At 71.1% G+C, this 56081-nt stretch carries 54 protein-coding genes and 1 riboswitch (1 of these 55 running past the window's edge); of the genes, 28 read left to right on the forward strand and 26 right to left on the reverse strand.

The features are described from left to right. Positions 1 to 208: 208 nt before the first annotated feature. Entirely contained in the window at positions 209 to 880 is a 672-nt protein-coding gene (locus AC07FN_RS35830) for a DUF998 domain-containing protein (RefSeq protein ID WP_478399633.1), read from the reverse strand. A gap of 259 nt (positions 881 to 1139) precedes the next feature. Then, positions 1140 to 2375, reverse strand: coding sequence for an MFS transporter (locus AC07FN_RS35835; RefSeq protein WP_478399634.1), 1236 nt, complete (start codon positions 2373 to 2375; stop codon positions 1140 to 1142). A 186-nt stretch (positions 2376 to 2561) separates the two neighbouring features. Here AC07FN_RS35835 and AC07FN_RS35840 point away from each other — a divergent pair, with 186 nt between their 5' ends. Then, the gene (locus tag AC07FN_RS35840) at positions 2562 to 3362 is read left to right on the forward strand and encodes a nucleoside phosphorylase (RefSeq protein WP_478399635.1); all 801 of its coding nucleotides are present in this window, start codon (positions 2562 to 2564) and stop codon (positions 3360 to 3362) included. Between the two features lie 110 nt (positions 3363 to 3472). On the opposite strand, the gene AC07FN_RS35845 is transcribed toward AC07FN_RS35840, so the two are convergent. The 5 genes from AC07FN_RS35845 to AC07FN_RS35865 all read right to left on the reverse strand — a co-directional run bounded on the left by AC07FN_RS35845 (position 3473) and on the right by AC07FN_RS35865 (position 7390). Then, entirely contained in the window at positions 3473 to 3958 is a 486-nt protein-coding gene (locus AC07FN_RS35845; RefSeq protein WP_478399636.1) for an amidase family protein, read from the reverse strand. Between the two features lie 75 nt (positions 3959 to 4033). Continuing rightward, positions 4034 to 5038 carry a cation diffusion facilitator family transporter gene (locus tag AC07FN_RS35850; protein WP_478399637.1) on the reverse strand — a complete coding sequence of 335 codons (1005 nt, stop codon included), beginning with the start codon at positions 5036 to 5038 and terminating at the stop codon, positions 4034 to 4036. A 170-nt stretch (positions 5039 to 5208) separates the two neighbouring features. Further along, entirely contained in the window at positions 5209 to 6345 is a 1137-nt protein-coding gene (locus AC07FN_RS35855) for a DUF6923 family protein (protein ID WP_478399638.1), read from the reverse strand. Between the two features lie 20 nt (positions 6346 to 6365). After that, positions 6366 to 7133, reverse strand: a complete 768-nt coding sequence (locus AC07FN_RS35860) for a bestrophin-like domain (RefSeq protein ID WP_452613138.1) — start codon at positions 7131 to 7133, stop codon at positions 6366 to 6368. After that, entirely contained in the window at positions 7130 to 7390 is a 261-nt protein-coding gene (locus AC07FN_RS35865) for a helix-turn-helix domain-containing protein (RefSeq protein WP_132495597.1), read from the reverse strand. The genes AC07FN_RS35860 and AC07FN_RS35865 overlap by 4 nt, the downstream gene beginning before the upstream one ends. Before the next feature lie 589 nt (positions 7391 to 7979). On the opposite strand from AC07FN_RS35865, the gene AC07FN_RS35870 reads away from it, so the two are divergent. The 4 genes from AC07FN_RS35870 to ispH all read left to right on the forward strand — a co-directional run bounded on the left by AC07FN_RS35870 (position 7980) and on the right by ispH (position 13271). Next, the gene (locus tag AC07FN_RS35870) at positions 7980 to 9410 is read left to right on the forward strand and encodes a family 2B encapsulin nanocompartment shell protein (RefSeq protein WP_478399639.1); all 1431 of its coding nucleotides are present in this window, start codon (positions 7980 to 7982) and stop codon (positions 9408 to 9410) included. 94 nt (positions 9411 to 9504) lie between these two features. Then, positions 9505 to 10902 carry a family 2B encapsulin nanocompartment shell protein gene (locus AC07FN_RS35875; RefSeq protein ID WP_478399640.1) on the forward strand — a complete coding sequence of 466 codons (1398 nt, stop codon included), beginning with the start codon at positions 9505 to 9507 and terminating at the stop codon, positions 10900 to 10902. A 133-nt stretch (positions 10903 to 11035) separates the two neighbouring features. Then, entirely contained in the window at positions 11036 to 12079 is a 1044-nt protein-coding gene (locus tag AC07FN_RS35880) for a family 2 encapsulin nanocompartment cargo protein polyprenyl transferase (protein WP_478399641.1), read from the forward strand. 265 nt (positions 12080 to 12344) lie between these two features. Further along, entirely contained in the window at positions 12345 to 13271 is a 927-nt protein-coding gene (gene ispH / locus AC07FN_RS35885; RefSeq protein ID WP_478399642.1) for a 4-hydroxy-3-methylbut-2-enyl diphosphate reductase, read from the forward strand. A gap of 135 nt (positions 13272 to 13406) precedes the next feature. On the opposite strand, the gene AC07FN_RS35890 is transcribed toward ispH, so the two are convergent. Both AC07FN_RS35890 and AC07FN_RS35895 read right to left on the reverse strand, forming a co-directional pair. Then, positions 13407 to 14822: a carboxylesterase/lipase family protein gene (locus AC07FN_RS35890; protein ID WP_478399643.1), complete on the reverse strand. Its 1416-nt coding sequence runs from the start codon at positions 14820 to 14822 to the stop codon at positions 13407 to 13409. A gap of 20 nt (positions 14823 to 14842) precedes the next feature. After that, a complete protein-coding gene (locus AC07FN_RS35895) occupies positions 14843 to 15739 on the reverse strand; it encodes an MBL fold metallo-hydrolase (RefSeq protein WP_478399644.1) in 897 nt (298 codons plus the stop codon). Positions 15740 to 15867: 128 nt separating this feature from the next. On the opposite strand from AC07FN_RS35895, the gene AC07FN_RS35900 reads away from it, so the two are divergent. Next, the gene (locus AC07FN_RS35900; protein WP_478399645.1) at positions 15868 to 16716 is read left to right on the forward strand and encodes a helix-turn-helix transcriptional regulator; all 849 of its coding nucleotides are present in this window, start codon (positions 15868 to 15870) and stop codon (positions 16714 to 16716) included. An 8-nt stretch (positions 16717 to 16724) separates the two neighbouring features. Here AC07FN_RS35900 and AC07FN_RS35905 read toward each other — a convergent pair whose 3' ends face one another. Both AC07FN_RS35905 and AC07FN_RS35910 read right to left on the reverse strand, forming a co-directional pair. Then, positions 16725 to 18050 carry a purine-cytosine permease family protein gene (locus AC07FN_RS35905; RefSeq protein ID WP_478399646.1) on the reverse strand — a complete coding sequence of 442 codons (1326 nt, stop codon included), beginning with the start codon at positions 18048 to 18050 and terminating at the stop codon, positions 16725 to 16727. Beyond that, positions 18041 to 18153: riboswitch (TPP riboswitch) on the reverse strand. (Overlaps the previous gene by 10 nt.) A gap of 43 nt (positions 18154 to 18196) precedes the next feature. Continuing rightward, complete coding sequence (locus AC07FN_RS35910; protein WP_478399647.1) at positions 18197 to 19708, reverse strand: helicase HerA-like domain-containing protein; 1512 nt, start codon at positions 19706 to 19708, stop codon at positions 18197 to 18199. 174 nt (positions 19709 to 19882) lie between these two features. On the opposite strand from AC07FN_RS35910, the gene AC07FN_RS35915 reads away from it, so the two are divergent. The 7 genes from AC07FN_RS35915 (at position 19883) to AC07FN_RS35945 (ending at position 25120) form a co-directional block, all read left to right on the forward strand. Beyond that, positions 19883 to 20266 (forward strand): VOC family protein, encoded by a 384-nt coding sequence (locus AC07FN_RS35915; RefSeq protein WP_478399648.1) that lies wholly within the window; start codon positions 19883 to 19885, stop codon positions 20264 to 20266. Positions 20267 to 20450: 184 nt separating this feature from the next. Beyond that, on the forward strand, positions 20451 to 21275 hold the full coding sequence (gene larE, locus AC07FN_RS35920; protein ID WP_478399649.1) for an ATP-dependent sacrificial sulfur transferase LarE: 825 nt from the start codon (positions 20451 to 20453) through the stop codon (positions 21273 to 21275). After that, positions 21272 to 21940, forward strand: coding sequence for a nickel pincer cofactor biosynthesis protein LarB (gene larB, locus AC07FN_RS35925; protein ID WP_478399650.1), 669 nt, complete (start codon positions 21272 to 21274; stop codon positions 21938 to 21940). Before larE ends, larB begins: the two co-directional genes overlap by 4 nt. Beyond that, positions 21937 to 23085: a nickel pincer cofactor biosynthesis protein LarC gene (larC, locus tag AC07FN_RS35930; protein ID WP_478399651.1), complete on the forward strand. Its 1149-nt coding sequence runs from the start codon at positions 21937 to 21939 to the stop codon at positions 23083 to 23085. The genes larB and larC overlap by 4 nt, the downstream gene beginning before the upstream one ends. Before the next feature lie 100 nt (positions 23086 to 23185). Beyond that, positions 23186 to 23590, forward strand: coding sequence for a YybH family protein (locus tag AC07FN_RS35935; protein WP_478399652.1), 405 nt, complete (start codon positions 23186 to 23188; stop codon positions 23588 to 23590). Between the two features lie 82 nt (positions 23591 to 23672). Continuing rightward, complete coding sequence (locus AC07FN_RS35940) at positions 23673 to 24539, forward strand: SGNH/GDSL hydrolase family protein (protein ID WP_478399653.1); 867 nt, start codon at positions 23673 to 23675, stop codon at positions 24537 to 24539. A gap of 32 nt (positions 24540 to 24571) precedes the next feature. After that, the gene (locus AC07FN_RS35945; RefSeq protein WP_478399654.1) at positions 24572 to 25120 is read left to right on the forward strand and encodes a GNAT family N-acetyltransferase; all 549 of its coding nucleotides are present in this window, start codon (positions 24572 to 24574) and stop codon (positions 25118 to 25120) included. Between the two features lie 235 nt (positions 25121 to 25355). Here the strand turns inward: AC07FN_RS35945 and AC07FN_RS35950 are convergent, their stop codons facing one another. The 7 genes from AC07FN_RS35950 to AC07FN_RS35980 all read right to left on the reverse strand — a co-directional run bounded on the left by AC07FN_RS35950 (position 25356) and on the right by AC07FN_RS35980 (position 31331). Continuing rightward, positions 25356 to 25766, reverse strand: coding sequence for a hypothetical protein (locus tag AC07FN_RS35950; RefSeq protein ID WP_478399655.1), 411 nt, complete (start codon positions 25764 to 25766; stop codon positions 25356 to 25358). 152 nt (positions 25767 to 25918) lie between these two features. Next, the gene (locus tag AC07FN_RS35955) at positions 25919 to 28009 is read right to left on the reverse strand and encodes a xanthine dehydrogenase family protein molybdopterin-binding subunit (RefSeq protein WP_478399656.1); all 2091 of its coding nucleotides are present in this window, start codon (positions 28007 to 28009) and stop codon (positions 25919 to 25921) included. Next, complete coding sequence (locus AC07FN_RS35960; protein ID WP_478399657.1) at positions 28006 to 28992, reverse strand: FAD binding domain-containing protein; 987 nt, start codon at positions 28990 to 28992, stop codon at positions 28006 to 28008. Before AC07FN_RS35960 ends, AC07FN_RS35955 begins: the two co-directional genes overlap by 4 nt. Continuing rightward, complete coding sequence (locus AC07FN_RS35965) at positions 28989 to 29480, reverse strand: 2Fe-2S iron-sulfur cluster-binding protein (RefSeq protein WP_452613119.1); 492 nt, start codon at positions 29478 to 29480, stop codon at positions 28989 to 28991. Before AC07FN_RS35965 ends, AC07FN_RS35960 begins: the two co-directional genes overlap by 4 nt. 64 nt (positions 29481 to 29544) lie before the next feature. Beyond that, positions 29545 to 29832: a hypothetical protein gene (locus tag AC07FN_RS35970; protein ID WP_478399658.1), complete on the reverse strand. Its 288-nt coding sequence runs from the start codon at positions 29830 to 29832 to the stop codon at positions 29545 to 29547. Positions 29833 to 29837: 5 nt separating this feature from the next. Beyond that, entirely contained in the window at positions 29838 to 30755 is a 918-nt protein-coding gene (ligD, locus tag AC07FN_RS35975) for a non-homologous end-joining DNA ligase (protein ID WP_478399659.1), read from the reverse strand. A 6-nt stretch (positions 30756 to 30761) separates the two neighbouring features. Next, positions 30762 to 31331, reverse strand: a complete 570-nt coding sequence (locus AC07FN_RS35980) for a DNA polymerase ligase N-terminal domain-containing protein (protein ID WP_478399660.1) — start codon at positions 31329 to 31331, stop codon at positions 30762 to 30764. 182 nt (positions 31332 to 31513) lie between these two features. On the opposite strand from AC07FN_RS35980, the gene AC07FN_RS35985 reads away from it, so the two are divergent. The 3 genes from AC07FN_RS35985 to AC07FN_RS35995 all read left to right on the forward strand — a co-directional run bounded on the left by AC07FN_RS35985 (position 31514) and on the right by AC07FN_RS35995 (position 34487). Further along, complete coding sequence (locus AC07FN_RS35985; RefSeq protein ID WP_358571865.1) at positions 31514 to 31729, forward strand: hypothetical protein; 216 nt, start codon at positions 31514 to 31516, stop codon at positions 31727 to 31729. Positions 31730 to 31879: 150 nt separating this feature from the next. Next, on the forward strand, positions 31880 to 33361 hold the full coding sequence (locus tag AC07FN_RS35990) for a CoA transferase (RefSeq protein ID WP_478399661.1): 1482 nt from the start codon (positions 31880 to 31882) through the stop codon (positions 33359 to 33361). Between the two features lie 328 nt (positions 33362 to 33689). After that, the gene (locus tag AC07FN_RS35995; protein WP_478399662.1) at positions 33690 to 34487 is read left to right on the forward strand and encodes an exodeoxyribonuclease III; all 798 of its coding nucleotides are present in this window, start codon (positions 33690 to 33692) and stop codon (positions 34485 to 34487) included. Between the two features lie 82 nt (positions 34488 to 34569). Here AC07FN_RS35995 and AC07FN_RS36000 read toward each other — a convergent pair whose 3' ends face one another. Further along, entirely contained in the window at positions 34570 to 35067 is a 498-nt protein-coding gene (locus tag AC07FN_RS36000; protein ID WP_478399663.1) for an Lrp/AsnC family transcriptional regulator, read from the reverse strand. 105 nt (positions 35068 to 35172) lie between these two features. On the opposite strand from AC07FN_RS36000, the gene pdhA reads away from it, so the two are divergent. From pdhA to AC07FN_RS36015, 3 genes are read left to right on the forward strand one after another with little or no spacing between them, the layout of a single operon-like run. After that, positions 35173 to 36225 carry a pyruvate dehydrogenase (acetyl-transferring) E1 component subunit alpha gene (pdhA, locus tag AC07FN_RS36005; protein WP_478399664.1) on the forward strand — a complete coding sequence of 351 codons (1053 nt, stop codon included), beginning with the start codon at positions 35173 to 35175 and terminating at the stop codon, positions 36223 to 36225. Beyond that, a complete protein-coding gene (locus AC07FN_RS36010) occupies positions 36225 to 37253 on the forward strand; it encodes an alpha-ketoacid dehydrogenase subunit beta (protein WP_478399665.1) in 1029 nt (342 codons plus the stop codon). The genes pdhA and AC07FN_RS36010 overlap by 1 nt, the downstream gene beginning before the upstream one ends. Next, entirely contained in the window at positions 37250 to 38497 is a 1248-nt protein-coding gene (locus tag AC07FN_RS36015) for a dihydrolipoamide acetyltransferase family protein (protein ID WP_478399666.1), read from the forward strand. The genes AC07FN_RS36010 and AC07FN_RS36015 overlap by 4 nt, the downstream gene beginning before the upstream one ends. Positions 38498 to 38517: 20 nt before the next feature. On the opposite strand, the gene AC07FN_RS36020 is transcribed toward AC07FN_RS36015, so the two are convergent. Together AC07FN_RS36020 and AC07FN_RS36025 are read right to left on the reverse strand one after the other, a co-directional pair. After that, positions 38518 to 39024, reverse strand: a complete 507-nt coding sequence (locus tag AC07FN_RS36020) for a DinB family protein (protein ID WP_478399667.1) — start codon at positions 39022 to 39024, stop codon at positions 38518 to 38520. A 32-nt stretch (positions 39025 to 39056) separates the two neighbouring features. Further along, a complete protein-coding gene (locus tag AC07FN_RS36025) occupies positions 39057 to 39710 on the reverse strand; it encodes a class I SAM-dependent methyltransferase (RefSeq protein WP_478399668.1) in 654 nt (217 codons plus the stop codon). Between the two features lie 102 nt (positions 39711 to 39812). On the opposite strand from AC07FN_RS36025, the gene AC07FN_RS36030 reads away from it, so the two are divergent. Next, positions 39813 to 40391: a helix-turn-helix domain-containing protein gene (locus tag AC07FN_RS36030; protein ID WP_478399669.1), complete on the forward strand. Its 579-nt coding sequence runs from the start codon at positions 39813 to 39815 to the stop codon at positions 40389 to 40391. Between the two features lie 110 nt (positions 40392 to 40501). On the opposite strand, the gene AC07FN_RS36035 is transcribed toward AC07FN_RS36030, so the two are convergent. Beyond that, a complete protein-coding gene (locus tag AC07FN_RS36035) occupies positions 40502 to 41164 on the reverse strand; it encodes a hypothetical protein (protein WP_478399670.1) in 663 nt (220 codons plus the stop codon). Between the two features lie 387 nt (positions 41165 to 41551). Here AC07FN_RS36035 and AC07FN_RS36040 point away from each other — a divergent pair, with 387 nt between their 5' ends. The 5 genes from AC07FN_RS36040 to AC07FN_RS36060 all read left to right on the forward strand — a co-directional run bounded on the left by AC07FN_RS36040 (position 41552) and on the right by AC07FN_RS36060 (position 46614). Then, the gene (locus AC07FN_RS36040) at positions 41552 to 42517 is read left to right on the forward strand and encodes an ATP-binding cassette domain-containing protein (protein WP_478399671.1); all 966 of its coding nucleotides are present in this window, start codon (positions 41552 to 41554) and stop codon (positions 42515 to 42517) included. A gap of 65 nt (positions 42518 to 42582) precedes the next feature. Continuing rightward, entirely contained in the window at positions 42583 to 43332 is a 750-nt protein-coding gene (locus tag AC07FN_RS36045; RefSeq protein WP_478399672.1) for an ABC transporter permease, read from the forward strand. A 47-nt stretch (positions 43333 to 43379) separates the two neighbouring features. After that, entirely contained in the window at positions 43380 to 44039 is a 660-nt protein-coding gene (locus AC07FN_RS36050) for a GntR family transcriptional regulator (RefSeq protein ID WP_452613103.1), read from the forward strand. A gap of 353 nt (positions 44040 to 44392) precedes the next feature. Continuing rightward, positions 44393 to 45874, forward strand: coding sequence for an NCS1 family nucleobase:cation symporter-1 (locus AC07FN_RS36055; RefSeq protein ID WP_478399673.1), 1482 nt, complete (start codon positions 44393 to 44395; stop codon positions 45872 to 45874). Positions 45875 to 45897: 23 nt separating this feature from the next. Further along, positions 45898 to 46614 carry an aspartate/glutamate racemase family protein gene (locus AC07FN_RS36060; protein ID WP_478399674.1) on the forward strand — a complete coding sequence of 239 codons (717 nt, stop codon included), beginning with the start codon at positions 45898 to 45900 and terminating at the stop codon, positions 46612 to 46614. A gap of 28 nt (positions 46615 to 46642) precedes the next feature. On the opposite strand, the gene AC07FN_RS36065 is transcribed toward AC07FN_RS36060, so the two are convergent. Next, complete coding sequence (locus tag AC07FN_RS36065; protein ID WP_478399675.1) at positions 46643 to 47833, reverse strand: sigma-54-dependent transcriptional regulator family protein; 1191 nt, start codon at positions 47831 to 47833, stop codon at positions 46643 to 46645. A gap of 162 nt (positions 47834 to 47995) precedes the next feature. On the opposite strand from AC07FN_RS36065, the gene AC07FN_RS36070 reads away from it, so the two are divergent. After that, a complete protein-coding gene (locus AC07FN_RS36070) occupies positions 47996 to 49813 on the forward strand; it encodes an NAD(P)-binding domain-containing protein (RefSeq protein WP_478399676.1) in 1818 nt (605 codons plus the stop codon). Positions 49814 to 49857: 44 nt separating this feature from the next. Here the strand turns inward: AC07FN_RS36070 and AC07FN_RS36075 are convergent, their stop codons facing one another. Then, complete coding sequence (locus tag AC07FN_RS36075) at positions 49858 to 51015, reverse strand: LLM class flavin-dependent oxidoreductase (RefSeq protein WP_478399677.1); 1158 nt, start codon at positions 51013 to 51015, stop codon at positions 49858 to 49860. A gap of 213 nt (positions 51016 to 51228) precedes the next feature. Here AC07FN_RS36075 and AC07FN_RS36080 point away from each other — a divergent pair, with 213 nt between their 5' ends. After that, positions 51229 to 52701, forward strand: a complete 1473-nt coding sequence (locus AC07FN_RS36080; protein ID WP_478399678.1) for an AMP-binding protein — start codon at positions 51229 to 51231, stop codon at positions 52699 to 52701. Positions 52702 to 52967: 266 nt separating this feature from the next. Then, positions 52968 to 53888 (forward strand): DUF4158 domain-containing protein, encoded by a 921-nt coding sequence (locus tag AC07FN_RS36085; RefSeq protein ID WP_478399679.1) that lies wholly within the window; start codon positions 52968 to 52970, stop codon positions 53886 to 53888. Between the two features lie 1181 nt (positions 53889 to 55069). On the opposite strand, the gene AC07FN_RS36090 is transcribed toward AC07FN_RS36085, so the two are convergent. Both AC07FN_RS36090 and AC07FN_RS36095 read right to left on the reverse strand, forming a co-directional pair. After that, positions 55070 to 55606 carry a DUF4916 domain-containing protein gene (locus AC07FN_RS36090; protein WP_478399680.1) on the reverse strand — a complete coding sequence of 179 codons (537 nt, stop codon included), beginning with the start codon at positions 55604 to 55606 and terminating at the stop codon, positions 55070 to 55072. A 4-nt stretch (positions 55607 to 55610) separates the two neighbouring features. Beyond that, positions 55611 to 56081 carry the 3' portion of a nucleotidyltransferase family protein gene (locus AC07FN_RS36095; protein ID WP_478399681.1) on the reverse strand. Its footprint extends 228 nt past the window's final position, so the window shows 471 of its 699 coding nt (coding positions 229-699); its start codon lies off the right edge, out of view — the gene reads right to left on this strand; it ends in the stop codon at positions 55611 to 55613.

Genomic DNA, 56081 nt, shown 5'->3' on the forward strand with positions numbered 1-56081 from the left:
AAGACGATCTTGTGGTGAGACCTCTTCTACCAGGACCCCACGCCCACTCTCTTCAAACCCCCCAGCACGCACCACCTCAAGACCTCAGCCCCCATCCCACTGAGATCACCTCAATGGAAATCAGAGGTCCGATTTCCATTGAAATTGCGGAACGACCAGCACGACCCGGCGCGCATCGGCGTGGTTTCCCGCAGAACCGGCACCCGCGTCACGCGGGGCCGGGTATCCCCTGGAGTCGCGGGAGGGCGATCGCGAGCGCCGCGAGCCAGCCGAAGCCGACGACGAGGGTCAGGCGTTGGAGGAGGCCGCCGACCGGCATGAGCGCCGGATTCTGGGCGAATCCGGCGCCGGCCAGCGCGAATCCGATGAGGAACACGACCGCGGTGCCGATCGAGTAGGCGGCCCAAGCCCGATGACCGGTGCGGGCGAGACGGTAGCCGACCACGCAGCAAGCCGCGGGCAGCGCCGTGAACACCGGTGTCGAGAAGAGGTCGTGCAGCACACCGTGCGTGGTTCGCACGACGGTCACCGGCGGCGTGCCCGGCGGGTAGCCGCTGATCGGGTCCGCAGCGAAGAACCCGGCGCCGATCAACCCGGCTCCCACCAGCCCGATCAGCACCGGAGCCCAGCGGCCACCGCCCAGCCTCCGCAGCGCGGGCCGCAGTCCGACGGCGAAGGCGAGGAGCAGCAGGCCGGTGACGATGAAGTTCACCGCCTGCACCCAGCCGGACTCCCCGATCGACAGGGAACTCACCGGATGCCGCAGCGGGCTGTAGCCCGCCCGGAACGCGCCCTCCACCAGGAACAGCACGACGAACAGCACCGCGCCGACCGCACCGCAACCGAGCAAAGCCCGCTCGAAGCGCCGAATCCCCGCCATGGCGGCACAGCCTACGCCGGTGCTGCAATATCAATGAACATCCTGGCCAGGTGCGCGGCATCGCGCGCTGGACGGGGGTCGTGAGTGATTTTTCCGGCTCTAACCGGAATCCCCGCCCACGAGCACCACCGGCGTGTCGTCGCCCGACATGCCGACTCCTGTGGACAACTCCCGCAATTTCAATGGAAATCAGAGGTCTGATTTCCATTGAAATTGCGGACCTGACGTGTGTATGCCGCGTCTGCGGGGGTTTCGGGTCCTACCGGAGGGCTTCGCCCTTGCGGTCCGGTAGCAGGAACATCATCAGCATGTCCGCCGCGTACAGCACCGCGAGGAAGGCGATGGCGACCGCGAAGCTGGACGACTGGGCGATCAGCGCGAACACGATCGGCGCGAAGCCGCCGACCGCGCGCCCGAGGTTGAACAGCACGTTCTCGGCGGTCGCACGCGCCGCCGTCGGGTACAGCTCGGCCATCAGCGCCCCGTAGCCGCCGAGCATGCCGTTGACGAACACGCCCATGATCGCACCGCCGACCAGCAGCGCGTACTGATCGGTGAGCTGGCTGTAGCCCAGCACCGACAGGATCGCCCCGGCCTGGAAGATCCAGAACGTGCGGCGGCGGCCGATCCGGTCGGCGAGCTGCCCGAAGATCCACATGCCCGCGGCCATGCCCAGCACCGTCACCGCGGTCCAGGTGCCGGATTTGGTGAGGCTGAACCCGAACTGCTTGGACAGGTAGGTCGGCAGCCAGGTCATGATGCCGTAGTAGCCGAAGGTCTGCACCGAGCACAGCACCAGCAGCGCGATGCTCGACCGCGTCGTCCGCGCGTCGGCGAACAGCAGCCGCAGCGGGAAGCGCCGCCGTTCGCGCTCGATCTTGGTGAACGCCTCCGGTTCGGCGAGCCGGTTGCGGAGCACGAACGCGATCAACGCGGGGATCGCGCCGATCACGAACAGCGCCCGCCAGCCCCACGCGGTCACGATCGGCCCGGCCGCCAGCGTGCCGACCAGCACGCCCGCCTGGCCTCCGACGCCGACCAGCGACGTGGCCCGCGCCCGCATCTTCGCCGGCCAGGTCTCGGCGACCAGCGCCATGCCCACGCCGAACTCGCCGCCGAGCCCGACTCCCGCGATGAACCGGTAGATCGCCAGGTCGAGGTATCCCTGCGCCAGCGCGGTGAGGCCGGTGAACACCGCGAACAGGATCACCGACCAGGTCAGCGTCCGGACCCTGCCGAAGTAGTCGCCCAGGATGCCGAACAGCACGCCGCCGAGCACCGCACCGATGAGCGTCACCGTGGCCAGCGAGCCCGCCTCGGTCTGGGACAGCCCCACGTCGAGGCTGATCGCGGTCAGCGCGACGCCGAGGATGAGGTTGTCCATCCCGTCGATGCCGTAGCCGACCGCGGATGCGACCATTGCCTGCTTCGCGTAGCGGCTCGGTCGCTCATCGGAACTGTCCTGCTCGCGGGCAGGCGTCACCTGTCGGCCCATTCGACGACTCCTGGTCTGCGGAAGGGCACGGCGCGTTGCGGTGCTAGATTTTCGCCGTGCGGATGCCGGGCATCAGCATCCACCGGACTTCCCGGCGGGTAAAGGCCGAGGGCGCCCGACGAGGCGCGCATCACTCCCGCTTGGACAGTCCATATTGGACATACGACACTCTTCGGAGGACAGCTCATGGCGCGCCGAGCCGCGGACCCCTGGGACGGCGACCGGCCGCCGCACCTCCCGTGCCGCCGCGGGGAACTGCCGGAGATCTGCCTGCTGCCGGGCGATCCGGCGCGGGTGGACCTCGCCGCCGAGGTGCTGAGCTCCTTCCGCGTCCTCGGGCAGAACCGGGAATTCCGCGTCGGAACCGGGCTTTTCGACGGCGTCGAGATCGGCGTCTGCTCGACCGGGATCGGCGGCCCATCCACCGAGATCGCGCTCGTGGAGCTGGCCGGGCTGGGCGTGCGCACGGTGATCCGGATCGGAGGAATGGGTGCGATGCGCCCGGAGATCGAGCCCGGCACGCTCGGCATCGTGCGGCGCGCCCGGCGCGAGAGCGGCGCGGCGCGCCACTACCTGCCGGACGGGGACGCGGTGCCCACCCCGGCCGTCGCCGAGGCGCTGGCCACCGCCGCCCGGCGCCTCGCCCGGCCGTCCCGTCCGATCACCGTGCTGTCGACCGACTCCTACTACCTCGGCCAGGGCCGACCGCTGCCGCGCTGGGAAGACCGCGCCGCGGAACGCATCCGCGAGGTGGAGCGGTCCGGCGTCGACGGGATGGACATGGAGGCCGAAACCGTGCTCGCCGTCGGGCGCGCGGTCGGCTTGTCGGTCGGAGCGGTCCTCGCGGTGCACGCCAACCGCGCCACCGACGCGTGGCTGGAGGAGTACCGCGATCCGCAGCTGGACGTCGTTCGGGTCGCGGCGATCGCGGCCACCATCCTCGCCGGGCGGGACTCCGGCGAGCAAGACCTGCTTCCGGACTCCTGAGGGAGCGCTTCAGCCCGAAGGCACCCGGTGGCTTGCGGGTGGGCGATTTCGCGTGAAATCGCCGCCAGAGCAAGTGCCGAGCCTCCTCAGGGCACCGCCTCGACAGCGGGTCAGGCGGCGGTTTCGTAGGCGTGGGCGACGCGGTAGAGCGTCGCTTCGTCCCAGTGGCGGCCGATGAGCATCATGCCGATCGGCAGGCCGTCGCCGCTCCCGCAGGGCAGGCTCAGCGCCGGGTGGCCGGTCGCGTCGAACGGCGCGACGTTGCCGATCATCTCGAACGAGCGCCGCACGATCAGCTCGCGCGGGCCGTCCGCGGTCGGCAGCGGCGTCGCCTTCATCGGCAGCGTCGGCATGACCAGCACGTCGAACTCTGCCAGCGCCGCGTCGTAGGCGGCGGTCAGGACGCGAGCCAGGTTCTGCGCCTTCGCGTAGGTGGTGCCGCCGTAGCGGCGCCGGAACAGGTTCCCGGCCAGCATCGACGCCTTCAGCGATTCGCTGAACTCGTCGGCCCGGTCCTGCCAGCCGCGCATCGCGGTCATCAGGCTCGTCACGTACTCACCGCGCCAGTTCATGCCGAACCCGTTGCCCAGCAGCATCTCCCACGTCGCGGACCAGGCGAGGCTACGCAGGAGACCGCGCGCGGCGGTAGATCTTCCCGGGTGACAACGGGATCAGTGGTGGTGCGCGACCAGCTCGTGGTCGGCGCCCGCCGGGTGGGCGTGGATCGTCGCGCCGCCGAGCCGCAGCAGGGCGTGCCGCAGGCGGTGCTCGGCGTCGTGCGCGACGCGGTGCGCGTCGGCGAGACTGAGTTCCGGGGCGACGTCCAGTTCGGCCTCCGCGTGCAGTTCGTGGCCGATCCAGCGCATCCGCAGCCCGCCCACCGCGCGCACCCCGGGCGCACCGGCCAGCGCGAGCTCCGCCCGGCCGACCAGCTCCGGATCCACCGCGTCGAGCACCCGGCCGAGGACTTCCTTCGCCGAGCCCCAGAGAACCACTGCGATCGCCGCCGTGATCAGCAGACCGATCGCGGGGTCCGCCCAGCGCCAGCCGAGCGCGGCGCCGCCGGCCGAGCCGAGCACGGCGAGGCTGGTGAAACCGTCGGTGCGCGCGTGCAGGCCGTCGGCGACCAGGGCGGCCGAGCCGATCTCCCGGCCCACCCGGATGCGGTAGCGGGCGACCAGCTCGTTGCCGGCGAAGCCCAGCAGCCCGGCGGCCGCGAGCCAGCCCAGGTGCTCGACCTGCTGCGGGTCGACCATCCGCCGGATCGCCTCCCAGCCCGCCAGCGCCGCCGACGCCGCGATCACCGCGAGCACGACGAGTCCGGCTAGGTCTTCGGCGCGGCCGAGCCCGTAGGTGAAGCGGCGGGTCGCCGCGCGCCGGGCGAGCAGGAAGGCGACCGCGATCGGCACCGCGGTCAGCGCGTCGGCGAAGTTGTGCAGGGTGTCACCGAGCAGCGCGACGGAGCCGGTGAGGGCCACCAGCACGGCCTGCCCGATCGCGGTGACCAGCAGCGCCGCGAAGGAGATCCACAGCGCCCGCATGCCCTTGCGGCTGGCCGCCAGCGGTTCGTCCACGACGTCGGCGGCGTCGTGGCTGTGCGGCGTCACCGCGTGCTTCAACCCCGCCCAAGCGCTGCGGTGGCCGTGGCCGTGGCCGTGGTGCGGCGTGGAACCCACGTGACCTCCTCCGGTCCGGCGAGCGGGGCACCCCCGAACGATAGGCCGCCGACCAGGCATGCGACAACACTGCTACTGGGAATCAGTTGCAGGAGAATGCCTTTTGCGGAAGCCCATCACGTCCAAAGTGGACCTATCGCCGTCGGGAGTGCGGACCCGACGCACCTCCTTCAGCGGAGTCGGCGCACTGCGGCGCTGCCGCCGATCAGCAGGAGCAGCGCGACAAGGGCCCAGCGCCGCTTCTCCTCGGTGTCGTGGCCGACGGTACCGCCGCCCTGCTCCGGCGTCGTCGGCGTGTAGCCACCCGGTTCTGGCAGCGGCGGCAAGAGAGGCGGCGGGGGCGGAGCCGTTCTGCTCGGAGGCGCCGGGCGCCGGCTGGGCGGCGCCGAAGTCGGGGACGGAGTGGGCCGCGGCGTCGATGGCGTCGCGGATGCGGTCGTGGACGGCGGCGAGGTCGTCGGCGGCGGTTGGGGCGGCGAAGGCGGGGGCGGCGGTTGGGGCGATGGGACGCGAGTCAGGCATCCGGACGCGTCCGAGCCCAGCGTCGGCGGCAGGGCGGCCAGCTTCGCCACCGAACCGTCCCGGTCCACGCGGTACAGCCCGCCGGCCTCGTCGGCCGTGACGTACAGCGCCCGGTCCGGGCCGATCGCCACCGATCCGTAGGTGCTCGGCGGCAGGCCCGGCGCGTCGGCCAGCTCGGTGACCCGCCCGCTGACCGGGTCCAGCCGCGCGACCGCCGCCGTGCCCCGGTGGGTCATCGACACCCCGTACAGCTCGCCGTCCACCGGGTCGACGTCGAAGTCGCCGAACCCGAACGGCCAGTGCGGCGACCGGATCGCGGTCATCGCCAGCACGCTCAGGTAGGTCGGGCGGGTCGGGTCGACGTCCACCGCGTACAGGTAGGACCCCTGCCGCACGTACCAGCGGTTCCCCTTGACCGCACCGGCCGTCGGCGCGGTGAGCGGGTACCAGGGCGTGTCCGCGCGGCCGGCCCGCACCGGACCCAGGTCGTGCGTCCGGCCGGACCGGTCCAGCGTCACCACGTGGGCACCGTCCGGGAACGGACCGGACGCGGCCATGCCGTACACCAGACCCTGCGAACGGACGTACCCGAGCGCGTTCAGCCGGTGGTCCAAGGCTCCGATCCGGACGCTTTCCCCGGCGGGCAACGACACCCGGTACAGCGCGGAAGTCCAGCCCGGCGCAGAGTTCCGCACCTGCAGCACAGTGCATCCGGGAGCCGCGCCCGCGGACACCACCCACACCACCGACGCCGCCAGCACCGCGACCGCCGAGGCAGCCGACACGGCCGCGGCCCGCCACCACCTCAACTTCGACCGAGCCGCTCTAGCGCCCACAGGAACGCGTCCGGGCCGATCTGCGATCCGCCGCTGAACGGGTTCTGCAGCTGGAAGATCGCGAACAGCAGCAGCGCCAGCGCACCGGCCAATGTGGACACCAGCACGATGTGCGGGAACAACCTGGTGCCACCGAAGAGGTTCGGCAGCAGCACGCACACCACGCTGCCCAGGATCAGCACGAACCACACCACCGCGACCACGCCGCGGTCGAAGGCCCTCGTGACCCGCTCGTGCCGCTCCTCGTAGACCTGGCCGAGCTCCGTGATCGCCTCGGTCTTGCGGCCCTCCTCGAACTCTCCGTCGGCCGGCGCCTGCAGCACCGCCGCGCGCAGCCGGTCGAGCTCCGCCCAGCCCGGCCCGACCACCTGCCCGCCCTGCTGCATGACCGGCCACTCCTCGCCGACGACCGTCTGCAGGTACCGCACGCTGAGCTCGCGCGCCTCGTCCCCGGTCGGGGCGGGCAGCGAATCCACCGCCCAGGAAACCGAAACCAGGGCCTGCGCCTCGCGGTAGGCGCCCTCCCGCGCGTCGGTCACGGTGTCGAACAGCGTCACCAGCACGAAGGCGAGCACCACCGCTTGCAGGCCACTGACGATGGTGAAGACCTGCCCGGCCGCGTCGTTGTTGCTGGGGCGCCCCTCGTCCTGGCCGAGCCTGCGCACCAGGTAGCCGATCACCGCGGCGGCCACTGACGCGCTGAGCACCCAGATCAGACCGCTGAGGTAGATGCTCATTCCGCACCTCCGGCGGCGGATCCTCCGCGCACCACGACCTTTCTGGGTTCCGGCACCAGCAGGTCGCCGACGTTGCACCCGAGCACCGAGCAGATGATCTCCAGGTCGTCCAGCTTCAGGCTGGCCGGGGTCTTAGACCACAGCCCGGACATCTTCCCGGCGGAGATGACCAGCCCGTGCTCGGCCAGCTGCCGCTGCAGCTCGGTGGCCTTCCAGATGCCCCGCTGCGCCGCGACGAGCCGCAGGTTCCACTTCACGACGACATCTCCCCCCGACCTGCTCCGATCGACTGGACGCCGCACTCGCACACGATCCGCCGCCTCCCAAACTCGAGCCTGGACGCCGGTAACGCCCGGCCGACGAATTTTCAGAATTCCCGAAGAAGAACCGCCGAAGATCTCTGTTTCGACGTGGCCCGAACAGTACTACCGCACCACCGGAAAACAGATAACCCGATTCGTGGAATCCGGGATCACAGGATTCGTCGCCCACCCGGAGCAATCGCCCGCCGGAATATTCCGAATATCGCGCTCGCGATTGATGCACACGAGTCGCGAAACCACCGAATATCGGAACGAATGCGGCAGATGATCACGCTGCGTTCCACACAAGAGGCAATTCAGGTGATATCCGCAGTGCGACATTTGCGCCGGGTCTGACCGACACACGAAGCACGTTCGGGTGACTGTACGGTCGTGATCACTGGTGCTAACGTCGCCGTCGGCAACGAGAATCGATGCCGCAGAACCGGCGAGTATAACCACCGGGACATTTCAATTCGGACAACTCACAATTCCCTGAACAATCACGGTTCAGCATTTCCTGCTCGCCTCTTTACGAACAGAGATGATTGGTGGTATTGGCGTGACTGTGACGGAACCGCTCAACACCGACGACGGCGATGCGCCGCAGTTGAGCCTGAGCACGGCGGCGGCCCGGAACCTGGCCACCACGACCAAGTCCGTCCCGCAGATGCAAGGCATCACCTCGCGCTGGCTGCTGCGGATGCTGCCATGGGTGCAGGCCGCCGGCGGCGCGTACCGCGTCAACCGCCGCCTCAGCTACACCCTCGGCGATGGCCGGGTCACCTTCACCAACACCGGCGCCGAGGTCCGGGTCATCCCGCAGGAACTGCGCGAACTCCCGCTGCTGCGGGGATTCGACGACGACGCGGTGCTCGGTGCGCTCGCGGATCGCTTCGTGCAGCGGGAGGTCGAGCCGGGCCAGGTGATCGCCACCGCCGGCCAGGCCGCCGACCAGGTCGTGCTCATCGCCCACGGCAAGGTCAACAAGATCGGCACCGGCGAATACGGCGACGACACCGTGCTCGGCGTGCTCGCCGACGGCGAGTACTTCGGCGCGCACGTCCTGGCCGGCGACTCGACCACCTGGCAGGCGACCTACAAGGCGGTCACGCCCTGCACCGTGCTTTTCCTGCGCCAGCAGGTGTTCCGGGACATGAACGGCAGCTCCGAGGCGCTGCGTGAGCACATCCGCAACGCGCTGTCCGCCCCGAAGGGCGCGCACAACGTGCACGGCGAGGCGGACATCGAGATCGCCTCGGGGCACTCGGGCGAGCCGACGCTGTCCGGGACCTATGTGGACTACGAGCTCGCGCCGCGCGAGTACGAACTCAGCGTCGCGCAAACGGTTCTGCGGGTGCACAGCCGAGTCGCGGACCTCTACAACCAGCCGATGAACCAGACCGAGCAGCAGCTGCGGCTGACCATCGAGGCCCTGCGCGAGCGGCAGGAGGAGGAGCTGATCAACAACCGCGAGTTCGGCCTGCTGCACAACGCCGACCTCCGCCAGCGCATCCACACCCGCACCGGTCCGCCCACCCCCGACGACCTCGACGAGCTCCTGACGCTCGTGTGGAAGGACCCCGGGTTCTTCCTCGCGCACCCGCGGGCCATCGCCGCCTTCGGCCGCGAGTGCAGCAAACGCGGCATCTACCCGCAGAGCATCGATCTGGGCGGCCACCAGGTGCCGGCGTGGCGCGGCGTGCCGATCCTGCCGTGCAACAAGCTGCACGTCGGCGACACCCGCACCAGCTCCATCCTGCTGATGCGCACCGGCGAGGAGAGCCAGGGCGTCATCGGCCTGCACCAGACCGGCATCCCGGACGAGTACCGGCCCGGCCTGTCCGTGCGCTTCATGGGCGTCAACGAGCAGGCCGTCATCTCCTACCTGGTCAGCGCCTACTACTCGGCGGCGATTCTGGTGCCGGACGCGATCGGAGTGCTCGAACACGTCGAACTCGGCAGGGAGAGCTGAGCGACGCACAGCCCCCGGAGCGGGTGGCCGCGACCCGCCCGCTCCGGGCCCGCCGAAGACCTTTCCGCCGAGCAGCGCAAGGAGAAGTGACATCGTGACCGTGACAGAGCCGGACCTCGGCGTCGAGCAGGCCGCGCAGAGCCTCGGCACCGCGGCGGCGCGGAACCTGGCCTCCACGACCAAGTCCGTCCCGCAGATGCAGGGCACCACCTCGCGGTGGCTGGTGCGAATGCTGCCGTGGGTGGACATCTCGGCGGGCACCTACCGGGTCAACCGCCGGCTGACCTACGCCGTCGGGGACGGGCGGATCACCTTCACCAACACCGGCGCGAACGTGCGGGTCATCCCGCAGGAGCTCGGCGAACTGCCGCTGCTGCGCGGTTTCGACGACGATTCGGTGCTGGGCGCGCTGGCCGACCGGTTCGTGCAGCAGGAGTTCGAGCCGGGCCAGGTGATCGCCACCGCCGGCCAGGCCGCCGACCAGGTCGTGCTCATCGCGCACGGCAAGGTCAACAAGATCGGCACCGGCGAATACGGCGACGACACCGTGCTGGACGTGCTCGCCGACGGCGAGTTCTTCGGCGCGCACGTGCTGGCCGAGGACCAGGCCGCGTGGCACCACACGTACAAGGCGGTCACCCCGTGCATCGCCCTGACGCTGAACACCCAGGCCCTGCAAGCGGTGAACAACCAGTTCGACCGGCTGCGGGCGCACATCGCCGCCATCCGCGGCAACCCGGCGCCGGCGCAGAACAAGCACGGCGAGGCGGACATCGAGATCTCCTCCGGCCACTCCGGTGAGCAGACCCTCGCCGGGACCTATGTGGACTACGAGCTCGCGCCGCGCGAGTACGAACTCAACGTCGCGCAGGCGATCCTCCGCGTGCACAGCCGCGTCGCGGACCTCTACAACCAGCCGATGAACCAGACCGAGCAGCAGCTGCGGCTGACCATCGAGGCCCTGCGCGAGCGGCAGGAGCACGAGCTGATCAACAACCGCGACTTCGGCCTGCTGCACAACGCCGACCTCCGCCAGCGCATCCACACCCGCACCGGCCCACCCACCCCCGACGACCTCGACGAACTGCTCTCCCGCCGCCGCAAGACCCGGTTCTTCCTGGCCCACCCGCGGACCATCGCGGCCTTCGGCCGGGAGTGCAACCGGCGCGGCATCTACCCGGCGACCGCCGAGGCGGAGGGCCGCCAGGTGCACGCCTGGCGGGGCGTGCCGATCCTGCCCAGCGACAAGATCCCGATCAGCGATCGCGGCACCAGCTCGATCCTGGCGCTGCGCACCGGCGAGGACGACCACGGCGTCATCGGCCTCCAGCAGACCGGCATCCCCGACCAGTACCGGCCCGGGCTCAACGTCCGGTTCATGGGCATCAACGAGCAGGCGATCATCTCCTACCTGGTCAGCGCCTACTTCTCCGCCGCGGTCCTGGTCCCCGACGCCCTCGGCGTGCTCGAGAACGTCGAAATCACCCGCTGACACCGCGTTCGGACGCGGCGAACCACCTCGTGACCGGTGCTCGAAACGAGTCCGGAACACCGCACCGTCCTCTTGGACACACCGCCACGCAAAGCGAGCCTGGAATTACCGCTTTTTGTCGAAGGGAAGTCGGATGGCCACGATTCAGCAGGACGCCAACCGGGCGGGTACGGCCTACGAAGCGCTCACGCGCAGCCGCACGATGGTCGAGCCCGCCCTGCGGGCCGCGGTCGACCGGTTGCCCACTCGCATGCAGCAGATATCCGGCTACCACCTCGGCTGGCTGGACGAGCGCGGCAACCCGGTCCGCGCCGACCGGGGCAAGGCGCTGCGGCCCACGATGGTGCTGCTCTCCGCCGCCGCCGTCGGCGGCGATCCCGCGGCTGCGGTGCCCGCGGCCGTCGCGGTGGAGCTGGCGCACAACTTCTCGCTGCTGCACGACGACGTGATGGACGGCGACGTCACGAGGCGACATCGTCCGACGGCGTGGACCGTGTTCGGCAGCGGCCCGGCCATCCTCGCCGGCGACGCCCTGCTGTCGCTGGCCTCCGACGTGCTGGGCGCGTGCCGGCATCCCGAGGCCGCCGCCGCGGTGCGGACGTTGAGCACCGCCGTGCTGAACCTGATCAACGGCCAGACCGCGGACCTCGCCTTCGAGGACCGGCGCAACGTGGAACTGGCCGAGTGCCAGCGGATGGCCCGGGACAAGACCGGGGCGCTGCTGGGCTGCGCCTGCGCGCTGGGCGCGACGTTCGGCGGCGGATCGGCCGAGCAGATCGCCCGGATGCGCAGCTACGGCGAGCGACTGGGCCTGGCGTTCCAGCACGTCGACGACCTGCTCGGCATCTGGGGCGATCCGGCGATCACCGGCAAGCCGGTGTTCTCCGACCTGCGCACCCGCAAGAAGACCCTGCCGGTGGTCTCCGCGCTGACCTCCGGCACGCCGGCCGGTCAGCGGCTGGCCGCGATCTACCTCCGCGATCAGCCGCTGTCCGGCAGTGACCTGGCCCAGGCCGCGGAGCTGATCGCGCTGGCCGGCGGCCGCACCTGGAGCCAGCACCAGGCCGACGACCTGCTCGCTTCAGCCCTCAGCGACCTGCGCCGCTGCGACCCGGCGCCGCGCGCGGCCGAAGAACTCGACGCTCTAGCCCACCTGGTCACCCGCCGCGACCACTAGAGAGTGTGCCCAATGCGATTTGCGTAGCGGTGCGGGCAGCGGAACCTCAGGGGCCGCCTCACTCCGGGATCCCCGACTGTCCAATACACGGCGCCGGGGCCGTCCTCGCGAGGCGCCCCTGAGAACCCGCGGCGGCGCAAGCTGAGTCCCGCACCGCAAGCGGCTACCGCCGCTTCAAAACAGACACTGACGCCCGGTGCCGAACCGACCGCGGGGCGCGGCGGTCCGGCACCGGGGTTCAGCCGACCGACATTGGAGTGCAGTCATGCCGAGTCAACAGCGCACGGTGCTGCTCGCGGCGCCGCGCTCGTTCTGCGCCGGAGTCGACCGCGCCATCGAGATCGTGGAACAGGCGCTCGCGCTCCGCGGCGGCCCGATCTACGTCCGCAAGCAGATCGTGCACAACACGCACGTGGTCGCCGACCTGGAGGACCGCGGCGCGGTGTTCGTCGAGGAGCTCGACGCGGTGCCCGACGGCGCCACCGTGGTCTTCTCCGCGCACGGCGTTTCCCCCGCCGTGCGGTCGGAAGCGGACCGGCGCGGCATGGCGGTCATCGACGCCACCTGCCCGCTGGTGGCGAAGGTGCACGCCGAGGCGCGGCGGTTCGCAGGGCGCGGCGACACCCTCCTGCTCATCGGCCACAGTGGACACGAAGAGGTGGAGGGCACGCTCGGTGAGGTGCCCGGCCAGACGGTCCTGGTGGAGTCCGTCGAGGACGTCGCCGACGTCGAGGTGCCGAACCCGAAGCGGGTGTCTTACCTGACGCAGACCACCCTCGCCGTCGACGAGACGGCCGGCATCGTCGCCGCGCTGCGCGACCGCTTCCCGGCGCTGCGCGGCCCGTCGTCGGAGGACATCTGCTACGCCACCACCAACCGGCAGGACGCGCTGTCGGCGATCGCCGGGGAGTGCGACCTGGTGCTGGTGGTCGGCTCGGCCAACTCCTCGAACTCCCAGCGCCTGGTAGAGCTGGCGCGTCGCCAGGGGACGCCTGCCCACCTCATCGACGACGCCGGCGACATCCAGCCGGCCTGGCTGTCCGGCGTCGGCACGATCGGCCTCACCGCGGGCGCCTCGGCCCCGCCGGGCCTGGTCGAGGACGTCATCGACCACCTCGCCCCGACCACGGTCATCGAGCACGAGATGACCCGGGAGAAGGTCCACTTCGAACTCCCGGCGCCCCTGCGCTGAGGGCGTTCCAGAACGAAGGTGCGGACGCTCGTGAGACCTGGCCGCCCCCACCGCAGGCGACGATTTCGCGCGAAATCGCCAGCCTGGCCGGCACCGGGCACCTTCGGGAGGAGCTGGTTCGAAAGGACTCCCAAGTCACTCCTGCCCCGTGAAGCGGCGGGTTTCCGGCGGTGCCCAGCCGGGATCGCCGGTCCGGGCGAAGCGTACCCACGCCCCGTGCATGCACTCGGCCAGCGCCGCGGACGGCTCCGCCGGGCCGAGCAGTCCACGGGGGCCGCGCAAGGCGGGAAGGTCCAGGCGGTCGAACACGTACGGCAGTTCCACCGCGTGCGCCGCGCCGAGAGTTCCGTCCACTGCGGACGATCGCCAGGCGAACTCGTAGGTGTAGGTCGGGCCCCGCCCGCGTGCCGCGTGCGCCTCGGCGAGCCGGCGGCTTCCCGCCCCGAACAGCGCGTCGCCCATGATCGCCGAACGCAGCTCGCCGGGGCTCGCTCGCGGGTGCCGCGCCCGGTGCTGAGCGACCAGCGCGGCGGGGTCGGCGTGCACCCGGGCCGCGACGTCGTGCACGTCATCGTCGGTCGAGGTAGTCGTTCTTCCTTGCGGCGCAAGGTAGAGATTGCCCTCCTCGGTGTTCGTGCCGACGATGAGCGCGACCTCGGCGCCGGCCCCGTCTGCCACTGCTTCGGCGGGCTGGCGGTCCAGCACCAGGCTGAACGCGCTGAGCCCGAGCAGCGGGTCGAACCGGGTGCTGGTCCGCAGGTCCAAACCGCCGAGCGGCGCGTCGACGAACCGTTCGTCCGGCACCCGGGCGAAATCCGCGACGGTCGGCTCGATGCCCAGTGCGTCCGCTGCGGCGCGCGTGACCCGAGCCGCCTGCTCCCTGGAGAACGCGCCCAGCCCGTTTCCGCTCTGCACGATGGCGCGGTGGAACAGGCCCTCCGCTTCCGGACTGGCGAGAACACCGCTCGTGATCGTCGCGCCGGCGGACTGGCCGAACAGCGTGACGTTGCCCGGATCGCCGCCGAATTCGGCGATGTTGTCCCGCACCCAGCGCAGCGCGGCCACCACGTCGAGCAGTCCGCGGTTGGCCGGCGCGCCGGGGAGGTCGAGGAACCCCGGGATGCCCAGCCGGTAGTTGAGGGCCACCAGCACCACGCCGTCGCGGGCGAAAGCCGTTCCGTCGTGCAGCGGCGAGCGGGTGGAGCCGGTGATGAACCCGCCGCCGTGCACGAAGACCATGACCGGGCTGTTCCGGGCGTCCGGCGGCGCCCACACGCTGACGGTCAGGTAGTCCTCGCCGCGAATCCAGCCGGGCCCGAAGTAGGGCGACATGTTGAGCGCCCCGAAGCCGTCCCGGCGCGGTTGGGGCGCGGTCGGCCCGGGCAACGTCGCGTCCCGGACGTGCTGCCACGGTTCGTGCGGCGCCGGCGCGGCGAACCGGGCGGCGCCGGTCGGCGGTGCGGCGTAGGGGATGCCGAGGAAGACGTGCGCGTCGCCGTCGGCGCGGCCGCGGACGGCTCCCGCGGTGGTGGTGACGATCGGGTCGGACACCCGTTTCTCCTGTTCTTCCGTCAGATTCGGGCGAACGGGGCCCATCCCCCGATGGCGAACCGGTCGCCCTCGCGGACGACCTCGGCACCGCCGTGACCGCCGAGGTGCGCGGGCAGCACCAGCGCGTTCGCGTCGGCGGCCCAGCCGAGCAGCCGCCGCCGCGTGGCCCTGGCCCGGGCCGGGTCCTCGCAGAAGCAGCTGTTGGTGTCGGGTTCGACGAACTGCAGGGCGGTGTGCAGCAGATCGCCGACGAACAGCGCGCGGTCGCCGCCGGATTCGAGCGTGACCACCGACGAACCAGGGGTGTGCCCGGGCGCGAGGTCCAGCCGCAGGTTCGCGTCGATCCGGTAGCCGTCCTCCCACAGCACCGCGAGCCCGGCCTCGTGCACCGGCGCGACGCTGTCCTCGAAGACGTTCTGGTTGCCGCGGCCCAGGTTCGGCCGATGGCCGTTCGCCGGGTTCCAGAACTCGAAGTCGGCCCGGGGCATGAGGTAGGTGGCGTTGGGGAACGTCGGCACCCAGCTGCGGCCGTCGAGGTAGGTGTTCCAGCCGACGTGGTCCACGTGCAGGTGCGTGTTGATCACCAGGTCCACGTCCTCCGGCCGCACCCCGGCCCTGGCGAGATCGCCGAGGAAGTCGGTGTTCAGGTGGCTCCACACCGGCGAGTACGGCCGCTCCTTGTGGTTGCCGACGCCGGTGTCGACCAGGATCGTCCTGCCCTCGCTGCGCAGCAGCCACGTCTGGATGGCCGACATGCAATCGCCGGTGTGCGGGTCGAGGAAGTCCGGGGCGAGCCAGGGAGCGTTCCAGGCGCCTTCGGGACTCTCCGGGAAGAAGGTGTCCGGCGGCATCTCGACCGGACCGAAGTACTCCACGACCCGGGTGATCGTGACGTCGCCCAGCACGATTTCGCGCATGTTCCCTCCGGGGTGTTCGCTGGTGTTCCGTCCACCGTGCGACCCCGGTGCGCCGACCGGCCAGACCCGTGTTCGCCTACCCCCGGCAGGGTCAGGCTCACCGGCCGAGCGCGGCGGATACTGCGGGTATGGGTGTTCCTGGCTTGCTGGGCGAGTTCCTCCGGGCACGGCGTGCGCGCCTGCGCCCCGACGACGTCGGCCTGCCCGAGTTCCACGAGCGGCGACGCGTGGCGGGGTTGCGGCGGGAGGAACTGGCGCAGCTGGCCGGGGTGAGCGTGTCCTATTACACGCGCCTGGAGCAGGGCCAGTCGGTCAACGCCTCCGACGCGATCCTGGATGCCCTCGCCGGAGCCCTGCGGCTCGACGAGCACGAGCGCGAACACCTCCACCAGCTCGCCGCGCAACGTCCCCGGCCGCAGCGCCGCCCTCCGCTGGAACGGCTCGACCCCTTGACCCGCGACCTGCTGCGGTCGTTCGGGGCCGTGCCCGCGCTGGTCCTCGGCAGGCGGACCGACGTGCTGGCCTGGAACGCGCTGGGCCACGCACTGCTGGCCGGGCACCTCGACCGAACCGCTCCGGAACGCCCGGCGGACCGGCCGAACCTGGCCCGGATGCTGTTCCTCGACCCGCACACCCGCGACCTCTACGCGGACTGGCAGCGCAAGGCGCGCGCCGTGGTCGGCAACCTCCGGCAGGTCGCGGGGCGGCATCCCGAAGACGCCCTGCTGGCCTCGCTCGTCGGCGAACTGTCCATGAAGAGCCCGGAATTCGCGGCGCTGTGGAGCGATCACCGAGTCAAGCCCTGCGAAGCGGACGAATACGAGCTGCGTCATCCGCTGGTGGGCGCGCTCGCGGTCGCGCAGCAGATCCTCGTGCCGGCCCGCTCGCCGGAGCAGTCCGTGGTCGTGGTCACGACCGCGGACGGCTCCGGTGCGGAGAACGCGATCAAGCTGCTCGCGATGCGTACGCGGGATTAGCGTGCGTCTCAGCTCTCCGCGCCGCGGCGGCGGAAGGCGCCGATGATCGCGGCCGCGAGGGCGGCCACGACGAACGACGTGAGCGCGGCGCTCATCCACGCCGGGACGGTGAAGCCGAGCGCGTCCCGCAAACCGGTCCACAACTGGCTCCACCAGCCGAGTTCGCCCGGGTTGATCAGCTGGAACGCCGCGAAGCCCAGGAACCAGGCCAGCAGCATGCCCCAGCGGGACGGGGCCTGCGCGGACAGGTCGTAGCTGCGGCGGCGGCCGTGCAGGAAGTAGTCCACCGCCAGCACGCCGAACATCGGCACGAACACCGAGCCGATCAGCAGCAGGAAGTTCGAGAACTCCGCGATGTCCAGGGTCAGCGCGAGCAGCGTGATCAACGACCCGATGATCACGCACAGCACCCGGCGGTCGGCGCTGGGCCGCAGGTTCTGGATGGAGACCGCGGTCGAGTAGGTGTTGGCGAAGGACTGGTCGACCTCGCGCAGCACCAGGATGCCGAAGAAGATCACCCCGAGCGGCACCGCGAGCATCGGGTCGAACACCTTGTCCGCGTCGCCGGCCACCATCGCCAGCCCGATCAGCCCCAGCAGGTAGCAGGCGATCTGGGTGACCGAGTAGCCCACCGTCGCGGCCGTGAACGCGCCGGACACCGACTTCGAGTGCCGCGAGTAGTCCGAGGCGACCGGGATCCAGGACACCGCGACCGCCAGCGCGGCGTCCGCGCCGGGCCAGAAGCCCTGCCAGGAACCGGTGTTCATGTCCGGCAGCGGCTGCCGCAGCAGCTGGACGAAGAAGTACACCATCGCGATCGCCACCGCGATGCTGACGTAGCGGCGCAGCAGGCGCAGCGCGCCGAGCGGGCGCAACGTGAGCACGGTGGTCAGCGCACCGGCCACCAGCACGTACAACCAGTGCGGGCCGCCGCCGAACAACGCCTCCGCGCCCTGCGCGATGACCAGGAGTTCGAAGGTTCCCCAGCCGATCAGCTGCAGGATGTTCAGCACCGTCGGCAGGTACGACAGCTTGGTGCCGAACAGGCCGCGCAGCAACATCATCGCCGGGGCGCCGGTGCGTGCTCCCGGAACGGCCGCGAGGCCGACCATGATGCTGCCGATCACGGTGCCCACCACGCACGCGGTGACGGCGGCGGCGAACGACAGCTGCGGCACGCCGGCCGGCGCGAGCACGGCCAGCGCGCCGCTGAAGCCGAGCAGGCTCACCCCGAGGTTGCCCCAGAACGCGCCCTGGTCGAGCACGCCGAGCGTCTTCGGTGCCGGTTCGTCCAGGGTGTGCGGAACTTCGGCACGATCGACGTCAAGCGCCATCAACAGCTCCCTACGCCGGCATTATCCGGACAGGTTCTGCGGTCGGTGGCGCTGTGGTGCCACCCTCTCAGCCCGGTGCGCCCGAGCTCCCGCGTGGATTGAGTCGGCGACACCCTACCCCGATCAGGTGACCGATGCCAGCCGGGTCACCGACGGCGGTTGCCGAACAGGCCGCGGGTGATCTCCCGCCCCAGCGCGCTCGCCGCCGAGCGGAAGAACGACCGCACCGCGGGATTGTCCATCGCCTTCTCCAGGAATCCCGACGCTTCCGACTTTTCCGGTACTCCAGACTTTTCCCGCGTCTCGGGCGCGGCGGCGACCTTCTTCGCCAGGAGTTCGTAGGCGGATTCCCGATCGACGGTCTGCTCGTACTTCCCGTGCAGATCGGATGAAGCGGCGGCGGCTCGCACCGCGTCCTCGCCGATCGCGCCCATCAGCGAGCGGGGCGCGCGGAGCCGCGTCCACGCGACCGGCGTCGGCGCACCGGTCTCGGAGAGCACCGTCACGATCGCCTCTCCGATGCCCAGCGACGTCAGCGCCTCGTCGAGCTCGTAGTGCTCGGTCGTCGGGTAGGTCTTCACCGTGCGCGCCAGGGCCTTCTGGTCGTCCGGGGTGAACGCCCGGATGGCGTGCTGGACCCGGGCGCCCAGCTGGGAGAGCACCGCGTTGGGCAAGTCAGTGGGCAGCTGCGTGCAGAAGAACACGCCCACCGCCTTGGACCGGATCAGCTTGACGGTCTGCTCGATGCGCTCCAGGAACGCCTTGGACGCGTCGCTGAACAGCAGGTGCGCCTCGTCGAAGAAGAACACCAGCTTCGGCCGGTCCAGGTCGCCGGCCTCCGGCAGCTCCTCGAACAGCTCGGCCAGCAGCCACATCAGGAACGTCGAGAACAGCACCGGGTCGGCCTGCACGTCGTCGAGCTCCAGCAGGTTCACCACGCCCCTGCCGTCGACCTGCCGGAGCAGGTCTGCGACCGCCAGCTCCGGCTCGCCGAAGAACTCGTCCCCACCCCGGGCCTCCAAATTGGACAGTGCCCGCAGGATCACGCCCGCGCTGGCGGCCGAGACCCCGCCGATGCCCTTGAGCTCGGCCTTCCCCTCGTCGCTGGTCAGGTACTGGATCACCGAGCGCAGGTCCTTGATGTCCAGCAGCGCCAGCCCGCGCTCGTCGGCCCAGTGGAAGATCAGGCCCAGCGTCGACTCCTGCGTCGCGTTCAGGCCGAGCACCTTCGCCAGCAGCAGCGGCCCGAAGCCGGTCACGGTCGCGCGGATCGGCACGCCCCGACCGCCGGTGCCCAGCGACAGGAACTGCACGGGGAACGCCGCGGGCCGCCAGTCATCGCCGACCTCGGCGGCGCGGGCCGCCACCTTGCCCCCGCCCTCCCCGGGAGCGGACAGGCCGGAGAGGTCGCCCTTGACGTCGGCCAGCAGCACCGGCACGCCCGCGTCGGACAGCTGTTCGGCCAGCAGCTGCAGCGTCTTCGTCTTGCCCGTGCCGGTCGCGCCCGCCACCAGGCCGTGCCGGTTCATCGTCGCCAGCGGGATCCGCACGGCGGCAGCGGCATCCACCGAGCCGTCGACGACCACCGCGCCCAGCTCGACCGCCGCGCCTTCGGTCGCGTAGCCCGAAGCGATCTCCTGTGCCGCGTTGCCCGCCACCGCGCCCTCCGATCCTCGCCGGTTCCCACCAGCTCGACGCTAAGCCGCCGGGGACCCGTCCGGGCGACGCGCCACCCGGACGAGCGATACCAGCAAGGGCCGGTATTGACCTCGACCTTGGTGTAACTCCTAGCCTCGGGAACAGCGGAACACGACGAGGAAGGCGAGAACACCATGCCCGTCCAGCTCAACCACACCATCGTCGCCACGTCCGACAAGGTCGCCCACGCTCGGTTCGTGGCCGACCTGCTCGGCCTCCCGGACCCGGAACCGTTCGGCCCGTTCATGTGCGTCCAGACGTGCAACGACGTCACGCTGGACTACCTGGAGACCGACGAGAAGATCGTCCCGCAGCACTACGCGTTCCTGGTCAGCGACGAGGAGTTCGACGAGATCTTCGGGCGGATCAAGGCGCAGGAGCTGCCGTACTGGGCCGACCCGGCGCACCAGGAGGCGGGTGAGATCAACACCCGGGACGGCGGTCGCGGCGTCTACTTCGACGACCCCGACGGCCACGTCCTGGAGATCCTCACCAAACCCTACGGCAGCGGCCGGTAGCAGATTCCCCCTGGTCAAGCACGGAGAGCGCGTTGGGCCGCGGCAGCCGCCCAGCGCGCTCGCGCGCGCGTGCTCCGGGGGGATGGGATCTTCCGCCGAATCCGGTTAGAGTGTGGTCAGACCACCTGTCAGGACCATGGCGTTCCCGTCGCCGGGCGGTCGAAGGCGGAGGAAAGGAGCCACCGTGAGCGTGCCCGAACTCGATCGTCTCCGGCAACGGATCGGCGCGGAGGAGGCCCTCGTGGTGGCGTTCTCCGGCGGCGTCGACTCGGCGCTGCTGGCGGCCGTGGCGCACGAGGTGCTCGGTTCGCGGATGCTCGCGGTCACCGCCGTCTCGCCCAGCCTCGCCGCCGACGAACGCCGGCAGGCCAAGGAGTTCGCGCGCGGCCGCGGCTTCGCGCACATCGAGGTCTGCACCGACGAGGCCGACCGCCCCGAATACGCCGCGAACGACGGAAACCGCTGCTACCACTGCAAGTCCGCGCTGTTCGACGCGCTGGAGCCGCTAGCGGCCGCCATGGGTGCCGGCATCGCGCTGGGCACCAACCTGGACGACCTCGGCGACCACCGGCCCGGCCAGCAGGCAGCCGCGCAGCGCGGCGTCATCGCGCCGATGGTGGACGCCGGGCTCAGCAAGGAAGCGGTCCGGCGGGCCAGCCAGGAACTCGGACTGTCCACTGCGGACAAACCGGCGGCGGCGTGCCTGGCCTCGCGCGTCGCCTACGGCGACCCGGTGACGCCCGAGGTGCTCGGCCGCATCGAGGAAGCCGAAGCGGCGATCCACCGCCTCGGCTTCGAGGTGTGCCGAGTGCGGGCGCACGGCCAGGGCACGGTGGCCCGGCTGGAGGTCCCGGCGGCCGACATCGACCGGGCCGCGGCGCGGCGCGAAGAGCTGGACCGCGCGGTGCGCGAGGCCGGTTTCCAGTTCTGCGCGCTGGATCTGGCGGGATTCCGAAGTGGACGGATGAACGTCCTGCTGCCGCTGCTGCCCGCCCGGACCGCCTCATGACCGGGTTCACCGATCTCGGGTACGCGCGGGTCGACACCGACCGGGAATCCCGGCAGGGCCTCCCCGAGGTCGTCTACGCGCCCGGCAAGCAGCCCGCGGAGATCGCCGGCATCGTCGCCGAACTCCTCGCCCGGGGCACCGGCCCGGTGCTGGTGACCCGCGTCGAAGCCGACGTCGCCGCGGAGATCGAGGTGCCCGGCGGCACCTACCACGAGACCGCGCGGCTGCTGGTGTGGCGACCGGCGGCGGCCGGGGCGTTCCGGGTCTGCATCGCCACCGCGGGCACCTCGGACTGGCCGGTGGCCGCCGAAGCCGAAGCGGTGGCGGCCGCGATCGGGCTGTCCACCGAGGTGGTCCGCGACGTCGGGGTGGCCGGGATCCACCGGCTGCTGGCGGCCCGCGACGAGCTCGACCGTGCCGACGCGGTGATCGTGGTGGCGGGCATGGAGGGCGCGCTGGCCAGCGCCGTCGGCGGGCTGGTGGCCTGCCCGGTGATCGCGGTGCCGACGTCCACCGGTTACGGCGCGGCCCTGGAGGGCGTGACGGCGCTGCTGGCCATGCTGACGTCCTGCGCGGCGGGCCTGACCGTGGTCAACATCGATTCCGGGTTCGGCGCCGCGATGGCCGCGCACCGGCTGGCCCAGGTGGTGGCGAAACCGCGATGATCCTCTGGCTCAACCCCGTCACCGGCGTCTCCGGGGACATGCTGCTCGGCGCTCTGCTCGGCCTCGGCGCGCCGCTGGACCGGGTGCGCGCGGCCGTGGAGTCGACCGGCCTGCCGGGCTGGCGGCTGTCCACCGAGCAGGTGCAGGTCAACGGCATCGCGGCGACGAAAGCGGTGGTGGACGTCGACGACACCAGCACCGAACGGCACGCCTCGGAGCTGATCGCGCGAGTCCGGCAGGCCCGGCCCGAACCCGTGGCGGAGCTGGCCGCCGCGGCGATCACGGCGATCGCCGAGGTGGAAGGAGCCCTGCACGGCGAGCACCCGGACGACGTGCACCTGCACGAGATCGGCGGGCTGGACACCGTGGTGGACACCGTCGGCGTGGCCGCCGCGCTGCACGCCCTGGGCATCACGACCGTGCATTCCGCGCCGCTGGCGCTGGGCAGCGGAACGGTGCGGTGCAGCCACGGCGTGCTCCCGGCGCCCGCCCCGGCGACCCTGCGGCTGCTGCGCGGCGCGGCCGTCGTCGGCACCGACCTGCCGGGCGAGACGGTCACGCCGACCGGCGCGGCCCTGCTGCAGGCGATCGGCACCCGCTTCACCCCTCCCCCGGCGATGACCGTGCAGGACACCGCCTACGGCGCGGGCACGCGCCGGTTCCCCCAGCGCCCCAACGTGCTTCCGGCGACGCTCGGGGTGCCGCTGGGCGCCGGACCGGCCGAGCCGATGGTGGTCCTGGAGTGCAATGTGGACGATGTGACCGGCGAGGTGCTGGGGCACGTGATCAACCGCGCGCTGGAGCGCGGCGCGGCGGACGCCTGGACGACGCCGGCGACGATGAAGAAGTCCCGCCCGGCCCAGGTGCTGCACGTGCTGTGCCGCCCGGAGCTGGAATCCGGGCTGTCCGACCTGGTGCTGGCGGAAACCGGCAGCCTCGGGATCCGCCGCCACGCGGTGGACCGCCGAGCCCTGCCCCGCCGGACCACGACGGTCACGGTGCAAGGCCACCAGATCCGCGTCAAGCACGGCCCCCACCACGCGAAACCGGAGCACGACGACGTCGCAGCGGCAGCGGCGGCCCTGGGCCGCCCCCTCCGAACCATCGCAACCGAAGCCCTCGCGGCCGCGCGGCGAGACACCTGAAAAACATCGTTTCCGCTGGTCAGGCACCGTGTCTACGTCGTGTTGCCAGAGCGACACCAAGTGCACACGGGCGTGGGGCTGCTGCGCGAGGGGCCCGCCGGTGCCAGACTCGCAGACCATGGACTGGGAGCAGGTGCGTGCGTGGGTCGCCGGGTACGAGCGGGCCTGGCGCACCCCGGGCGTCGACGCGCTCGCCGGGATCTTCTCCCCGGACGCGAGCTATCGGCAGGCCCCCTACCTCGAACCCGTCGTCGGCCTTGCCGCCATCGGGCGGATGTGGGAGGCCGAGCGGGTCGGGCCCGATGAGAAGTTCCAGCTGACGAGCAGCCCCGTGGCGCTCGAAGGCGACACCGCCGTCGTCCGGGTCGAAGTCCGCTACGGCGGTTCGGTGCCGCAGGAGTACCGGGACCTGTGGGTCATCCGGTTCGCCCCGGACGGGACGTGCCGGGACTTCGAGGAGTGGCCGTTCTGGCCCGACAAGGACTACCGCGCCGCGCCCGGCTGACGCGCCGATTCTTCGCCCAGCGGTCGCCGGATGGTCACCGCCGCCTCACCGCCGCAGGAAGCACGGCCATCACGATGATCACGTGCAGGACGCGATCACGGCGGGCCCGCGCGGCCCGCGGAGAACACGGACCGTCGCGGTGCTCGGCGATTCGGTCGCCGTGGGCATGGGCGACCCGGTGGCCGGCGGCTGGCGCGGGTTCGCCCCGCTGCTGGCCGAGGCGCTCGGCGCCGCGGAGCTGGCGAACGTGGGGGCGAGCGGCGCGCGCATCGCGGCGGTGCACGACGCCCAGCTGCCCGCCGCGCTGCGGGCCGCGCCGGATGCCGCCGTGGTGATGGTCGGCATGAACGACACCATGCGCTCCGACTTCGACGCGGGCCACCTGCGGCGGCAGCTGAACGACGTCGTGGGGGCGCTCGTCGCCACGGGCGCGGTCGCCGTGACGATCCGCTACCACGACCACGGCCGGGTCTTCCGGCTCCCCGGGCCGCTGCGCAAGGCGCTGGCCAGGCGGATCGACGAGCTCAACCGGATCTTGGACGCCGTCGCCGCCGAACACGCCGCCGGCGTCGTGGACCTGGACCGGCTGCCGGGCTCCTACCACCCGGCGACGTGGAGCGTGGACCGGCTGCACCCCTCCGAGCTCGGGCACCGGATGCTCGCCGCCGCCTTCGCCGACCGGTTCGCCGCGGCCGGGCTGGCCGTACCGGGCACGGTGTCGCTGGAGTGCTCCGGCGGCGCGCGGGTCAGCGGGTTCGACCACCTTCGGTGGCTGCTCGCCAAGGGCGTCCCGTGGCTGTTCGGCCGCGGCCACCACCTCCTCCGGTACTCCCTGAAGATCCTCCTGCGCGCCGCGCTGGCACCCCGCCGAAACATTTCGTCCATTGAGGACTCCGAACGCGACGCGAATCCGGAAAAGCCGCTCAGGAACGTCGCCGCACCGGACTAGGATGCGTTCGACCGATCTCTGAACGGAGAAGCATGTTCAGCCATCCTCTCACCGAAGACGCCGCGCTGACGCCGCTCGAACCCTGGCAGGCCGCCGAGTTCACCGCCCACGCCGAGCGCTACCGCGACCACCTGGCACCGTGGCTGCCGTGGACCGAGATCGTCACCGACGAGGCGTCCGCCCGGGCCTTCCTGCAGAGCTACGCCGACCGGCAGGCCGCCGACGAGGGGCGCATCTACGGGATCCGGCTGCGCGGCGATCTCGTCGGCGGGATCCTGTTCCGGATCTTCGACGTGCCTTCGGGCGTCTGCGAGCTCGGCGTGTGGCTCGCGCCGGAGGCGGAGGGGCGGGGCCTGATCACGCGGGCCGCGACGCACCTGATCGGCTGGGCCATCGGGGTGCGCGGCATGAGCCGCGTCGAGTGGCGCAACGACGCGGACAACCACCGGAGCAAGGCGACGGCACAGCGCCTGGGCATGACCCTCGACGGCGTGCTGCGCGAATCCTTCCTGTACCAGGGCCGCCGCCGCGACGTCGAGGTCTGGTCCCTGCTCGCCTCCGACTGGCGCTCCCGCTCGTGAGAAATGATTTCTTCAATGGGCTTGCGTGGCGGTGCGGGTAGCGGCCCCCCTGCGGGAATTACGGCCGCCGTCTGGACTGTGGGAGCCCCGACTTACGTATGACCGAATACGCGGCATCGGGGCTGTCCTCGCCAGACGACGTCTGAGAACCCGCGGCGGTGCAAGCTGAGTCCCTCACCGCATGCGGCTGACGCCGCATTCCGAAAGGACGCGTAAGCCGATCCGCGCCCGGACGTCACCGGGCGAGCTCGCGGTACCGGTCGACGGATTGGCGCATGCCGTGATCCGGGTCGGCGTCGTAGGTGCCGTCCGGGTTCCGCGGCCCGAACGACTGCGGGACGTACAGCGAGGCACACGAGGGGTTCTCGTCGGCGAGGCGCCGGAACTCCGACCAGGCCTGGTCGTACCCGGCGATGTGGGCGCGGATGGCCGCCATGTCGTAGCTGCCGGTCCGGTCGCCGGCGAAGCCGCGCAGCATCGCGCCCCAGCCGTGGTGGATCACCCGGTGCAGCAGCAGCCCGTACCTGCTCGAAACTCGCAGATATTCGCGGGTTTCCGGATCCGTGGGCCGGATCTGGGCGGCCAGCCGGTCGATGCGGGCCCAGATCGCCACCGCGGCCGCCTTCTCCGCCAGCGCCGCGTCCACCAGCCCGGAGCATGTTGCGGACCCGCAAGTCCTCCACCGCGATCGGGCCGTGGTTTTTAGCCAGGTCCGTGTGTTCACGACTATGAACAGCAACAAGGAAGACACTTCCGCCCTTTGTGGACGATGTGCTGAGGAAGACCGAACCGCACGCTCTACCTGGACAGGAACCTGTCCAGGGTGATGGGCAGGTCCCGGACGCGGATGCCGGTGGCGTGGTGGGCGGCGTTGGCGATCGCCGCCGCCGTTCCCACGATGCCCAGCTCGCCGATCCCCTTGGCGCCCATCGGGTTCACGTACGGGTCGTGCTCGTCGATCCAGTCCGCCTCGATGTCGCCGATGTCGGCGTTGACCGGGATGTGGTACTCCGCGAAGTCGTGGTTGACCACGTGCCCGAACCGGGGGTCGACCACGCTGTGCTCGTGCAGCGCCATGGACAGCCCCATGGTCATCCCGCCCAGCAGCTGCGAGCGCCCGGTCTTGGCGTTGATCATCCGGCCGACCGCGAAGATCCCGAGCAGCCGCGGCACCCGGAGCTCCCCGGTCACGGTGTGCACCCGGACCTCCGCGAACTGCGCGCCGAAGCTGTGCATGGACAGCTGCCCGGCGTACGGGTTGTCCGGCAGCGCCCCGGTGACCTCCACGCCCTCGTCCGGGACCGGTTCCCCGGCCGGCAGCTCGGTGCGCAACCGGCGGGCCGCGTCCACGATGGCCGAACCCCAGCACAGGATGCCGGTCGACCCGCCCGCACCGGTGGCGTAGGGCAGGTCGGTGTCGCCGATGCTCAGCGCCACCTCGGACATCCCGACGCCCAGCGCGTCGGCCGCGATCTGGGTGAGCGCGGTCCACGCCCCGGTGCCGATGTCGGCGGCGCCGATGAGCACCCGGTAGCGGCCGTCCGGCCGGGCCTGGATGATGGCCCGCGAGCCCGGCATGCTGAACACCGGGTACGTCGACGCGGCCACCCCGGTGCCGACCAGCCACGGCCCGTCGCGGTGCGCGCGCGGCGCCGGATCGCGCCCGGTCCAGCCGAACCGCCGCGCGCCCTCGCGCAGGCAGGCGACCAGGTTCCGGCTGGAGAACGGCCGGCCGGTCTCGGGATCGGTGTCCGGCTCGTTGCGGATGCGGAACTCGACGGGATCCAGGCCGCAGGCGATCGCCATCTCGTCCATGGCGACCTCCAGGCCGAACATGCCCGGCGCCTCGCCGGGCGCGCGCATCCACGACGGCACCGGCACGTCGAGCTCGGCCAGCCGGTGCGTGGTGCGGCGGTTCGGGGCGGCGTACATGAGGCGCGTGGGCACGGCGGTCTGCTCGGCGAACTCCTTGATCCGGGAGGTCTGCTCGACCACGTCGTGGCTGATCGCGGTCAGCACGCCGGATGCCTCGCAGCCGAGCCGGATCCGCTGGATGGTGCCGGTGCGGTAACCGACCACCGAGAACATCTGCTGGCGGGTCAGGACGAGCTTCGCCGGTCGCGGGGCGACGAGCTGCGCGGCCATCGCGGCCAGCACCACGTGCGCGTGCGGCAGCCCCTTGGAGCCGAAGCCGCCGCCGGTGTGCGGGCAGACCACGTGGATCCGGTGCGGTTCCATGCCGAACAGGGCCGCGATCGTGTCGCGCACCCAGTGCACGCCCTGCGTGGAGTCGTAGAGGGTGAGCTCGTCGTCGGTCCACATCGCGATGGTGGCGTGCGGTTCCAGCGGGTTGTTGTGCTCCTGCGGCGTGGTGTAGGTGGCGTCGACGACCACCGCCGCGGCGGCCAGCGCGCCGTCCACGTCGCCTTCGACGGTGTCGGTCGGGAAGCCGCCGTTGACCTCGCCGGGCTTGACCAGGTCGGTGCGGGCGGGGTGGAGGGAGACGTCGTGGGTGCGCGTCTCGTAGCTCGGCCGCACCAGGTTCGCCGCCCGCCGGGCGGCCTCCGCCGTCTCGGCGAGCACCGCGCCGATGAACTGCCCGCGGAAGGCGACCTCGGGCGACTGCAGGATCGCCAGTTCGGCGTCCTTGGTCGAGGCCAGCCGCGGCGCGTTCTCGTGGGTCAGCACGCCCAGCACGCCGGGTTCGCGCATCGCCGCCGCGGTGTCGATGCCGGTGATCCGCCCCAGCGCGATGTCCGACTGCAGCGGGAACACGTGCACCGGCCGCTGGACCGGGTGCTCCGCCGCGTACAGCGCGGCGCCCCGGACCTTCTCGTCGCCTTCGATGCGGTCGACGGGCGCGCCGATCAGGCTGGTCGTGGTGGTCATCTCCGCACCCCCGCGAGCTCGGCGAGGACGTCGACGATCATGTTGCGCGTCAACGGGATCTTGAACTCGTTGCCGGGCAGCGGCCGCGCGTCGGCGAGCTCCGCATCGGCTGCCTCCCGGAACTTCTCCTCGCTCGCAGCGGCTCCGCGCAACACCATCTCGGCCCGGGTCGCCCGCCACGGCTTGTGGGCAACGCCGCCCAACGCCAGCCGGACGTCACGCAGCTCGCCGTCGGCGACGTCCGCGGCGGCTGCCACCGACACCAGCGCGAACGCGTACGACGCGCGGTCGCGGGCCTTGCGGTACCGGGAGTTCACCGCGAAGCCCAGCGACGGGATGTCGATCGAGGTGATCAGTTCGCCGTGCTCCAGGACGGTGTCCCGCTCCGGCTCGTCGCCGGGCAACCGGTGCAGCCCGACCAGCGGGATCGCTCGCTGTCCGTGCGGCCCCTGCGTGTTCACCACCGCGTCGAGCGCGACCATCGCCACCGCCATGTCGGACGGGTGCGTGGCGACGCACGCTTCGGACGTGCCGAGGATCGCGTGCTCGCGGTGGAAGCCCTCCCGCGCCGAGCAACCCGTCCCGGGCTCCCGCTTGTTGCACGGCGTCGTCACGTCCTGGAAGTAGACGCATCTGGTTCGCTGCAACAGGTTCCCGCCCGTCGTCGCGAGGTTGCGCAGCTGGCCGGAGGCGCCCGCGAGCACCGCCTGCGAGAGCAGCGGGAAGCGCTCGCGGATCACCGGATCGGCGGCCAGCGCGGTGTTGGTGACCGCGGCGCCGATGCGCACGAACTCGGGGTGCTGCTCGATCCGGCCGGAGGTCAGCCGCCGGACGTCCACCAGCACGTCCGGCTGCTCGACCTCCAGCTTCATGAGGTCCACCAGGTTGGTGCCGCCGGCCAGGAACGCGGCGGTGGGCGTCGCGGAGAGGGTGTCCACCGCGGTCGCGACGTCGGCGGCGCGCTGGTAGCGGAACGGCTTCATCGCTGCGCCACCTCCGCGATGGCCGGGACGATGTTGGCGTACGCGCCGCAGCGGCAAAGGTTCCCGCTCATCCGCTCGCGGATCTCGTCGGCCAGCCCGGCGCCGTCCGCGGTGACCGCGCTCGGCTCGCCGTCGCGCATCTCGCACAGCACACCGACGGCGGAGCACACCTGGCCGGGCGTGCAGTACCCGCACTGGAACGCGTCGTGCTCGATGAACGCCCGCTGCACCGGGTGCAGGTCGGCGCCGGCGAGCCCGTCGGCGGTGCGGAACTCGGCGCCGTCGAAGGCCACCGCGAGCATCAGGCAGCTGTTGACCCGGCGGTCGCCCATCAGCAGGGTGCACGCACCGCACTGGCCGTGGTCGCAGCCCTTCTTCGCGCTGGTGATCCCCAGCGCTTCCCGCAGGGCGTCGAGCACGGTCGTGCGCGTGTCGACGGTGAACCGGTGCTCGGCCCCGTCCACGACGAGGGTGATCTCGGCTTCCACGGTCCCTCCCCTCGAATCTGTGCGACAGGCGTACCCGGGAGGCCGCCGAGTCACTCACGCCCCGTCAGAGGCCTTCTTCCTCCGCGGCTCGGTCGTCGATGCTCTCGTCGATGCCGTTTCGTGGCTGTTCGGGCTCGATGTCGGGCACCTCCTCGGCCAGGTGTTCGTCGAGCGACTCGCCCTCCCGTTCACTCCGCGGGGTCGGGCGATCGCGGGTCTCCGCGGACCAGTGCTCGGGCGGCTCGACGCCCTGTTCCACCGGGTCGCCGCCGAGTTCGTCCGCGTCCAGGCCCTCTGCGCCCGGCAACGTCGTCGGTTCCTGCTCCTCGGCACCGCTTCGCGGTTCGGACATGCTCGTCACTCCTCCTCCGACCGGTCCCGGTTGCCGGGATGCGGAAAGTCGCCGGCGGATCGCGCGTCCTCCAGGCCGGCCCAGGGGTCGGTCTTCTGCGCCAGCCGCCGCGCCATGTTCGCGAGGCCGTAGGACTGGGGCGCCGCCCGGCCGAGCTCGTCGAGGTCCAGCGGGGTGGCGGCCGGGGCGCCGGGGCGGGCGCGCAGCGAGTAGGGCGCGATCATCGTCTGGCCGTAGGCGTTGCGGTTGGTGTCCAAGAAGATCCGGTTCCCCCGCTTGTCCTTCCGCTGTTCGATGGTGAGCCGGTCCGGCTCGTCGCGCGCGGCCTGCTCGGCGAGCTCCCGGATGGCGGCCCGGACCTCGTCGAAGCCCCGCTCGCCGCGCAGCGCGGCGGCGACGTGGAACCCCTTGCCGCCGGTGGCCTGCACGTGCGGCGACAGGCCGACGTCCCGGAACCGCTCGCACATCCGCCGCACCACCGCGCGGAGCTCCGGCAGGTCCGCCCCCTCGGGCGGGTCGAGATCCAGCACGGCGAGTACCGGCCGGTCCAGATCATCCACGGTGGACAGTCCGATGTGGAACTCCAGGCACGCCTGACCGGCCAGGTAGAGCAGGGTCGGCGCGTCCTCGACGACGACGTGGTGCACCGTGCCCGGCTCGCCCCGCTGCGGCACGGCCGCCACCCGCACCCAGTCCGGGAAGTGGTTCGAAGCCTCCTTCTGGAAGAACCCGCCGGAGCCGATGCCGTCCGGGAACCGGCGCAGCGTCATCGGCTTGCCGCGGGTGTGCTCGATCATCACCTCCGCTACGGAGCGGAAGTACTCGATTACATCCCGTTTCCGGTACTCGTCGTCGGGGTATAGGACCTTGTCCGGGTTGGACAGTTCGATCCGCCGCCCGTCGACCTCCACCAGCGCGGTCACCGGCCGTCACCGCAGCTCGTCGTTGGTCCGGCCGGTGAGCACCGACTCCGGTTGCGTGCTGACCGGGTTGCGCCGCCGGTCGGCGCCCTCGTCTGCCACCTTCACCAGCAGCCACTGCTCGCGGCCCCGGAACTCCGCGCGGGTCAGGGCGAACGCCCCGCGGAGCTTCTCGCCCTCCAGCCACACCTTGACGTGCCCGGCGGAAAGCCCATCGGCCATCGCAACCGGCTTACCGTCGCTTTCGGTGTCGTTGCGATAGGTCCCGGCGTCCCACACGACGACCGTGCCTGCGCCGTAGCCCTCCGGGATCGCGCCCTCGAACTCGGCGTAGTCGAGCGGATGATCCTCGGTCGGCGTGGCCAGCCGCTTCTCGCGCGGGTCCGGCGACGGGCCCTTCGGCACGGCCCACGACTTGAGCACGCCGTCCACCTCCAGCCGGAAGTCGTAGTGCAGGCTCGACGCGTCGTGCTTCTGCACCACGAACCGGGGCCGCTCCCCCGGCTCGCCGCCGGTGGGCTCCCCGGATCGCGCGAGATCGCGTTTGCGACGGTAGGTCGCCAGATCGTTCTCGGCCATGTCATCCGCGTACCCAGCGGGCGGCCCGATCAATCGGATGGCGGGTACGGCCGTTCGCGCGATGTCCGTTGACCGGGCAGCGGCCTCTCATTGAGACGATCGGGTGAAGTGTGGAACTCCGGGCCGCCGCATTTGGTCCTATGGGGCGAGAACCGACTGGGGCCGAGCCCGGGAGAAGACCTATGCAACAGCACGTGCACGCCGAACTGATCGGCGGCCCCGAAGACGGCCGCTCGTTCATCATCCCCGCGCCGGACACGGATTTACCCCTCGGCCAGTTCACCTTCCCGTCCCCGCGCGACGGCGAAGCGCCCTGCGCCCGCTACGACCGGCACGACCGGCGCGCGGACGGCGTGTGGCGCTACCAGTACGCGGGCGAGCACAACATGCTCCGCTGACGTCGCCGCCCCAGTCCTCAGTGGATCCTCCTTCGGTCACGTCGCGTGACCGCCGCGGTCACGCCGCGTTCGCGAATCGGTCCAGCCGGGCGCGCGGTGAATAGTTAGCCTGCATAAGGAATTCCGCGCGGCACCAGTCCAGGAGGAACCGTGTCCCTCACCGAGCGAATCAGCAAGGCGATCGCCGCCCCCGCCACCGACGACGCCTTCGATCCGAACGCCGGGCTCGCCGACCTGCTGGCCGGCGTCGGGCTGGGCCCGGCGGACGCCGGTGGGCGCGTCTCCTTCCGCGGCGCGGACCCGGTGGTGCCGAGCCCGCTGCGGCTGGGCGGGGCAGCGGGCATCGCGCTGGCCGCCAAGTCGGTCGTGATGGCCAAGATCTGGCAGCTGCGCGGCGGGCGCGGCCAGGACATCTCGGTGGACCTGCGCACGGCCCCGCACCGGCTGTGCCCGTTCTACGACCGCCGGTGGGAGCTGCTCAACGGTTATCCCGGCGCGAGCCCGGCGAACCCGAGCAACGCGCTGGGCTTCGCCTTCTACCGCACCGCCGACGACCGGTGGGTCATGCCGCTCAACCCGTACCCGAAGCTCAAGGTGGGGGCGCAGAAGCTGCTGGGCGTGCCGGACGACGCGGCGGCGGTGGGCCGCGCCATCGCCGGCTGGCGGGCCGGCGACCTGGAGGAGGCGGGCGAGGCCGCGGGCGTGGTCATGCCGATGCTGCGCAGCCCGGCGGAGCTGCTCGCCGAGGTCCAGTACCGCGACTTCTTCGCCGACATGCCGCTGATCGAGGTCACCAAGATCGGCGAGAGCGACCCCGAACCGTTCCGCCCCGGCAGCGCGCCGCTGGACGGCGTCCGCGCGCTGGGCATGGGGCACGTGATCGCCGGGGCCGGCGTCGGGCGCGCGCTGGCGCTGCACGGCGCGGACGCGCTCAACATCTGGCGCCCCGGCGAACTCGAACACGACACCACGTACATCACCGCGAACGTCGGCGTCCGATCGGCCACAGTGGACCCGTACCGGGCGGAGGGCGCCGCGCTGATCCGGCGGCTGCTCGCCGGCGCCGACGTGTTCTACGCCAACCGGCGGCCCGGCTATCTGGAGTCGATCGGGCTGTCGCCGGAGGAGGCGGCCGCCACCCGCCCGGGCATCATCCACGCGACCGCGATGCTCAACGGCAGCGCCGGGCCGTGGGCGCAGCGGGTCGGCTTCGACCAGTCCGCGGGCAGCCTGGTGGGGATGATGAACCTCGAAGGCGACGGCGAGACGCCGGCGCTGCCGCCGATCCTGGTGGTCAACGACTACATCGTGTCGTGGCTGCTCGCGCTCGGCGTCGGCCAGGCGCTCATCCGCCGCGCCACCGAGGGTGGCAGCTACCGCGTGCACGTCTCCCTGACCCGGGCCGCCCTGTGGATCCTGAGCATGGGCATCTTCGACCGCGACTACGCCCACTCCGTCGCGGGCACCGGCGAGGAGCACGCCTACCTGGACCCGGAGACGTTCACCGCCGACACGCCCCTCGGCCGCTACCAGGGCGTCACCGACCAGGTCCGCATGTCGGAAACCCCGGGCGCCTACCGGCACGTCCTGCTCCCCCGCGGCGCCAGCCGCCCCGAGTGGCTCCCCCGCTGATGAGCCTGTTTCCAAACTCATCTTGCGTGGCGGTGCCGGTAGCGGAACCTCAGGCGCCTTCTCGCTGTGGGATCCCCGACATCATGAATGCCAATTCACCACGTCGGGGCTGTCCTCGCGAGAAGCCCCCTGAGAACCCGCGGCGGTGCAAGCTGCAAGGGTGGGCTAAGCGGCTGCGCCGCTTCAACGACAAAACCCCCGTGTGACCACACCTCACACCAGGACATCAAAACAGCCTCCATAGCAACACGAACTACACACGGGCCGACAGGACTGGTCCCGGGTGCCCCTCGCCGCCGGTGACGGGGTGGTGTGACAGGGTTCGGGCATGCGGATCGCTACCTGGAACGTCAACTCCGTCGGCGCCCGGTTGCCCAAGCTGCTCGACTGGCTGGGCAAGGCCGAACCGGACGTGCTGTGCATCCAGGAGCTCAAGTGCGCCGCCGATGCCTTCCCCGTCGACGAGGTCGGCGAGCTCGGCTACGAGGTCGCCGCGCACGGCGCCGGGCGCTGGAACGGCGTGGCGGTGCTGTCCCGGGTCGGCATCGACGAGGCGCGCCGCGGGCTGCTCGACGAGCCGGGCTTCCAGGCCGACGGCGCGATGTTCGAGACCCAGGAGCCCAGGGCGATCGGCGCGACGTGCGGCGGCGTGCGGGTGTGGTCGGTGTACGTTCCGAACGGCCGCGAGGTCGGGCACCCGCACTACGCGTACAAGCTGCGGTGGCTCGACGCGCTGCGCGCCACCGCCATCGAGGAGCTGGCCGCCGACCGGCCGTTCGCCGTGCTCGGCGACTTCAACATCGCCCCGACCGACGCCGACGTCTGGGACATCGCGGCCTTCGAGGGCAGCACCCACGTCACCGAGGACGAGCGCAAGGCGCTCGCCGCGCTCGCCGAGACCGGCCTCGCCGAGGTCTACCCGCGGGCGCTGAAGTACGACGTGCCGTTCACCTACTGGGACTACCGCCAGCTGCGCTTCCCGAACAACCAGGGCATGCGCATCGACCTGGTCTACGGCAACGAGCCCTTCACCGGTGCGGTCGCCGACTCCTACGTCGACCGCGAGGCCCGCAAGGGCAAGGGCACCTCGGACCACACCCCGGTGGTCGTCGACCTCGACCTCTGACGCGCGCCGCCGCCGGGCGGAGGCGCGGTTCCGCGAGAAGGCGACGTTCACCCGGGTGACGATCGACGCCCCGCCAGGCGCGTCACCGCTCAGGTTCGAACTCGTCGAAGATCAGCCAGGTGTGGCAGTTCCGGACCCCGGGCAGCGACTGGATGTGGTCGAAGACCAGGTTCCGCAGCGACAGGTTGTCCTCCGTCCGGACCCGCACCACGAAGTCGAAGTCCCCGGCCACCAGCGCCACGTGCTCGACGCCGCTGGTCGCGGCCAGCCGCCGGGACACCTCGGGCCAGGTGCCCTGCTCGATGGACAGGCCGATGAGGGCCGCCGTGCCCCGGCCCACTTTGACCGGGTCGACCCGCGCGTGGAAACCCGTGATCACCCCGCTGGAGATCAGCCGCTCCACGCGGCTGTGCGCGTTGGTGCGGGAGATGCTCACGCGCTCCGCCAGCGTGCGGACGGACATCCGCCCGTCCCGGCCCAGCTCCTCGACGATCCGCGCGTCGATCTCGTCCAGCGCCGGTGCCGATCGTCCGGACCGGCCGCCCCGCGAATCGATCCCGATGGACGTTTGGTCGACCATGTTGCTTCCTCGATGCCGTTCGTTCCGATTATCCGGCCATGACTTGTATCACGTGACCGACTTGGCCGACCATCTCAAGCCAGTCGTCCTGAGGAGGTTACGGCCGTGGAATGGCTTCCGTCGAGCAGCCCGGTGCGGTTGCTGGAGCAGCCCGATCCGAAGTACCCGATGCCGGAGCCCACCCGGCTGCTGGAGGCGTACCGGGCGATGGTGCTCGGCCGCCGGTTCGACGCGCAGGCCACCACGCTCACCAAGCAGGGGCGGCTCGCGGTGTACCCGTCCTCGCGCGGCCAGGAGGCCTGTCAGGTCGGCGCGGTGCTGAGCATCGGCGCCGACGACTGGCTGTTCCCGACCTACCGCGATTCGGTCTCGCTGGTGGCGCGCGGCATCGACCCGGTCGAGGTGCTGACGCTGCTGCGCGGGGATTGGCACTGCGGGTACGACGTCCCTGCGACCCGCACCGCGGCGCAGTGCACGCCGCTGGCCACCCAGACGCTCCACGCGGTCGGGCTGGCCCACGGCGAGTCCCGCAAGGGCAACGACACCGTGGCCATGGCGCTGCTCGGCGACGGCGCCACGAGCGAGGGCGACTTCCACGAGGCGCTCAACTTCGCCGCCGTCTTCCGCGCGCCGGTGGTCTTCTTCGTGCAGAACAACGGGTACGCCATCAGCGTCCCGCTCGCCAAGCAGTCGGTCGCGCCTTCGTTGGCGCACAAGGGAATCGGCTACGGGATGCGCAGCGAGCAGGTCGACGGCAACGACGCCGCGGCGGTCCTGTCCGTTTTGGACAGTGCGGTGGCGCACGCCCGCGCCGGGAACGGCCCGTTCCTCGTCGAGGCGCACACCTACCGGATGGAAGCGCACACCAACGCCGACGACGCGACGCGGTACCGGCCGCCCGGGGAGGTCGAGCACTGGCAGCAGCGGGACCCGATCGGGCTCCTGGAGCGCCACCTGCGCGAGGGCGGCCACCTCGACGACGCGGCGGTGGAGCGGATCGCCGCGGAGGCCGAGGAGTTCGCCGCCGGGGTGCGCACCCGCATGCAGCAGGATCCCGAGGTCGATCCCGAGGACCTCTTCCGGCACGTCTACGCCGAACCGACCCCGCAGTTGACCGAGCAGCTCGCCCAGCTCCGGACCGAACAGGAGGCGCTGTAATGGCACCAACCAGCATGGCGCAGGCGCTCAACGCGGCGCTGCGCGACGCCATCGCCGAGGACGAGCGCGTGGTGGTCTTCGGCGAGGACGTCGGGCGGCTCGGCGGCGTCTTCCGGATCACCGACGGCCTGCAGGCCGAGTTCGGCGAGGACCGCTGCTTCGACACGCCGCTGGCCGAGTCGGGCATCGCCGGGTTCGCGGTGGGCATGGCGATGGCCGGCTTCCGCCCGGTGGTGGAGATGCAGTTCGACGCCTTCGCCTTCCCCGCGTTCGAGCAGGTCGTCTCGCACATCGCGAAGATGCGCAACCGGACGCGCGGCGCGGTCGGCATGCCGATCGTCATCCGGGTGCCGTTCGCGGGCGGCATCGGCGGCGTGGAACACCACTGCGACTCCAGCGAGGCCTACTACGCGCACACCCCGGGCCTCAAGGTCGTCGCGCCGGCGAACGCCGCGGACGCCTACTCGATGCTGCGCGAGGCCATCGACGATCCCGATCCGGTGGTGTTCCTGGAAGCGAAGAAGCTCTACTGGTCCAAACAGGACATCGAGCTGCCGGCGAAGGCGGAGCCGATCGGGCGCGCCGCGATCCGCCGGCCGGGCCGCGACGCGACGCTGATCGCCTACGGCCCCGGCGTGCCGCTGGCCATGGAAGCCGCCGCGGCGGCCGAGGAAGAGGGCTGGGACGTCCAGGTCGTGGACGCGCGCAGCCTGGTGCCCTTCGACGACGAGACGATCACCGAAGCCGTCCGCAGCACCGGGCGTTGCGTGGTGCTCCAGGAGGCTCCCGGATTCGCCGGTGTGGCAGCGGAAATAGCCGCGCGAGTGCAGGAGCGCTGCTTCCACTCGCTGGCCGCGCCGGTGCTGCGCGTAGCGGGCTTCGACGTGCCGTACCCGCCGCCGAAGCTGGAGCACGCGCACCTGCCTGGCGTCGACCGGGTGCTCGACGCGCTGGACCGGCTGCAGTGGGAGGACCAACCGGACGCGAAGTGGCTCGGCGGAGCCCGGAGCCAGGAGGACGCCGCATGACGCGCTCCGCGGAGTTCGCGCTGCCCGACCTCGGAGAGGGCCTGACCGAGGCGGAGATCGTCCGCTGGCACGTCGAGGTCGGCGACCGGGTCGAGGCGGACCAGGTCGTCGTCGAGGTGGAGACCGCCAAGGCGGTCGTCGACGTGCCCTGCCCGCACGCGGGCGTGGTCGTGACGTTGCACGGCGCCGCCGGCGACGTGCTGGCCGTGGGTGCGCCGCTGACGACCATCGCGTGCGACGACGCGCCGCACGAACAGCACCGCACCGAGGAGCGGGCCGGTTCGGGCAACGTGCTCGTCGGCTACGGAACCGGCGGAACGGCCACCCGCCGACGCCGCCGGGCGCACACCACGTCGCGCACGCTGCGAAGCGCGGAGCCTCAGATCGCGTCGGTCGCGCCGAGCCCGAACGGCGCTCCGCGCGTGCTCTCGCCGATCGTGCGCCGGCTCGCCAAGCAGCACGGCGTCGATCTGTCCAATGTGGTCGGCACCGGGCCGTGCGGTGTCATCCTGCGCCGCGACGTGGACTCCGCGGCGCGCCCCGAACCGCCCCAGCGGGACGGCGAGATCCGCACGCCGCTGCGCGGCCTCCGCGGCGCCGTCGCCGACAAGCTGGCCCGCAGCCGCCGGGAGATCCCGGACGCCAGCACGTGGGTGGACGTGGACGCGACCCGCCTGCTGGAGGCCCGTGCGCTGCTCAAGGAGCGCGCGGACATCAGCCTGCTGTCGCTGATCGCCCGCTTCTGCGTGGCGGGCCTGCGGCGGTTCCCGGAGCTCAACGCCTCGGTGGACACCGAACGCGGCGAGATCGTCCAGTTCCGGCACATCAACCTCGGCTTCGCCGCGCAAACACCGCGCGGCCTGATGGTCCCGGTGGTCCGCGATGCCCACGAGATGAGCACGGCGCAGCTCTCCGAAGCGATCGCGCACCGCACCGGCCTGGCCCGTGCGGGAGACCTCGAACCCAAGCACCTCACGGGCGGCACGTTCACGCTCAACAACTACGGCGTGTTCGGCGTGGACGGCTCCACCCCGATCATCAACCACCCGGAGGCGGCGATCCTGGGCATCGGCAGGATCATCGACAAACCCTGGGCCCATCAGGGCGAACTGGCCCTCCGGAAGGTGACCCAGCTGTCTCTGACGTTCGACCACCGGGTCTGCGACGGAGCAACGGCAGGAGGCTTCCTCCGCTACATCGCGGACTGCGCCGAAAACCCGATCACAGCCCTCGCCGACCTCTGACCACCATCGACTCGGGCGGGTCAGCGTCCGGTGGCGCCGTCGATGAGTTCGCGCAGGATGTCGGCGTGCCCGGCGTGGCGCCCGGTTTCCTCGATCAGGTGGGCGAGGGTCCAGCGCAGGGACGGTGCCGGGCCGGGCCGCCCGCCCGGGCGCGGTCCGGCCGCGGCGACGTCGGGGCACGCGGCGATCGCCTCGTTCGCGCGGGCTGTGGTTTCCCGGTAGGCGAGGAGGACGTCGTCGGCGCTTTCGTCCGGTTCCGGCCGGAAGGTCGCTGCCCAGTCGGTGACCGGATCGCCGAGCAACCAGTGGCGTTCGACGTGGGTGAGGTGCTTGACGAGGCCGAGCAGGTTCGTTCCCGACTTCACGCCGGGCGTGCGGACCTGCGGTTCCGGGACGCCGTGCGCCTTGGCGATCACCGAGTCGCGCAGGTAGTCGAGGAAGCCCAGCAGCACGTCCTTCTCCCCGGGCCCGGTCTTCGGGGGTCCGGCGTCGCGACGGTGCTCGGCGGGGCGGTGCATCTGCGGCATGGTCGTCCTCTCAGATCGGGGGCGGGCGGAGATCAGGCCGCCGTCCGGCGAATGACCAGCACGTTGTCGACGACGGTCGCGGTCTGGCCGCCCGGTCCCGTCGCGTGCCGCCGGGGCATGTCCGCGCGCTCGACGCGCCACCGGGCCGGGTCGAGGGCCAGCTCGGCGGACACCTCGTCCGGCCTGGGGTAGTGGAGCCCGGGGTCCTGGTTCCAGGTCCAGGGCGCCGTGGAGCCGTGGTCGACGACCACGAGCCGCCCGCCGAGGCGCAGCGCGTGCGCGGCGGTGCGCAGAACCCGGACCCGGGGCAACGCGAACGGCGTCTGGAAGTACTGGGCGGACACCAGGTCGAAGCCGCCCGCGGGGAAGTCCTCCGCCAGGTCCACGCATTCCACGGACATCATCGCGTCCAGGCCGCGTGCCTGGGCGTTCTCGGCGAGGCGACGCACGGCGTTGGCGGAAATGTCGACCGCGGTCACCCGCCACCCGCGACCGGCCAGCCAGAGCGCGTCACCGCCGGCCCCGCAGCCCAGGTCCAGGGCGGTGCCCGGGGTGAGGTCCCCGACGATCTCGGCCAGCACGGGATTCGCCCGGCCGGTCTGGGCAGGCCGGGGATCGCGGTAGAGCTCGTCCCAGAAGCGGGCGGCGTCGACGCCCGGCGCCGTGCCGGTGGAATCCTGGCCCATTGTCGGTTTCTCCCTCGTGCCGGTCATCGGGTACGGCAACCACCCTCGCGCGCAACCGGCACCGATTGCACGGAACCTTGCCGAACCGGCAAGACTGGGGGCATGAGCGAGGAACTAGAGGACGTGCTGGACGCGGTCGGGCCACGGCTGCGCACGCTGCGCAGGCAACGCGGCAGCACCCTGGCGGATCTCGCGGCGAGGACCGGGATCTCGGAGAGCACCCTGTCCCGCCTGGAAAGCGGGCATCGGCGGGCGAACCTGGAGCTGCTGCTACCGCTGGCCCGCGCCTACGACGTCCCGCTCGACGACCTCGTCGGCGCTCCCCGCACCGGTGACCCGCGGATCCACCTGCACCCGATCCACCGCCACGGCATGACCTTCATCCCGCTCACCCGCAGGCCCGGCGGGGTGCACGCGTACAAGATGCTCATCCCGAGCCGCGCCGAGCCGGCCGAACCCACCCCGCAGACCCACAGCGGCTACGAGTGGCTCTACGTCCTCAATGGACGGTTGCGGCTGGTGCTGGGCGAACGGGATCTGATCCTTCCGCCGGGCGAGGCCGCGGAGTTCGACACCACGCTGCCGCACTGGCTGGGGTCGGCAGACGGGCGCGCGGTCGAATTGCTCATCCTGTTCGGACTGCAAGGCGAACGCGTCCACGTCCAGCCGCGCACCCGGTGAACCCGGCAGCGCCGCGGTGCCGGTGACGCCGCCCGATCGCGACCCGCCGGAGCTCGGCAGGAACCTCCGATCTCGCCTGGAATCGGGAGGTTCCTGCCGCGCCGGGCGGATCAGGCCTCCGGGGATTCGGCCGTGGCGTGGTCGTAGTAGCCGAGGACTCCGCGGGCTCCGTGGAGGGCGAAGTCCGCTTCCGGGGTCGCCGGTTTTCCCGCCGTTTCGATGATTTCGCGCAGCGTCACGTTCACCAGGTCGTCGAGCGCTCGCCAGCGCGCCGCCGGGTCCGCGTTCTCCCGGGTGCCCTGGGCGAAGTCGTCCTCGCTGCGGCGCAATCCCTCGCGCAGTTGCCGGATCAGCTTCATGAACGTGCCGTGGCCGCGCCCGGGCACCAGGTCGTCGGCGCGGGACGCCAGCAGGCCCGCCGTGTAGGTGATGTCCTCGACGTGGTCGCCGAGCCACTTGCGGCGCCGGTAGATGCCGCCCAGCTCCGGCCACCGCTTGCGGGCCGCCTGCCGGGACCGGCCGGTGACCGTGCTCAGGTCCGCGAGGCTCGCGCCGAGCCACACCGTTTCCGCCGCCGCGGCGGAAACGGTGCGCCCCGCCGCTTCGGCCATCAGCTCCTCCGCCTCCAGCGCCGCGCGGAGCCTGCCCAGCGCGGCCACCCGGCGCTCCTGCTCGTCGCCGAAGTCGCTGCCCTTCGGGCCCGGATCGATCGCCTCGACCGGCACCGAGTCCGCCATCTGCCGCACCAACCGCTCGGCCTCTTCCGCCGACATGTCCGACCTCCTTGTAAACCTTGGGTTCACAGTATCAGTGTAAACCCAAGGTTCACAACCGGGCCCGCGCGGGAATCAGTCGTCGTCCACGGCGAGCTCCTCCATGAGTCGCAAACCCGCGCAGAACCGTGAACCTCGGGTTCACAGCTGAATTTCTTCGGGAAATTCCGGAAATGGCCGCCGACCAGCGAAATCGGCCGCACGCAGCGCCCCGACCGAGCGCGCCGGCCGCGAAGTTTTCGCAGGTCAGAGCAAACATGAAAGTGCTGTTCACGTTTGACCGCCGGGTCCGCCGCGCGCCAGGATCGGTCATCTCGCCCGAAACCCCCGAACCGGGGTTTCTTCGTCATGCCCATTTCCAGGGCAACCGCGCAGAAGGAGCCATTGATGATCCACACCCGCGGCCTGACCCGCCGGTTCACCGTCAAACGCCGACCGGTCGACGCCGTGCGCGGCCTGGACCTCGACGTCGAGCGCGGCCAGCTGGTCGCCTTCCTCGGTCCGAACGGGGCCGGCAAGTCGACCAGCCTGCGGATGCTCACCACGCTGCTGCCGCCCACGTCCGGAACGGCCACCGTCGCGGGGCACGACATCATCGCCTCCCCCGCCGCGGTGCGCGCCCGCATCGGGTACGTCGGCCAGCGGAGCAGCGCCGGCGAGAACTTCCGCGCCCGCGACGAGCTGATCACCCAGGGCCGCAGCTACGGCCTGACCCGCCACGACGCCCGGCGCCGCGCCGACGAGGTCCTCGACCTGCTCGACCTGACCCCGCTGGCGGCCCGCAAGCCGGGCACGCTCTCCGGCGGGCAACGCCGCCGCCTCGACATCGCGATGGGCCTGGTCAACCGCCCGGCTCTGCTGTTCCTGGACGAGCCGTCCACCGGCCTCGACCCGCACAGCCGGGCCAACATCTGGGAGCACGTGCTGCGGCTGCGCGAAGAACACCGCACGACGCTGCTGTTCACCACGCACTACCTCGACGAGGCCGACAGCATGGCCGAGCGGGTGGTGATCGTCGACCACGGCCGGGTCATCGCCGACGGCACGGCCGAACAGCTCAAGGCCGACCTCGCCGGCGACCGCATCGTCATCACCGTCGCCCACGCGGACGCGGCACCGGCGGCCGAGACCGCGGCCCGGCTCGCCTCCCCCGACGCCGTCACCGTCGACGGCCAGTCGGTCCAGGTCCGGGTACCCCGTGCCGACACCGCGCTGCCGGAATACCTGCGCGCCTTCGAGGAGACCGGGATCAAGGCGATCGCCGCCGAAACCTTGCGCCCCACCTTGGACGACGTCTTCCTCGCGCTCACCGGCCGAAGCCTCCGCGAAGGCGAAGGCGAAGCCGAGTCGTGAGTGCCGGCTCCGGTTATCACCGGCTTGCGCACTCACGACACCTGAACCGAAGAAAGGACCGATCGATGCACTTCTTCCGCGACACCGCAACGGTTTTCGCCCGGGAGTTCACCCCGGCGCTGCGCGAGCCGATGGTGATCCTGTTCAGCATGGCGCAGCCGGTGCTGTTCCTGTTCCTCTTCGGGCCGCTGCTGGCCGGCACCTCCGGGTTCGACGCCGCGCCGTGGCAGTGGTTCGTGCCGGGCATCCTCGTGATGATGTGCCTGTTCGGCCCGATGATGGCCGGTTACAACCTGCTGGTCGAGCTCGGCGGCGGCTCGCTGGAGCGGATGCTGGTGACGCCGCTGAACCGCTCGGCGATGCTCGTGGGGCGAACGCTGAAGGAGTTCGCCCTGCTGCTGGTGCAGGCGGTGCTGCTCATCGCGCTGTCCGTGCCGCTGGGCTTCCAGCTGCACCCCACCGGGGTGCTCGCCGGGCTGGCCCTGCTGCTGGTGTTCGGCGTCGGGCTCGGCGCGCTGTCGTTCGTGCTGGCGATCGCCTCGCACCCCGGCGGCGAGCTGTTCTACGCGATCACTCAGCTCGTGCTGTTCCCGTTGCTGCTGCTGTCCGGGGTGCTGCTGCCGATGGACTTCGGCCCGGCGTGGCTGCAGATCATCGCGCGGTTCAACCCGGTCTCGCACATCGCCGACGCCGAGCGGGCGCTGTTCTCCGGGCAGCTCCCGGACCCGTCGGTGCCGTACGGGATCATCGCGGCGGGCGTCATCGCCGCCGCGGGCCTGTGGCTGGGAACGCGCGCCATGAAGCGCGGCATCTGAACCCGCCTCGCCTAGGCTGGGGGCAGCGCGATCCAGGAGGAGGAGCCGTGTCGGTCACCGGTGAGCAAACCGCGGAAACCCGCGTCCCCCTGCGCGATCAGGTGCGCAGGGAACTGCAGGACCGCATCGCCGATGGCCGGCTGCGCCCCGGTGACCGGATCTTCGAGCAGGAACTCGCCGCCGAGCTCGGGATCTCCCGGGTTCCGGTGCGCGAGGCGATCCGGATGCTGCAGAGCGAAGGGTTCGTCGACGTGCTGCCGCGCCGCCGGGGCGTGTTCGTCCGCGGCCTGGACCGCCAGCAGGTCAAGGAGCTGTTCGAGGTCCGCGAGGCGCTGGAGGTCTACGCCGCCCGGCTGGCCTCCGAGCGCGCCGAGGCCGAGGAAGTGGCGCAGCTGGCCGACCTGGCCCGCAGGGCGCGCGAGGCGCACGAGGCCGGTGACGTCAACGCGATGTCCGACGCCAACGCCACCTTCCACGACACGCTCGTCGGGCTCGCGGGCAACGACCTGCTGGCGTCGATGCTGGAGCCGCTGCACAGCCGGCTGGCCTGGCTGTTCCGGATGAACCTCGAACCCGAGCGGGTCTGCACCGAGCACGAGGCGCTCCAGGCCGCGATCGCCGCCGGCGACGCGGACCGCGCCGCGGAGGTGGCGAAGCAGCACGTCCTGTCCAGCCGCCAGATGGTCCTGGAACGCATGCTCTTCTGACCGGCTCAGCGCCGCATTCACACCGCTCGGCAACACCGGAGTTCATCGACAGGCTCGCCGGAACGCTCCTCGGCGGCCTCCGCCCCGCGAACCGCTGACCCCGCGCGGCACTCGTCGGAGATTTCCGCACACCGGATCCCCTTGTGCCACAACGGCACGGGGGATCCGGTGCGTTTGCCGGGAAAACCGCGCCCGGCGAAGATTTCGGTATCCGAACGACCCCGACCAACTCTTGACCAGTGGTTCACCTGGGCCTACCTTACGTATACATATTCTTATACTTCCACATCGTGGAATAAATAGGAAATTCAAGGTAGCCGAATGTTTCAATGTGGAAACCCGGGAGCAGCCTTATGACCGCGACGGACGACCGAACTGCCACGGATCCGCCCGGCTCCGCCAGCACCACTCTGTACAGCTACGACCTCGCCCCGACGAAGAAGGAGGGGCGCCGCTGGGGCGCCTACAACGTCTTCACGCTCTGGGCCAATGACGTGCACAGCCTCGGCAACTACGCCTTCGCCATCGGCCTGTTCGCGCTCGGGCTGAGCGTATGGGGCATTCTACTGGCATTCGTGCTGGCCTCGGTGCTGTTGTTCCTGCTCCTGACGCTGTCCGGCTACATGGGCCACAAGACCGGCGTGCCCTTCCCCGTCATGAGCCGCATCGCGTTCGGCACCAAGGGCGCGCGGATCCCGGCCGCCGTCCGCGGCATCGTCGCGATCGCCTGGTTCGGCATCCAGACCTACCTCGCGTCCGCCGTGCTCAACGCCCTCCTGGTGGCCATGTTCCCCAGGCTGCAGGTGCTGGAGACGACGTCCGCGCTGGGGCTTTCGACGCTCGGCTGGATCACCTTCCTCGCGCTGTGGGCCGTCCAGGTCCTCATCGTCAGCTACGGCATGCACGTGATCCGCAAGTACATGGCGATCGCCGCGCCGACGACCCTCATCACGATGTGCGCGCTGGCGATCTGGATGTTCGTCCGCGCAGGCGGTTCCATCTCGATCTCCACCACGCAGCCGCTCACCGGCGGCGCGATGTGGCTGCAGATCCTGCAGGGCGCCGCGCTCTGGGTCGTGATCTACGGGACCTTCGTGCTGAACTTCTGCGACTTCACGCGCTCGGCCAAGAGCCGGAAGTCGATCATCGGCGGCAACCTGATCGGGATTCCGGTGAACATGCTCTTCTTCGCCGGCATCGTCGTCGTCCTCAGCGGCGCGCAGTTCAAGCTTGACGGCCGGGTGATCACCAGCCCGACCGACATCGTGCAGACGATCCCCAACCTGATCCTGCTCGCGAGCGCCTCGGTCGCGCTGATCATCCTGACGATCGCGGTGAACCTGATGGCGAACTTCGTGGCGCCGATCTACGTGCTCGTGAACCTCTTCCCGCAGAAGCTGAACTTCCGGCGGGCCGGGTTGGTCAGCGCCGTCATCGGCCTCGTCATCCTGCCGTGGAACCTCTACGACAACCCCGTCGTGGTGAACTACTTCCTCGGCGGCCTCGGCGCGCTGCTCGGCCCGATCTTCGGCGTGATCATGGCGGACTACTGGCTGCTGCGGAAGGCCCGCGTCAACGTCCCGGACCTCTACACCGAGAACCCGGACGGCGAGTACCACTACCGCAACGGCTACAACCCCAAGGCGGTCTGGGCGTTCGTGCCCGCCGCCGCGATCTCGGTCATCGTGGCGCTGGTGCCCGTCTTCGAGGTCGTCGCCGGGTTCTCCTGGTTCGTCGGGGCGATCCTCGGCGCGGCCATCTACGCCGTCATCGGCGATCGCAAGCCGGAATTCCACGACGTCGACGGCGAAGCCATCGCCGTGGCCGCCGAGTGACCAGCTAGTCCGTGAGGGGAAACATGAGGATCGTCGTCGCCAACGTCAACACGACCGAGGCGGTCACCGAGGCAATCCGGCAGCAGGCCGTGAAAGCAACCTCCGACACCACCGAGATCATCGCGGTGACACCGGATTTCGGGGCCGGCTCGGTGGAGGGCAACTTCGAGAGCTACCTGGCGGCGGTGGCGGTGATGGACCGCGTCAGCCGGCTCGAAGAACCCTTCGACGCGGTGGTGCTGGCGGGCTTCGGCGAGCACGGCAAGGAAGGGCTCGCGGAGCTGTTCGACGTGCCGGTCGTCGACATCACCGAGGCCGCCGCGCACACGGCGTGCCTGATCGGCCGCCGCTACGCGGTGGTCACCTCGCTGCGCCGCACGCTCGGCCAGATCCACGACCGCCTCCAGCTGATCGGCCTGACGGGCCGGTGCGCGGCGCTGCGCGCCGCCGAGATCCCGGTGCTGGAGCTGGAGGCCGACGAGGACCGGGCCGCCACGCGCATCGTCGAGGAGGCGCGGCTGGCGGTGGAGGACGACGGCGCCGACGTGATCCTGCTCGGCTGTGCCGGAATGGCGGGGCTCGCGGAGCGGGTCGAGGCGGAGGTCGGCGTCCCGGTCGTCGACGGGGTCGCCGCGGCGGTGAGCCTGGCGGAGGCCCTGGTGAACCAGAACCTCACCACCTCCAAGCGCGCCTACCCCACGCCGCAGCCCAAGCCCCTCAAGGGCTGGCCGCTGGGGTGAGCGTCCGGCCGTCCACCGCGCCCCGGGATCACGGCGCGCGGTGGACGGCCAGCTCGACTCCGTCGGCCAGCCGGTAGGGCCTGGTCTCCACGAGGGTTCCGTGCAGGCGGCGCAGCCGCGACACCTCCGCGCGGACGGTGACGAGGTGCTCGGAGTCGCCGAACAGGGCCCGGCTGAGCGCCTGCGCGGTGAGGCCGGCGGGGCCGGCGGAGTGCAGGAGCGCGAAGATCTCGGCGTGCCGCCTGGTCAGCGGGCGGTGCCATTCGGCGTCGCCGGAGCGCAGGCGCAGCATCGGCGAGCCGGACAGGTCGAGGTCGAGCAGCACCGCCCGCCCGCGGTCCGACGGCCGGATCAGCCAGCCGTCCACCAGCCGCTCGGGCAGGCAGGCACCGACGCCGGGAACCGCGATGACCTGCCCGTCGGCCGGCGCGGCGATCCGGTCCCCCACCGCGATGCCCGAGCTGTGCGCGACCCAGCCGTCGTCGTCGACCAGCAGCGCCGGCCCGGCGGCCGCGGCCAGCAGCGGCTCGGCCGACCGCCGCAGCCGTTCCAGGCCCTGCCGATGGCCGCGCCAGAGCTGGGACTCGGCGAGCCGTCGCGCCGTCTCCACCAGGGCGCCGATCGCCGGGTGCAGCGTCAGGGCGGGCCCGCTGACGTCGACGACGCCCAGCAGCGCGCCGGTGCGCGGGTCGTGGATCGGCGCGGCGGTGCAGTACCACGGATGCTGGCCCTGCTCGAAATGCTCGCCCGCCAGCAGCTCGACCGGCGCGGCCTCGGCCAGCGCGGTGCCGATCGCGTTGGTGCCCACGTTCGCCTCGGTCCACTCGGCTCCCGGGCGGAAACCGAGGTCCTCGGCCCGGCGGCGGACCGGCGACGCGCCCTCCTGCCAGAGGATGACGCCCTCGGCGTCGGTGACCACCAGCAGCAGCGGCGAGGCGTCGGACACCGCCCCGATCACCTGCCTGAGTTCGCCGATGACGTTCCGCAGCGGCGAATCGTGCCGCCGCCGCGCGAGTTCCTCCTCGGCGAGGGCGGCGCGGACGTTGCGCCCGTCTGCGGTGAGGCCGAGCCCGAGCACGCGCGACCAGGAACGGGAGACGAGGGCGCGTGGGCGCAGTTGCGGCCGGCTTCCGGAGATGACGGCGTCGTGCATCCGCACCAGGTCGCGGGCGTAGTCGGGTAGGTGCCGACCCGGCGGGACAGCGTGCGGAACGCTCACCTGTCCACCTCCCGCGCCATCGCTCTCGCGGCGATGATATGTGGCACCGGTCACCGCACGCGATAGCCGGAGCGGATTGCAATTCGCTGCAACCCTTGCCGACCACTCCGAACGAGGAGTGTGCTCTGCGTTACTCGACAACTGGGATGACAGGGAGTTGCGATGACGCAGACGATCGACCCGGTGGCACGGCCCGGCTCCCCGCAGGAGCGCGTCGATGCCTGGCTGAATCGTTTCGAGTCCGCGCTCGCGGCCGGCGACGCCCGGCAGGCCGCCGAGATGTTCGCCGCCGACAGCTACTGGCGGGACCTGGTGTCGTTCACCTGGAACATCAAGACCGTCGAGGGGCGCGAGGGCATCGCGCACATGCTGGAGTCCTGCCTGGCCCACACCGCCCCCGCCGGCTTCCGCACCACGGAGGCCCCGGTCGAGTCGGCGGGCGTCATCGAGGCGTGGATCGAGTTCGAGACGGCCGGCGGCCGCGGGAAGGGACATCTCCGGCTGACCGAGGAGGGCGGCTGGACGCTGCTCACCAGCCTGCGCGAGCTCAAGGGATTCGAGGAACCGCAACGCGAACGACGCCCGAAGGGCGCCCACCACGGGACACTCAGGGGACGTCGTTCCTGGGCCCAAGAACGCGACCGCGAGCAGGCCGAGCTCGGACGCGAGCAGCAGCCCTACGTCGTCGTCATCGGCGGCGGGCAGGGCGGTATCGCGCTGGGCGCGCGGCTCCGCCAGCTCGGCGTGCCCGCCCTCGTCCTCGAACGCAACGCCCGCGCCGGGGATTCGTGGCGCAAGCGCTACAAGAGCCTGTGCCTGCACGACCCGGTCTGGTACGACCACCTGCCGTACCTGCCCTTCCCCGACAACTGGCCGGTCTTCGCGCCCAAGGACAAGATCGCCGACTGGCTGGAGATGTACACGCAGGTGATGGAGGTCCCGTACTGGACGGGGTCCGAGGTCACCTCCGCCAGCTGGGACGAAGCCACCGAGCAGTGGACCGTCGTGGTCGACCGCGACGGCGAGGCGATCACCCTCACGCCCCGGCAGCTCGTCTTCGCCACCGGCATGTCCGGCAAGCCGAACATCCCGTCGTTCCCGGGGATGGACCTCTTCCAGGGCGATCAGCACCATTCCTCGCAGCACCCCGGCCCCGACTCCTACGCGGGCAAGCGGGCGGTCGTGATCGGCTCCAACAACTCCGCCCACGACATCTGCGCCGCGCTGTGGGAGCACGGCGCCGCGGTCACCATGGTGCAGCGCTCCTCCACGCACATCGTCAGGTCCGAATCGCTGATGGACATCGCCATGGGCGACCTCTACTCCGAGCGCGCGGTGAGCTCGGGGATGACCACCGACAAGGCCGACATGGTCTTCGCGTCGCTGCCGTACCGGATCATGCACGAGTTCCAGATCCCGGTGTACAAGCAGATCCGGGAGCGCGACGCGGACTTCTACGACCGGCTGGAGAAGGCCGGGTTCCTGCTCGACTGGGGCGACGACGAATCCGGGCTGTTCATGAAGTACCTGCGCCGCGGCTCCGGCTACTACATCGACGTCGGCGCCTCCGAACTGGTCGCCGACGGCGAGATCGCCCTCGCCCACGGCAAGGTCGACCACCTCACCGCCGACGGCGTCGTGCTCGCCGACGGCACCGAGCTGCCTGCCGACGTGGTCGTCTACGCGACCGGGTACGGCTCGATGAACGGGTGGGTGGCGGACCTGGCCGGCCAGGAGATGGCGGACAAGGTCGGCAAGTGCTGGGGCCTGGGTTCGGGCACGACGAAGGACCCCGGGCCGTGGGAGGGCGAGCAGCGCAACATGTGGAAACCCACGCAGCAGCAGGGCCTGTGGTTCCACGGCGGGAACCTGCACCAGTCCCGGCACTACTCCCTCTACCTCGCCCTGCAGCTCAAGGCCAGGTACGAGGGCATCCCGACGCCGGTCTACGGCCTGCAGGAGGTGCACCACCTGTCCTGACCTGCGCGGGGCGCCTCCGCCCGCCGGAGGCGCCCCGCGGACGGCTAGGCGCGTTCGGCTTCGTACTTCTTGGCCATGTGGGCCACCGCGTCGTGCTGGGCCTGGGCGTGGCCTTCCCGCCTCGCGCTCGCCCGCGCCTTTGCGTCCAATGTGGGCTGATGCTGCCCCTGGAAGACGGGCACCACGTGCTGGGCGATCAGTTCGTAGGAGCGCTTCGTCGCCGCCGGGTTCGCCCACTCGTGCGCCATCAGCAGCATCGCGCCGAATCCGCCGGACTGGTCCACCAGCCGCTGCACCTGCTCCGCCGCGTCCTCCGGGGTGCCGATCACGCCGACGCCCGAATCGCGGATGAACGCGATCATCTCCCCCACGTCGCCGCCCGACACGTGCATCTGCGGGAAGGCCGCGATCTTCTGGAAGTACTCGAACCAGTCCTCGATCCCGTGCTCGACGTCCCGGTACGCCTGCTCCCGCGTCTCGGCGACGTGCATCAGGCCGACCAGCCGCCACGCCTCGCGATCCACCTCGGTGCCGAAGGCCTCGGCGCGCTCGGTCACGATGCCCCAGTGGTACCCCAGGGCGTCGAAGCTCTCGACGGTGAGCGTCGCGCCGATCGACAGCAGCCCGATGCCGTGCCGCCCGGCCAGCCGGGGACCGGTCGGAGACGCCACCGCGGCCACCGTCACGTCGAACAGCGGATCCGAGTAGGGCCGCAGCTGCAGGCACGCGTCGACGAGGTTGTGCGTCCGGGTCTGCGCGGTGACCGCTTCGCCGCGCAGCAGGCGCAGCACGATGTCGAGGTTCTCGTCGAGCAGCTCGCGGGTCTCGGTCGGGTTGAGGCCGATCATCGCCGAATCCGTGGGCAGCGAGCCGGGCCCGACGCCGAGCATGACCCGGCCGCGCGTCAGGTGGTCCAGCAGCACCATCCGGTCCGCCACCCACAGCGGGTTGTGGTACGCCAGCGAGATCACGCCGGTGCCGAGCCTGATGTGCCGCGTCCGCTCGGCCGCCGTGGCGATAAAGATCTCCGGCGAGGCGATCAGCTCGCTGCCCGCCGAGTGGTGTTCGCCGATCCACGCCTCGTCGTAGCCGAGCGCGTCGAGGTGCTGGATGAGTTCGAGGTCGCGGTGCAGTGCCAAGGTGGGGTTCTGGCCCGCGGTGTGGAAGGGGGCCAGGAAAACACCGAAACGCAGCTTGCTCACGCCTACCTCCTGGGTAGCCCGGGATGCCTTCCCCAGTGCACTAAAGTCGCCCGCGGTCTGCAATCGCCCGACCGGACCGGCCGGAATAGCCTGCGCCTATCGGTTCGTTAGGCGTGCCGTACTTGTCGTACCCACCGGTCGGTGATTCATTCGGTGCACAAAGCCGGTTTTCCGCTGTCCGCCGGTCCGAAGTGGACGACAAGGAGATCGAGAGTGCCCGCAGCCGACCGGCCCGCCGCCGGTACCCCGTTCCCCGTCCGGCTGGCCGAACTCGCCGCCGCCGAACCCGACCGCGCCGCGCTGACCTGCGAGGACACCACGCTCACCCGGGCCGAGCTGGAATCCGAGTCGAACCGGCTGGCCCGCGACCTGCTGGCGCGCGGAGTGCGGCACGGCGACTTCGTCAGCATCGTGCTGCCCAACGGGGTGCCGTTCGTGCTCGCTGAGATCGCGGCCTGGAAGGTCGGCGCGGTGCCCCAGCCGCTGAGCCCCAAGCTCCCGGCCGGCGAACTGGCGGAGATCATCGCGCTGACCGAGCCGGCGCTGGTGATCGGCGACGTCGAACCCGAGCTGACCGGCGGGCGCCCGGTGCTGCCCGCGCGGTTCCGCTCCGCCCAGCAGGACGACGGGCCGCTGCCGGCGGCGGTCTCCCCCGCGTGGAAGGCACCGACGTCCGGCGGCAGCACCGGGCGGCCCAAGGTGATCGTCGCGGGGCGGCCCGCGCTGGTGGAGGACGTGGAACCGTCCGCGGACAGCTTCGGCATCGAGCCCGGCGGCGTCGCGCTGGTGCCGTCCCCGGTGTCGCACAACGCGCCGAACATGTCCGTGGCCATGGGGCTGCTGCGCGGCAACCACGTGATCCTGATGCGCCGCTTCGACGCCGCCGAGACGCTGCGGCTGATCGGCGAGCACAAGGTGACCTGGCTGTACGTGGTGTCGACGATCCTGGCCCGGATCTCGAAGCTGCCCGCGGAGGTGCGCGACGCCGCCGACATGTCGAGCCTGCGCGCCGTCTTCCACACGGCGGCGCCGGTGCCGGTGTGGCTGAAGCGGCAGTGGATCGATTGGGTCGGGCCGATCGTGCGCGAGCTGTACGCGGGCACCGAGGCGCAGGCCGCCACGTTCATCACCAGCGAGGAGTGGCTGGCGCACCCGGGCTCGGTCGGCCGGGTGCTGCGCGGCGAGATGGAGGTGCGCGACGCCGAAGGCCGGGTCCTGCCGCCGGGCCGGGAGGGCAAGGTGTGGATGCGCACGGCGGCGGACGTCGATCCGACGTACCGGCTGCTGGGCGGGCGGGCGCAGGTCGACGGGGAAGGCTGGGAATCCCTCGGCGACATCGGCTGGTTCGACGAGGACGGGTACCTCTACCTCGGCGACCGGGAGACGGACATGATCCTGGTGGGCGGCGCGAACGTGTACCCGGCGGAACTGGAAGCGGCGCTGGCGCTGCACGACGCGGTGGTGGACAGCTGCGTGATCGGCCTGCCCGACGACGATCTCGGCAACGTCCCGCACGCGATCGTCCACCCGCGCCGCCCGGTGACCGAGGAGTCGCTGCTGGAACACCTCCGCACCCTGGTCGCGCCCTACCGCCTGCCCCGGAGCTTCGAGTTCGTCGCGGACCCGCTGCGGGACGAAGCGGGCAAGATCCGCCGCTCCCGCCTCCGAGCCGAACGCCTGCCGTAATCGCCCACCCCTCCGGACAACACCGCCCAAAGCACAGACAGGTGCGAACACCTCCCACAGTTTCAATGGAAACCGCAGACCACCGGCATGTCACCCCACGGCATGCCGACACCTGGGGACAACTCCCCCACAGTTTCAATGGAAACTGCGGACCACCGGCGTGTCGGCACACGACACACCGGCACCGGGGTTGAGTAGCAGCGGTACAGCCGTTAGCGCTAAGCCAAGATCCGCAGGTCAACGGGCATCGTCTACGGTTCGGCCTCGTGCCCGTGGAGTTTCTGACCGATGAGCAGGCCGAGTCCTACGGGACGTTTGCCCAAGAGCCGACCCGCCCGAAGCTGGAGCGGTTCTTCTTCCTCGACGACGAGGACCGCAGGCTGATCGGTAAACGCCGTGGTGATCATTCGCGCCTGGGCTTCTCCCTCCAGATCTGCACCGTCCGCTACGTCGGCTTGTTCCTCCAGGACCCGCTCGCGGTGCCGTGGCCGGTGGTGGAGTACCTCGCCGAGCAGTTGGGGATCCGCGACGCGTCGTGCGTGAAGAAGTACACCGAGCGGCAGATGACGGCCTACGAGCACGCCTGGGAGATCCAGGAGGTGTTCGGCTACCACGCCTACGACGACCGCGAGTGGGGTCGCAAGTTCCGCACGTTCCTCTACGGCCGGGCCTGGACCCACGCCGAGGGGCCAGTGGCGTTGTTCAACCACGCGGTGGCCTGGCTGCGCCGGCACCGGATGCTGCTGCCGGGGGTGAGCGTGCTGGCCCGGCAGATCTCTGCCGCGCGCACCGCCGCCGAGGACCGGTTGCACTCCTCGGTCGCCCGTGCCGCCTACCGGGCGGACCCGGCGTTGCCGCTGGCGCTGGTCGGGCTGTTGCCGGTGCCGGAGGGTTCACGACGCTCGGAGCTGGAGCGGCTGCGTCGGCCGCCGACCCGGTCGACGGGCACCGCGATGGCCAAGGCGCTGGACCGGGTCAACGAGATCTCCGGGTTCGGGTTGGGCCGAGTGAACCTGTCGCGGGTGCCGATCAACCGGCTGGCCACCCTGGCCCGCTACGGCATGGCCAGCAAGGCCGCCGCTCTGGAACGGGCTCCCGAGCCACGGCGCACGGCGTTGGTGACCGCAGTGGTGCGCAACCTGGAGGCTCAGGCGATCGACGACCGCTGGACCTGTTCGCGCTGCTGATGGCCACCCGGCTGCTGTCGCCGGCCAAGCGGGCGACCGACAAGGAGCGGCTGGCGAACCTGCCGCAACTGGAACGAGCGTCCCGAACGCTCAACCACGTTTCCGGGACGTTGGTGCGGCTGCTGGAGCAGGCCGATGCCGACGGGGTCGCGTTGGACCCGCCACTGGTGTGGTCGGTGTTGGAGGAGATCGCGCCCCGCGACAAGATCACGGCGGCGATGGCGATGGTCGAGAAGCTGGTGCCCGTCGATGACGGGTCGGCCGAGATCGCGCTGCGCAAGGCCCTGACAGCCCGCTACAACACGGTCCGGCCGTTCCTAGCGTTACTGGGCGAGTCCGAGGCGTTGGCCGCCGCGCAGGGTGGGCGGCAGATCCTGGCGGCGGTGCGTACGTTGCCGAGGCTGGCCCGACGCAAGGGCGCCTCGAAATCACCGCCGGTCAAGGACATCGACGTCGATCTGGTGCCGCGCTCGTGGAAACCGGTGGTGTTGGCCAACCCCGCGCTGCCTGCCGGCGCGGTGGACCGGGACGCCTACGTGGTGTGCGTGCTGGAGCAGCTGCACCGGGCGTTGCTGCGCCGCGACGTCTACGCCACCCCGTCCAACCGGTGGGCTGATCCTCGTGCCCGGCTGCTGGACGGACCACACTGGGAGGCGGGCCGCCCCAATGTGCTGGCCGGGCTGAGCCTGGACATGCCCGTGACCGAGCATCTGGCCGAGTTGACGCGGGGGCTGGACGCGGCGTGGCGGCAGATGGCCGACCGGATGGCCGAGGCTGGGGAAGACGCCAAGGTCGAGGTCGTCGTCCCGCCCGAGGGCGGCCGGGCGCGGTTGAGCGTGGACAAGCTCGGCGCGGTCGACGAGCCGGCGTCGCTGACCTGGCTGCGCAAGACGACCGCAGCGATGCTGCCGCAGATCGACTTACCGGACCTGCTGTTCGAGGTGCACTCCTGGACCGGGTTCCTGGACGCCTTCACCCACGTCTCCGAAGGCGACTCGCGCCTGGCAGGCCGCAGTCGCCGTCCTCGACACCGTCGCGGCCTTCCGGCCAGGCGCGGTTTCCGACTACTTGATCGGCGTTTACGAGCGTTCCACCCTCGCCGCCGGCTACCGGCCGCTGGACAAGCCCGACATCGACGTGGCCACTGCGAGCCCGCTACCTGCCCGCAGATGCGGAAACCGTCATATTGCTGGGTCGGCTTGGTGGTTGATCGAGGGGTAAGCAGCCAGGAGGCGCGGTACAAGACGTTCTTGCCCGAAACCGAGGGAGTCACGCTCGGGAAGCGCGTCGGGCGAGAACCAGCGGAAATCGATGGCCTTCCCACGAGGACATGGGTCACCCGACATGACGCAGGTGTAAGTGAGGGCGACGGCATGCTTGCGGGGGTCGAAGAACTCGCCGGTGTCAGGATCGGGAAAGTACTCCACCACTTCCTTCAGATTCAGGGTGTCGAGGTCGAGTGAAACCCGGTCACCCAGCGCCCAATCGAAGACCCTCTCGACGGCGTCCGGCAGTGGTTCGCCGTGTTGGACTCCGCCGCCCACGAGGCACCATCGACGGCGGCCCCAGAAGGTGTCGCGGAGTATTAATCCCACCAAGCGCTCCGGCCCCGGGTGGATCGGCAACACGTCGATGCACAGGATCGGGATCTTCTTGGTGATTTCGTCGTATTCGGCCTCGGGAATCCACTTTCCCTTGGCGGAAGAATTGCTGCTCATAACATCATTCCTCGATGAGTGTTCTTGCCGGAAGCCATGCAGCGGGAACGCCAATGTCCACAGAAGACACCGGAACGAGGGTGGCCGGACCCTGTTCGTTGAGCAGTGGCCCGATGGGGATTTCCTGCTCTGCCGGGCCCGCCTCGGTTCGCGTGCTCCGGATCCGGCGCTCGATGGCGGCTTTGATCTCGTCAGTCCTCAGCTTCAACGGGCCGACCCAGCAGGGCAGGCGCTGCTCGGTCTTGGCTTCGTCGCAAGGGAGTTTTTCGACCCAGCAGCCGCTCGGGGTTAGGTACGTGTACCGCTCGGCTTCGGTAGGATGCATCGGTACGACACCGACTGCCGGAACGGCGGCCTGCGCGATCTTCTCCGCGTCCCGGACGGACACCACATTGTCGCCGAGGAGGACCTGGACCTCAGGCGAGGTGACAAGTCGAAGACCCGTGAGGAGCGCGTCTCCTGGTCCATTCGGCTG

This window comes from Saccharopolyspora sp. NPDC045941, from assembly GCF_056431445.1.

What these genes read in the sequence shown, in the direction of transcription:
- AC07FN_RS35830 (WP_478399633.1), bottom strand. Translation starts at nt 880, where the DNA reads ATGGCGGGGATTCGGCGCTTCGAGCGGGCTTTGCTCGGTTGCGGTGCG.
- AC07FN_RS35835 (WP_478399634.1), bottom strand. Translation starts at nt 2,375, where the DNA reads ATGGGCCGACAGGTGACGCCTGCCCGCGAGCAGGACAGTTCCGATGAG.
- AC07FN_RS35840 (WP_478399635.1), top strand. Translation starts at nt 2,562, where the DNA reads ATGGCGCGCCGAGCCGCGGACCCCTGGGACGGCGACCGGCCGCCGCAC.
- AC07FN_RS35845 (WP_478399636.1), bottom strand. Translation starts at nt 3,958, where the DNA reads ATGCTGCTGGGCAACGGGTTCGGCATGAACTGGCGCGGTGAGTACGTG.
- AC07FN_RS35860 (WP_452613138.1), bottom strand. Translation starts at nt 7,133, where the DNA reads ATGAGCATCTACCTCAGCGGTCTGATCTGGGTGCTCAGCGCGTCAGTG.
- AC07FN_RS35870 (WP_478399639.1), top strand. Translation starts at nt 7,980, where the DNA reads ATGATTGGTGGTATTGGCGTGACTGTGACGGAACCGCTCAACACCGAC.
- AC07FN_RS35880 (WP_478399641.1), top strand. Translation starts at nt 11,036, where the DNA reads ATGGCCACGATTCAGCAGGACGCCAACCGGGCGGGTACGGCCTACGAA.
- ispH (WP_478399642.1), top strand. Translation starts at nt 12,345, where the DNA reads ATGCCGAGTCAACAGCGCACGGTGCTGCTCGCGGCGCCGCGCTCGTTC.
- AC07FN_RS35895 (WP_478399644.1), bottom strand. Translation starts at nt 15,739, where the DNA reads ATGCGCGAAATCGTGCTGGGCGACGTCACGATCACCCGGGTCGTGGAG.
- AC07FN_RS35900 (WP_478399645.1), top strand. Translation starts at nt 15,868, where the DNA reads ATGGGTGTTCCTGGCTTGCTGGGCGAGTTCCTCCGGGCACGGCGTGCG.
- AC07FN_RS35905 (WP_478399646.1), bottom strand. Translation starts at nt 18,050, where the DNA reads ATGGCGCTTGACGTCGATCGTGCCGAAGTTCCGCACACCCTGGACGAA.
- AC07FN_RS35915 (WP_478399648.1), top strand. Translation starts at nt 19,883, where the DNA reads ATGCCCGTCCAGCTCAACCACACCATCGTCGCCACGTCCGACAAGGTC.
- larB (WP_478399650.1), top strand. Translation starts at nt 21,272, where the DNA reads ATGACCGGGTTCACCGATCTCGGGTACGCGCGGGTCGACACCGACCGG.
- larC (WP_478399651.1), top strand. Translation starts at nt 21,937, where the DNA reads ATGATCCTCTGGCTCAACCCCGTCACCGGCGTCTCCGGGGACATGCTG.
- AC07FN_RS35945 (WP_478399654.1), top strand. Translation starts at nt 24,572, where the DNA reads ATGTTCAGCCATCCTCTCACCGAAGACGCCGCGCTGACGCCGCTCGAA.
- AC07FN_RS35955 (WP_478399656.1), bottom strand. Translation starts at nt 28,009, where the DNA reads ATGACCACCACGACCAGCCTGATCGGCGCGCCCGTCGACCGCATCGAA.
- AC07FN_RS35960 (WP_478399657.1), bottom strand. Translation starts at nt 28,992, where the DNA reads ATGAAGCCGTTCCGCTACCAGCGCGCCGCCGACGTCGCGACCGCGGTG.
- AC07FN_RS35970 (WP_478399658.1), bottom strand. Translation starts at nt 29,832, where the DNA reads ATGTCCGAACCGCGAAGCGGTGCCGAGGAGCAGGAACCGACGACGTTG.
- AC07FN_RS35980 (WP_478399660.1), bottom strand. Translation starts at nt 31,331, where the DNA reads ATGGCCGAGAACGATCTGGCGACCTACCGTCGCAAACGCGATCTCGCG.
- AC07FN_RS35985 (WP_358571865.1), top strand. Translation starts at nt 31,514, where the DNA reads ATGCAACAGCACGTGCACGCCGAACTGATCGGCGGCCCCGAAGACGGC.
- AC07FN_RS35995 (WP_478399662.1), top strand. Translation starts at nt 33,690, where the DNA reads ATGCGGATCGCTACCTGGAACGTCAACTCCGTCGGCGCCCGGTTGCCC.
- AC07FN_RS36000 (WP_478399663.1), bottom strand. Translation starts at nt 35,067, where the DNA reads ATGGTCGACCAAACGTCCATCGGGATCGATTCGCGGGGCGGCCGGTCC.
- AC07FN_RS36010 (WP_478399665.1), top strand. Translation starts at nt 36,225, where the DNA reads ATGGCACCAACCAGCATGGCGCAGGCGCTCAACGCGGCGCTGCGCGAC.
- AC07FN_RS36015 (WP_478399666.1), top strand. Translation starts at nt 37,250, where the DNA reads ATGACGCGCTCCGCGGAGTTCGCGCTGCCCGACCTCGGAGAGGGCCTG.
- AC07FN_RS36020 (WP_478399667.1), bottom strand. Translation starts at nt 39,024, where the DNA reads ATGCCGCAGATGCACCGCCCCGCCGAGCACCGTCGCGACGCCGGACCC.
- AC07FN_RS36025 (WP_478399668.1), bottom strand. Translation starts at nt 39,710, where the DNA reads ATGGGCCAGGATTCCACCGGCACGGCGCCGGGCGTCGACGCCGCCCGC.
- AC07FN_RS36030 (WP_478399669.1), top strand. Translation starts at nt 39,813, where the DNA reads ATGAGCGAGGAACTAGAGGACGTGCTGGACGCGGTCGGGCCACGGCTG.
- AC07FN_RS36035 (WP_478399670.1), bottom strand. Translation starts at nt 41,164, where the DNA reads ATGTCGGCGGAAGAGGCCGAGCGGTTGGTGCGGCAGATGGCGGACTCG.
- AC07FN_RS36040 (WP_478399671.1), top strand. Translation starts at nt 41,552, where the DNA reads ATGATCCACACCCGCGGCCTGACCCGCCGGTTCACCGTCAAACGCCGA.
- AC07FN_RS36045 (WP_478399672.1), top strand. Translation starts at nt 42,583, where the DNA reads ATGCACTTCTTCCGCGACACCGCAACGGTTTTCGCCCGGGAGTTCACC.
- AC07FN_RS36055 (WP_478399673.1), top strand. Translation starts at nt 44,393, where the DNA reads ATGACCGCGACGGACGACCGAACTGCCACGGATCCGCCCGGCTCCGCC.
- AC07FN_RS36060 (WP_478399674.1), top strand. Translation starts at nt 45,898, where the DNA reads ATGAGGATCGTCGTCGCCAACGTCAACACGACCGAGGCGGTCACCGAG.
- AC07FN_RS36070 (WP_478399676.1), top strand. Translation starts at nt 47,996, where the DNA reads ATGACGCAGACGATCGACCCGGTGGCACGGCCCGGCTCCCCGCAGGAG.
- AC07FN_RS36090 (WP_478399680.1), bottom strand. Translation starts at nt 55,606, where the DNA reads ATGAGCAGCAATTCTTCCGCCAAGGGAAAGTGGATTCCCGAGGCCGAA.